59 protein-coding genes, 1 tRNA gene, 1 other RNA gene and 1 pseudogene (2 of these 62 running past the window's edge) are annotated in these 53,370 nt (G+C 69.3%); 27 read left to right on the forward strand and 35 right to left on the reverse strand.

Going from position 1 to position 53,370, the window contains the following annotated elements:
• The 4 genes and pseudogenes from ACIBG8_RS45735 to ACIBG8_RS45750 form a co-directional block, all read right to left on the reverse strand.
• Nucleotides 1-4, reverse strand: a pseudogene (locus ACIBG8_RS45735) (nitroreductase/quinone reductase family protein) (its annotated part extends 182 nt beyond the left edge of the window); the annotation flags it as partial.
• Between the two features lie 36 nt (nt 5-40).
• Nucleotides 41-337, reverse strand: coding sequence for a type II toxin-antitoxin system VapB family antitoxin (locus ACIBG8_RS45740; protein ID WP_397349552.1), 297 nt, complete (start codon nt 335-337; stop codon nt 41-43).
• A 36-nt stretch (nt 338-373) separates the two neighbouring features.
• Complete coding sequence (locus ACIBG8_RS45745; protein WP_397349553.1) at nt 374-1,201, reverse strand: neutral zinc metallopeptidase; 828 nt, start codon at nt 1,199-1,201, stop codon at nt 374-376.
• Between the two features lie 27 nt (nt 1,202-1,228).
• Nucleotides 1,229-2,137 (reverse strand): neutral zinc metallopeptidase, encoded by a 909-nt coding sequence (locus tag ACIBG8_RS45750; RefSeq protein WP_397349554.1) that lies wholly within the window; start codon nt 2,135-2,137, stop codon nt 1,229-1,231.
• A gap of 60 nt (nt 2,138-2,197) precedes the next feature.
• Here ACIBG8_RS45750 and ACIBG8_RS45755 point away from each other — a divergent pair, with 60 nt between their 5' ends.
• Nucleotides 2,198-2,839: a LysE family translocator gene (locus tag ACIBG8_RS45755; protein WP_397349555.1), complete on the forward strand. Its 642-nt coding sequence runs from the start codon at nt 2,198-2,200 to the stop codon at nt 2,837-2,839.
• A complete protein-coding gene (locus ACIBG8_RS45760) occupies nt 2,836-3,669 on the forward strand; it encodes a hypothetical protein (RefSeq protein WP_397349556.1) in 834 nt (277 codons plus the stop codon). Before ACIBG8_RS45755 ends, ACIBG8_RS45760 begins: the two co-directional genes overlap by 4 nt.
• Here the strand turns inward: ACIBG8_RS45760 and ACIBG8_RS45765 are convergent.
• Nucleotides 3,641-4,279, reverse strand: a complete 639-nt coding sequence (locus ACIBG8_RS45765) for a GNAT family N-acetyltransferase (RefSeq protein ID WP_397349557.1) — start codon at nt 4,277-4,279, stop codon at nt 3,641-3,643. The two genes, ACIBG8_RS45760 and ACIBG8_RS45765, sit on opposite strands and share 29 nt — an antisense overlap.
• Before the next feature lie 30 nt (nt 4,280-4,309).
• Nucleotides 4,310-4,397 (reverse strand) — tRNA-Ser (locus ACIBG8_RS45770).
• 83 nt (nt 4,398-4,480) lie between these two features.
• On the opposite strand from ACIBG8_RS45770, the gene ffs reads away from it, so the two are divergent.
• Nucleotides 4,481-4,576, forward strand: an RNA gene (ffs, locus tag ACIBG8_RS45775) — signal recognition particle sRNA small type.
• A 30-nt stretch (nt 4,577-4,606) separates the two neighbouring features.
• Nucleotides 4,607-7,153 carry a DNA polymerase III subunit gamma and tau gene (locus tag ACIBG8_RS45780; RefSeq protein WP_397349558.1) on the forward strand — a complete coding sequence of 849 codons (2,547 nt, stop codon included), beginning with the start codon at nt 4,607-4,609 and terminating at the stop codon, nt 7,151-7,153.
• 135 nt (nt 7,154-7,288) lie between these two features.
• On the opposite strand, the gene ACIBG8_RS45785 is transcribed toward ACIBG8_RS45780, so the two are convergent.
• Nucleotides 7,289-8,701, reverse strand: a complete 1,413-nt coding sequence (locus ACIBG8_RS45785; RefSeq protein ID WP_397349559.1) for a GAF domain-containing protein — start codon at nt 8,699-8,701, stop codon at nt 7,289-7,291.
• Between the two features lie 324 nt (nt 8,702-9,025).
• On the opposite strand from ACIBG8_RS45785, the gene ACIBG8_RS45790 reads away from it, so the two are divergent.
• From ACIBG8_RS45790 to ACIBG8_RS45810, 5 genes are all read left to right on the forward strand, one after another.
• A complete protein-coding gene (locus ACIBG8_RS45790; RefSeq protein ID WP_397349560.1) occupies nt 9,026-9,376 on the forward strand; it encodes a YbaB/EbfC family nucleoid-associated protein in 351 nt (116 codons plus the stop codon).
• A gap of 3 nt (nt 9,377-9,379) precedes the next feature.
• Nucleotides 9,380-9,979, forward strand: a complete 600-nt coding sequence (gene recR, locus ACIBG8_RS45795) for a recombination mediator RecR (RefSeq protein ID WP_397349561.1) — start codon at nt 9,380-9,382, stop codon at nt 9,977-9,979.
• The gene (locus ACIBG8_RS45800) at nt 9,972-10,502 is read left to right on the forward strand and encodes a DUF5063 domain-containing protein (RefSeq protein WP_397349562.1); all 531 of its coding nucleotides are present in this window, start codon (nt 9,972-9,974) and stop codon (nt 10,500-10,502) included. The genes recR and ACIBG8_RS45800 overlap by 8 nt, the downstream gene beginning before the upstream one ends.
• A 72-nt stretch (nt 10,503-10,574) precedes the next feature.
• Nucleotides 10,575-11,849, forward strand: a complete 1,275-nt coding sequence (locus tag ACIBG8_RS45805; RefSeq protein WP_397349563.1) for an aspartate kinase — start codon at nt 10,575-10,577, stop codon at nt 11,847-11,849.
• Nucleotides 11,846-12,904: an aspartate-semialdehyde dehydrogenase gene (locus ACIBG8_RS45810; RefSeq protein ID WP_397349564.1), complete on the forward strand. Its 1,059-nt coding sequence runs from the start codon at nt 11,846-11,848 to the stop codon at nt 12,902-12,904. The genes ACIBG8_RS45805 and ACIBG8_RS45810 overlap by 4 nt, the downstream gene beginning before the upstream one ends.
• 35 nt (nt 12,905-12,939) lie before the next feature.
• Here ACIBG8_RS45810 and ACIBG8_RS45815 read toward each other — a convergent pair whose 3' ends face one another.
• Nucleotides 12,940-13,560: a hypothetical protein gene (locus ACIBG8_RS45815; protein WP_397349565.1), complete on the reverse strand. Its 621-nt coding sequence runs from the start codon at nt 13,558-13,560 to the stop codon at nt 12,940-12,942.
• A 173-nt stretch (nt 13,561-13,733) separates the two neighbouring features.
• Between ACIBG8_RS45815 and ACIBG8_RS45820 the strand changes: the two genes are divergently transcribed.
• Nucleotides 13,734-14,402 carry a TetR family transcriptional regulator gene (locus ACIBG8_RS45820; RefSeq protein ID WP_397349566.1) on the forward strand — a complete coding sequence of 223 codons (669 nt, stop codon included), beginning with the start codon at nt 13,734-13,736 and terminating at the stop codon, nt 14,400-14,402.
• Nucleotides 14,403-14,422: 20 nt separating this feature from the next.
• Nucleotides 14,423-15,178 (forward strand): hypothetical protein, encoded by a 756-nt coding sequence (locus ACIBG8_RS45825; protein ID WP_397349567.1) that lies wholly within the window; start codon nt 14,423-14,425, stop codon nt 15,176-15,178.
• On the opposite strand, the gene ACIBG8_RS45830 is transcribed toward ACIBG8_RS45825, so the two are convergent.
• A complete protein-coding gene (locus ACIBG8_RS45830; RefSeq protein ID WP_397349568.1) occupies nt 15,153-16,181 on the reverse strand; it encodes a hypothetical protein in 1,029 nt (342 codons plus the stop codon). The two genes, ACIBG8_RS45825 and ACIBG8_RS45830, sit on opposite strands and share 26 nt — an antisense overlap.
• Nucleotides 16,182-16,307: 126 nt before the next feature.
• Here ACIBG8_RS45830 and ACIBG8_RS45835 point away from each other — a divergent pair, with 126 nt between their 5' ends.
• The 3 genes from ACIBG8_RS45835 to ACIBG8_RS45845 all read left to right on the forward strand — a co-directional run bounded on the left by ACIBG8_RS45835 (nt 16,308) and on the right by ACIBG8_RS45845 (nt 19,082).
• Nucleotides 16,308-17,264, forward strand: coding sequence for an LLM class F420-dependent oxidoreductase (locus tag ACIBG8_RS45835; protein ID WP_397349569.1), 957 nt, complete (start codon nt 16,308-16,310; stop codon nt 17,262-17,264).
• 8 nt (nt 17,265-17,272) lie between these two features.
• Entirely contained in the window at nt 17,273-18,682 is a 1,410-nt protein-coding gene (locus tag ACIBG8_RS45840; RefSeq protein WP_397349570.1) for an amidase, read from the forward strand.
• A 169-nt stretch (nt 18,683-18,851) separates the two neighbouring features.
• The gene (locus ACIBG8_RS45845) at nt 18,852-19,082 is read left to right on the forward strand and encodes a YkvA family protein (protein ID WP_397349750.1); all 231 of its coding nucleotides are present in this window, start codon (nt 18,852-18,854) and stop codon (nt 19,080-19,082) included.
• On the opposite strand, the gene ACIBG8_RS45850 is transcribed toward ACIBG8_RS45845, so the two are convergent.
• Both ACIBG8_RS45850 and ACIBG8_RS45855 read right to left on the reverse strand, forming a co-directional pair.
• The gene (locus ACIBG8_RS45850) at nt 19,054-19,686 is read right to left on the reverse strand and encodes a VC0807 family protein (protein WP_397349571.1); all 633 of its coding nucleotides are present in this window, start codon (nt 19,684-19,686) and stop codon (nt 19,054-19,056) included. The two genes, ACIBG8_RS45845 and ACIBG8_RS45850, sit on opposite strands and share 29 nt — an antisense overlap.
• Nucleotides 19,683-20,792, reverse strand: a complete 1,110-nt coding sequence (locus ACIBG8_RS45855) for an alpha/beta hydrolase family protein (protein WP_397349572.1) — start codon at nt 20,790-20,792, stop codon at nt 19,683-19,685. The genes ACIBG8_RS45850 and ACIBG8_RS45855 overlap by 4 nt, the downstream gene beginning before the upstream one ends.
• A gap of 75 nt (nt 20,793-20,867) precedes the next feature.
• On the opposite strand from ACIBG8_RS45855, the gene ACIBG8_RS45860 reads away from it, so the two are divergent.
• Nucleotides 20,868-21,452 carry a TetR/AcrR family transcriptional regulator gene (locus tag ACIBG8_RS45860; RefSeq protein ID WP_397349573.1) on the forward strand — a complete coding sequence of 195 codons (585 nt, stop codon included), beginning with the start codon at nt 20,868-20,870 and terminating at the stop codon, nt 21,450-21,452.
• A gap of 9 nt (nt 21,453-21,461) precedes the next feature.
• On the opposite strand, the gene ACIBG8_RS45865 is transcribed toward ACIBG8_RS45860, so the two are convergent.
• The 4 genes from ACIBG8_RS45865 to ACIBG8_RS45880 form a co-directional block, all read right to left on the reverse strand.
• A complete protein-coding gene (locus ACIBG8_RS45865) occupies nt 21,462-22,658 on the reverse strand; it encodes an amidohydrolase family protein (protein ID WP_397349574.1) in 1,197 nt (398 codons plus the stop codon).
• A 164-nt stretch (nt 22,659-22,822) separates the two neighbouring features.
• Nucleotides 22,823-23,551 (reverse strand): tyrosine-protein phosphatase, encoded by a 729-nt coding sequence (locus ACIBG8_RS45870; RefSeq protein WP_397349575.1) that lies wholly within the window; start codon nt 23,549-23,551, stop codon nt 22,823-22,825.
• Nucleotides 23,548-24,108, reverse strand: a complete 561-nt coding sequence (locus tag ACIBG8_RS45875) for a putative glycolipid-binding domain-containing protein (protein WP_397349751.1) — start codon at nt 24,106-24,108, stop codon at nt 23,548-23,550. Before ACIBG8_RS45875 ends, ACIBG8_RS45870 begins: the two co-directional genes overlap by 4 nt.
• A 28-nt stretch (nt 24,109-24,136) precedes the next feature.
• Nucleotides 24,137-24,928 (reverse strand): SURF1 family protein, encoded by a 792-nt coding sequence (locus ACIBG8_RS45880; RefSeq protein ID WP_397349576.1) that lies wholly within the window; start codon nt 24,926-24,928, stop codon nt 24,137-24,139.
• Nucleotides 24,929-25,211: 283 nt separating this feature from the next.
• On the opposite strand from ACIBG8_RS45880, the gene ACIBG8_RS45885 reads away from it, so the two are divergent.
• On the forward strand, nt 25,212-25,859 hold the full coding sequence (locus ACIBG8_RS45885; protein ID WP_397349577.1) for a VC0807 family protein: 648 nt from the start codon (nt 25,212-25,214) through the stop codon (nt 25,857-25,859).
• On the opposite strand, the gene ACIBG8_RS45890 is transcribed toward ACIBG8_RS45885, so the two are convergent.
• Nucleotides 25,833-26,300 (reverse strand): winged helix-turn-helix transcriptional regulator, encoded by a 468-nt coding sequence (locus ACIBG8_RS45890; RefSeq protein WP_397349578.1) that lies wholly within the window; start codon nt 26,298-26,300, stop codon nt 25,833-25,835. The two genes, ACIBG8_RS45885 and ACIBG8_RS45890, sit on opposite strands and share 27 nt — an antisense overlap.
• A 75-nt stretch (nt 26,301-26,375) precedes the next feature.
• Between ACIBG8_RS45890 and ACIBG8_RS45895 the strand changes: the two genes are divergently transcribed.
• Genes ACIBG8_RS45895 through ACIBG8_RS45905 form a run of 3 tightly spaced genes read left to right on the forward strand, consistent with a single transcriptional unit; the run spans nt 26,376 to nt 28,493 of the window.
• Nucleotides 26,376-26,885 carry a GNAT family N-acetyltransferase gene (locus ACIBG8_RS45895; RefSeq protein ID WP_397349579.1) on the forward strand — a complete coding sequence of 170 codons (510 nt, stop codon included), beginning with the start codon at nt 26,376-26,378 and terminating at the stop codon, nt 26,883-26,885.
• Nucleotides 26,882-27,484, forward strand: coding sequence for a TetR/AcrR family transcriptional regulator (locus ACIBG8_RS45900; protein WP_397349580.1), 603 nt, complete (start codon nt 26,882-26,884; stop codon nt 27,482-27,484). Before ACIBG8_RS45895 ends, ACIBG8_RS45900 begins: the two co-directional genes overlap by 4 nt.
• 34 nt (nt 27,485-27,518) lie before the next feature.
• Nucleotides 27,519-28,493 (forward strand): NAD(P)-dependent oxidoreductase, encoded by a 975-nt coding sequence (locus ACIBG8_RS45905; RefSeq protein WP_397349581.1) that lies wholly within the window; start codon nt 27,519-27,521, stop codon nt 28,491-28,493.
• On the opposite strand, the gene ACIBG8_RS45910 is transcribed toward ACIBG8_RS45905, so the two are convergent.
• Nucleotides 28,468-28,764 (reverse strand): hypothetical protein, encoded by a 297-nt coding sequence (locus ACIBG8_RS45910; protein ID WP_397349582.1) that lies wholly within the window; start codon nt 28,762-28,764, stop codon nt 28,468-28,470. The genes ACIBG8_RS45905 and ACIBG8_RS45910 overlap by 26 nt on opposite strands.
• A gap of 72 nt (nt 28,765-28,836) precedes the next feature.
• Between ACIBG8_RS45910 and ACIBG8_RS45915 the strand changes: the two genes are divergently transcribed.
• Nucleotides 28,837-30,258 carry a methyltransferase gene (locus ACIBG8_RS45915; RefSeq protein ID WP_397349752.1) on the forward strand — a complete coding sequence of 474 codons (1,422 nt, stop codon included), beginning with the start codon at nt 28,837-28,839 and terminating at the stop codon, nt 30,256-30,258.
• 696 nt (nt 30,259-30,954) lie between these two features.
• Here ACIBG8_RS45915 and ACIBG8_RS45920 read toward each other — a convergent pair.
• The 3 genes from ACIBG8_RS45920 to ACIBG8_RS45930 form a co-directional block, all read right to left on the reverse strand.
• Nucleotides 30,955-33,927 carry an AfsR/SARP family transcriptional regulator gene (locus ACIBG8_RS45920; protein ID WP_397349583.1) on the reverse strand — a complete coding sequence of 991 codons (2,973 nt, stop codon included), beginning with the start codon at nt 33,925-33,927 and terminating at the stop codon, nt 30,955-30,957.
• A 251-nt stretch (nt 33,928-34,178) separates the two neighbouring features.
• A complete protein-coding gene (locus ACIBG8_RS45925; RefSeq protein WP_397349584.1) occupies nt 34,179-34,823 on the reverse strand; it encodes a GNAT family N-acetyltransferase in 645 nt (214 codons plus the stop codon).
• A 131-nt stretch (nt 34,824-34,954) separates the two neighbouring features.
• On the reverse strand, nt 34,955-36,232 hold the full coding sequence (locus ACIBG8_RS45930) for a pyridoxal phosphate-dependent aminotransferase (RefSeq protein ID WP_397349585.1): 1,278 nt from the start codon (nt 36,230-36,232) through the stop codon (nt 34,955-34,957).
• Between the two features lie 79 nt (nt 36,233-36,311).
• Between ACIBG8_RS45930 and ACIBG8_RS45935 the strand changes: the two genes are divergently transcribed.
• The gene (locus ACIBG8_RS45935; RefSeq protein ID WP_397349586.1) at nt 36,312-37,247 is read left to right on the forward strand and encodes a LysR family transcriptional regulator; all 936 of its coding nucleotides are present in this window, start codon (nt 36,312-36,314) and stop codon (nt 37,245-37,247) included.
• An 11-nt stretch (nt 37,248-37,258) separates the two neighbouring features.
• Complete coding sequence (locus ACIBG8_RS45940; RefSeq protein WP_397349587.1) at nt 37,259-37,924, forward strand: ribonuclease HII; 666 nt, start codon at nt 37,259-37,261, stop codon at nt 37,922-37,924.
• Here the strand turns inward: ACIBG8_RS45940 and ACIBG8_RS45945 are convergent.
• A complete protein-coding gene (locus ACIBG8_RS45945; RefSeq protein WP_397349588.1) occupies nt 37,921-38,376 on the reverse strand; it encodes a carboxymuconolactone decarboxylase family protein in 456 nt (151 codons plus the stop codon). The genes ACIBG8_RS45940 and ACIBG8_RS45945 overlap by 4 nt on opposite strands.
• 46 nt (nt 38,377-38,422) lie before the next feature.
• Complete coding sequence (locus ACIBG8_RS45950) at nt 38,423-38,902, reverse strand: RrF2 family transcriptional regulator (protein ID WP_397349753.1); 480 nt, start codon at nt 38,900-38,902, stop codon at nt 38,423-38,425.
• A gap of 46 nt (nt 38,903-38,948) precedes the next feature.
• On the opposite strand from ACIBG8_RS45950, the gene ACIBG8_RS45955 reads away from it, so the two are divergent.
• Nucleotides 38,949-39,893: an LLM class flavin-dependent oxidoreductase gene (locus tag ACIBG8_RS45955; protein ID WP_397349589.1), complete on the forward strand. Its 945-nt coding sequence runs from the start codon at nt 38,949-38,951 to the stop codon at nt 39,891-39,893.
• On the opposite strand, the gene ACIBG8_RS45960 is transcribed toward ACIBG8_RS45955, so the two are convergent.
• The 6 genes from ACIBG8_RS45960 to ACIBG8_RS45985 all read right to left on the reverse strand — a co-directional run bounded on the left by ACIBG8_RS45960 (nt 39,890) and on the right by ACIBG8_RS45985 (nt 44,446).
• Nucleotides 39,890-40,276, reverse strand: a complete 387-nt coding sequence (locus ACIBG8_RS45960) for an SCO5389 family protein (protein WP_397349590.1) — start codon at nt 40,274-40,276, stop codon at nt 39,890-39,892. The genes ACIBG8_RS45955 and ACIBG8_RS45960 overlap by 4 nt on opposite strands.
• 39 nt (nt 40,277-40,315) lie before the next feature.
• On the reverse strand, nt 40,316-41,248 hold the full coding sequence (locus tag ACIBG8_RS45965) for an ATP-binding protein (protein WP_397349591.1): 933 nt from the start codon (nt 41,246-41,248) through the stop codon (nt 40,316-40,318).
• A gap of 67 nt (nt 41,249-41,315) precedes the next feature.
• Complete coding sequence (locus ACIBG8_RS45970) at nt 41,316-41,702, reverse strand: RrF2 family transcriptional regulator (RefSeq protein ID WP_397349593.1); 387 nt, start codon at nt 41,700-41,702, stop codon at nt 41,316-41,318.
• Complete coding sequence (locus tag ACIBG8_RS45975) at nt 41,699-42,556, reverse strand: ABC transporter permease (protein ID WP_397349594.1); 858 nt, start codon at nt 42,554-42,556, stop codon at nt 41,699-41,701. Before ACIBG8_RS45975 ends, ACIBG8_RS45970 begins: the two co-directional genes overlap by 4 nt.
• 48 nt (nt 42,557-42,604) lie before the next feature.
• Nucleotides 42,605-43,396 (reverse strand): ABC transporter ATP-binding protein, encoded by a 792-nt coding sequence (locus ACIBG8_RS45980; protein WP_397349595.1) that lies wholly within the window; start codon nt 43,394-43,396, stop codon nt 42,605-42,607.
• A 12-nt stretch (nt 43,397-43,408) separates the two neighbouring features.
• Entirely contained in the window at nt 43,409-44,446 is a 1,038-nt protein-coding gene (locus tag ACIBG8_RS45985) for an ABC transporter substrate-binding protein (protein WP_397349596.1), read from the reverse strand.
• A gap of 101 nt (nt 44,447-44,547) precedes the next feature.
• Here ACIBG8_RS45985 and ACIBG8_RS45990 point away from each other — a divergent pair, with 101 nt between their 5' ends.
• Complete coding sequence (locus ACIBG8_RS45990) at nt 44,548-45,174, forward strand: L,D-transpeptidase family protein (RefSeq protein ID WP_397349597.1); 627 nt, start codon at nt 44,548-44,550, stop codon at nt 45,172-45,174.
• 42 nt (nt 45,175-45,216) lie between these two features.
• Here ACIBG8_RS45990 and ACIBG8_RS45995 read toward each other — a convergent pair whose 3' ends face one another.
• A complete protein-coding gene (locus ACIBG8_RS45995) occupies nt 45,217-46,593 on the reverse strand; it encodes an LCP family protein (protein ID WP_397349598.1) in 1,377 nt (458 codons plus the stop codon).
• Between the two features lie 125 nt (nt 46,594-46,718).
• On the opposite strand from ACIBG8_RS45995, the gene ACIBG8_RS46000 reads away from it, so the two are divergent.
• Nucleotides 46,719-47,483, forward strand: a complete 765-nt coding sequence (locus ACIBG8_RS46000) for a class I SAM-dependent methyltransferase (RefSeq protein WP_397349599.1) — start codon at nt 46,719-46,721, stop codon at nt 47,481-47,483.
• Here ACIBG8_RS46000 and ACIBG8_RS46005 read toward each other — a convergent pair.
• The 6 genes from ACIBG8_RS46005 to ACIBG8_RS46030 form a co-directional block, all read right to left on the reverse strand.
• Nucleotides 47,447-48,325: an NAD-dependent epimerase/dehydratase family protein gene (locus tag ACIBG8_RS46005; RefSeq protein ID WP_397349600.1), complete on the reverse strand. Its 879-nt coding sequence runs from the start codon at nt 48,323-48,325 to the stop codon at nt 47,447-47,449. The genes ACIBG8_RS46000 and ACIBG8_RS46005 overlap by 37 nt on opposite strands.
• Complete coding sequence (locus ACIBG8_RS46010; RefSeq protein ID WP_397349602.1) at nt 48,322-49,440, reverse strand: cytochrome P450; 1,119 nt, start codon at nt 49,438-49,440, stop codon at nt 48,322-48,324. Before ACIBG8_RS46010 ends, ACIBG8_RS46005 begins: the two co-directional genes overlap by 4 nt.
• Nucleotides 49,437-50,390: a 3-oxoacyl-ACP synthase III family protein gene (locus ACIBG8_RS46015; RefSeq protein WP_397349603.1), complete on the reverse strand. Its 954-nt coding sequence runs from the start codon at nt 50,388-50,390 to the stop codon at nt 49,437-49,439. Before ACIBG8_RS46015 ends, ACIBG8_RS46010 begins: the two co-directional genes overlap by 4 nt.
• Before the next feature lie 16 nt (nt 50,391-50,406).
• Complete coding sequence (locus ACIBG8_RS46020) at nt 50,407-50,973, reverse strand: hypothetical protein (RefSeq protein ID WP_397349604.1); 567 nt, start codon at nt 50,971-50,973, stop codon at nt 50,407-50,409.
• Nucleotides 50,974-51,024: 51 nt separating this feature from the next.
• Nucleotides 51,025-51,681: a hypothetical protein gene (locus ACIBG8_RS46025; RefSeq protein WP_397349605.1), complete on the reverse strand. Its 657-nt coding sequence runs from the start codon at nt 51,679-51,681 to the stop codon at nt 51,025-51,027.
• A 92-nt stretch (nt 51,682-51,773) separates the two neighbouring features.
• Nucleotides 51,774-52,673 (reverse strand): polyprenyl synthetase family protein, encoded by a 900-nt coding sequence (locus ACIBG8_RS46030; RefSeq protein ID WP_397349606.1) that lies wholly within the window; start codon nt 52,671-52,673, stop codon nt 51,774-51,776.
• A 74-nt stretch (nt 52,674-52,747) separates the two neighbouring features.
• Here ACIBG8_RS46030 and ACIBG8_RS46035 point away from each other — a divergent pair, with 74 nt between their 5' ends.
• Together ACIBG8_RS46035 and ACIBG8_RS46040 are read left to right on the forward strand one after the other, a co-directional pair.
• Nucleotides 52,748-53,140, forward strand: a complete 393-nt coding sequence (locus ACIBG8_RS46035; protein WP_397349607.1) for a VOC family protein — start codon at nt 52,748-52,750, stop codon at nt 53,138-53,140.
• 5 nt (nt 53,141-53,145) lie between these two features.
• Nucleotides 53,146-53,370 carry the 5' portion of a serine hydrolase domain-containing protein gene (locus ACIBG8_RS46040; RefSeq protein WP_397349608.1) on the forward strand. Its footprint extends 630 nt past the window's final position, so 225 of the gene's 855 nt are visible here — the first part of the coding sequence; its start codon is at nt 53,146-53,148; its stop codon lies beyond the right edge, outside the window.

The following is a 53,370-nucleotide window of genomic DNA, read 5'->3' on the forward strand; positions in this document are numbered from 1 at the left end:
CCATGCTGACCGCTTTCTCGCGGTCAGCTGTTCATGCGGGTCAGTTCGGGAGTTCGAGCACTCTCGCGTGCAGGATCGAGCGTTGATGGAGCGCCGACCTCAGCGCCCTGTGCAGGCCGTCCTCCAGGTAGAGCTCGCCGCGCCACTGCACCACGTGGGGGAACAGGTCCCCGTAGAAGGTGGAGTCCGCAGCGAGCAGCGAATGCAGGTCCAGCATGGCCTTGGTGGTGACCAGCGAGTCGAGCCGGACCTGCCTCGGAGGTATCTGCGCCCACTCTCGGTGCGTCAGACCATGTTCGGGATAGGGGCGTCCGTCGCCGACCAACTTGAAAATCACCCCACCGATTTTAGGAGAGATTCCGCTTCCTCGTGCTTACTGCAGTTCAGCGGGGCTGCAACGCTGCGTGTCTCCGCTTCCGTAACCGGTCTGGAAGGCGTGGATGCGCTGCTCCGACGAGCCGTGGGTGAAGGAGTCCGGGTCCACCCTGCCCTGGGTGCGCTTCTGGATCCGGTCGTCGCCGACCGCCGCCGCGGCGTCGAGCGCCTGCGCGATCTCGGCCTCGGTGAAGGGCTTCTCGTAGAGCTTGGTTTCCACGGCGTGGTTGGCCCAGATGCCGGCGAGGCAGTCGGCCTGGAGCTCGGTGCCGACGGAGTTGCCGCCCGAGAGCGCGCCCTTGAGGTTCTGGACGTGGTGACCGTACTCATGAGCGATCACGTACGCCTCGGCGAACGGGCCGCCCTGGGCCCCGAACTGGCTCTGCAGCTGCTTGAAGAAGCTCAGGTCCAGGTAGACGCGCTGGTCGTTGGGGCAGTAGAACGGGCCGACCGAGGAGTCCGCCGCGCCGCAGCCGGTCTGGACGCCGCCGCTGAAGAGGGTGGTCTTGGCGGGCTGGTACTCGGGGATCACGCCGTCCCAGTAGTCCTGGATGCTGTTGACGACGGCGACGACCATGCACTTCTCCGACTGCTCGGCGTCCTTGCCCGTCTTGCAGTCTTGAGCGAGGTTCGTGGTGGGTTGGATCCCGGCGGGTTCCGAACCACCCCCGCCCAGGCCGCCGCCGAAGACCAGCGCCACGATGAGCGCGATGATCCCGGTGATGCCGCCGCCGATGGCGATGCCGCCCCCCGGGAAGCCGCCGCCGCGTCCGCCTCTGTCCTCAACCTGTGAGGTGTCGAGCTCCGCATCGTCCCTGAAGTCCATGCGGGCTCTGCTGCCCGAGAATGGCGGCTAAATGCTGCCAGAGAAGGTGTCGCAGCGTTTCGGATCCCCGTATTGGTACCCGACGGTGAACCATTTCTCGCGCTGGGCGGAGGTGCCGTGGGTGAAACCGTCGGGCTGCACCCGTCCCTGGACGCGTTTCTGGATGCTGTCGTCGCCCACCGCTGCGGCGGCGCTGAGCGCCTCGTCGATGTCGGTCTGGCTGAACGGCTGCGCGTAGAAGCCGGTCTTGACCGCGTTGTTGGCCCAGACACCGGCGTAGCAGTCCGCCTGGAGCTCGAGGCGTACGGCTCCGCTGGTGGCGCCCTGGCGGGAGTTGCCTACCCGGTTCATCGTGCCGAGCAGGTTCTGCACGTGGTGACCGTACTCGTGAGCCACGACGTAAGCCTGCGCGGCCGGCCCGCCCTTCGCGCCGAAGTCGCGCTCCAGGGTCTGGAAGAACGTCAGGTCCAGGTAGACCTTGCGGTCGCCAGGACAGTAGAACGGCCCGACAGCGGAGTCCGCCGCGCCGCAGGCGGTGTTGATCGCGTTGGAGAACAGGACGGTCTTGGCGGGGCTGTACGGCTTGCTCCCGCGTTCGGCGAACGCCTGCTTCCAGTAGGACTGGATGCTGTTGACGACGCCGACCATCCGGCACTTCTCCGACTGGTTGGCCTCCGCGCCGGTCGTGCAGCTGTCGGCGAGGTTGGCGGTCGCGGCCGGGCTCGGGACGTTCTGGCCGCCGCCCTGCCCGTCCGTGAACGGCGTGGGCACGACCTTGAAGAGGAACAGCGCCGCGATCCCCAGCACGAGCAGGAGGCAGCCGCCGCCCTTGGCGCCGCCGGGGATCATGCTCCCGCCGCGCCTGGGCGGCGTCCCGCCCGCGCGCACGTCCTCTACCTGGGACGGGTCGAGCTGGGCATCGTCGTCGAACTGCATTCCAGAGATCTGCCCCTGTAATCGCATTGCTACGCATAGTGACTGCTCTACTCTGGCGGCATGACGGCTGGTTTGTTGGGAATTGCTCTGGTTTCGCTGGGTATGGTGCTCACGCCGGGGCCGAACATGATCTATCTGGTCTCCCGTTCGATCACGCAGGGTCGCCGCGCGGGACTCGTCGCGCTGTGCGGGGTGGCCCTGGGGTTCACCATCTACCTCACCGCGACCTGCCTGGGGCTGACCGCGATCTTCGCCCTGGTGCCGCCCGTGTACACGGCGCTGAAGCTGGCCGGTGCCGGCTACCTGCTGTGGATGGCGTGGAACGCCTTCCGGCCCGGCGGGACGTCCGCCTTCGAGGTGCGCGACCTGGAGCCCGAGTCGCCGCGCAAGCTGTTCTCGCTCGGGCTGCTGACGTGCCTGCTGAACCCGAAGATCGCGATCCTCTACCTGTCGCTGCTGCCGCAGTTCATCGACCCGGCGGCCGGGCACGTGCTGCTGCAGAGCCTCGCGCTCGGCTCCGTGCAGATCGCCATCGGGACGCTGGTCAACGCGCTGATCGCGATGTCGGCCGGGACGCTGGCCGTGTTCCTGGCCAGCCGTCCCGTGTGGCTGCGGGTGCAGCGCTACTTCATGGGCAGCGTCCTGGGCGTCATGGCGATCCACCTGGCGACCGACCGGTCCAAGGCGCTGGTGACCACGTGAACCCCGCGCTCGCCCGGCGGTTGTGGGCGGCGATCGAGCCGCTGCACGGCGTCATCTACTTCAACCCGGAGGGCTCGGCTGTCGCCGGGTTGAAGGGGTTCTGGATGGGTTACGTGGCCGGGCGGGTCGCTCCCGTCGGCTCGGTGGACGCTTCTACGGGACACGCGCTCTTCTTCGCCTTCTCGCGGCGCAGGATCGCCAGGGCCCTGCCCGACGCCTGGAGCTTCTCCTCGCCGGCGGACGTCGTCTCCGCCCGGCTCGCCGCTGGGGCCGCGATCCTGCGCAGGGCACTTCCCGGCCTGGACCCGTCGCCGCTGACCGAGCTGCTGGAGGACGCGATCGAGGGATGTTCCTTCGAAGGGCGGGCGCTGGCTGCCGGCTGGTCGTCCGTACCGCGTCCTGAGGATCCGGTGGCGCGGTTGTGGCTGGCCGCCACCGTGTTGCGCGAGCACCGGGGCGACGGGCACGTGATGGCGGTGGTCCACCACGGGCTGAGCGGGCTGGAGGCGGGCGTCACGCACGTCGCGACGGGGCGGGTCAGCAGGGAACAGATCCAGACGAGCCGGGCGTGGACCGACGAGGAGTGGTCTGACGCGGTGCGGCGCCTGGCCGCCCGCGGTCTCCTCGACGAGTCCGGCGGACTGACCAGGAGCGGCGAAAAGCTCCGTAGGGACATCGAGGAATCCACCGACCGCCTGGCTGTCATCGGCTTGGGAAACGCCGCGACGGAAGCCGCGATAGCCCTGGCCGCCCCGCTGAGCGACCACCTCTTCGCGACCGGCGTATTTCCCGAATCCACCCCTATAGGCCTGCGACGAGCCGCTCCTTGACGGTCGGCCATTCCTGAGCGATCACCGAATACATGGCCGAGTCGCGCAGCAGACCTTCCTCGCCGGGAACCCAGGAAGGGGACCAGCTACGCAGAACCCCCTCGAACTGCGCACCCGCCTTTTCGATCGCCCGCCGGGAACGCATGTTGCGTGCGTCCGTCTTGAGGTCGACCCTGGCCACTCCCAGCGTCTCGAACGCGTAGGTGAAGAGCAGCAGCTTGGACTCCCGATTGATCCCCGCCCCCTGCGCGGATCCGGCGAGCCAGGTCCAGCCGACCTCGATGGCCCGCAGCTCTTCCCTGCCCGGCCAGGTGCGCGGATCCCAGAACGCCGTGCACCCCACGGCCCGGCCATCCGCGACCCTGACCTGCGCGAACGGCGTCAACCCCTGGTTCACCCGCTCGAACTGCGCCTCCAGGTATTCCTTGACCCCGTCAGCGTGAGGAACCACCGTGAACCCGTAGGAGCCCCGATCCTCCTCAACGGCCCGCGCCAGGTCATCGGCGTGCTCCATGGAAAGCGGCTCCAGCCGGACCCTCGACCCGTGCAACGTAGGCACCTCAAGCCCCACAGACCCTCCTACACGCCCGGCGAACGCCAGAGGGGTCATGCCGTGTTGCCTGGCATGACCCCTCTGTGCTGGCGGAGGATAGGAGATTTGAACTCCTGATGGGTTGCCCCATACACGCTTTCCAAGCGTGCGCGCTCGGCCACTACGCGAATCCTCCGTCGAGAAGCTTACCGGACTCCCAACGCGCAAGTGACCACGATTTCGCGGCAGCAAGCACTGCCCCGTACGGCTAGACTGTCCAAGGACCCCTCGCGCGGCGTCATCCTGTGAACCTCCCCAGGGCCGGAAGGCAGCAAGGATAAGCGGGCTCTGGCGGGTGTGCGGGGGGTCTCTTCGTTTCAGCCCCCTCGCAGGCGGGATGGTCGCATGAGCCTGGCGCTTTACCGCAGGTACCGGCCCGGAACATTCGCCGAGGTCAAGGGTCAGGACCACGTCACGGACCCCTTGCGGCAGGCGTTGCGCACGGGGCGCATCAACCACGCCTACCTGTTCAGCGGGCCGCGCGGTTGTGGCAAGACCTCGAGCGCCCGCATCCTCGCCAGGTCGCTCAACTGCGAGAAGGGGCCGACGCCCGATCCCTGTGGCGAGTGCGACTCCTGCGTGGCGCTGGCGCCCACGGGCCCAGGCCACCTCGATGTGATCGAGATCGACGCAGCCTCGCACGGCGGTGTCGACGACGCGCGTGACCTGCGGGAGCGGGCCTTCTTCGCCCCGGTCTCGGCGCGGTTCAAGATCTACATCATCGACGAGGCGCACATGGTGACCCGGGAGGGTTTCAACGCGCTGCTCAAACTCGTCGAAGAGCCGCCGCCGCACCTGAAGTTCATTTTCGCGACCACCGAGCCTGAAAAGGTCATCGGCACCATCAAGTCGCGTACCCATCACTACCCGTTCCGGCTGATGCCCCCTGCGACGCTCAAGGCGCTGCTGGAGGAGATCCTGCTCGCCGAGAGCGTGCCGTACGAGCAGACTGCCCTTCCGCTGGTCGTCCGCGCGGGGGCGGGGTCGGCGCGCGACTCGCTGTCGATCCTCGACCAGTTGCTGGCGGGGGCCGACGACGACGGCATCACGTACGCCAAGGCTGTCTCGCTGCTCGGCTACACCGACGGGGACCTGCTCGACGAGGTCATCGACGCGTTCGCCGGGCGGGATGGGGCGAAGGTCTTCCATGCCGTCAACCGGGTCATCGAGGGCGGGCACGATCCGCGTCGCTTCGCCGCTGACCTGCTGGAGCGGTTCCGCGACCTGGTGATCCTGGCCAACGTTCCCGAGGCTGCGTCCAGTGGGCTGCTGGATCGGCCGGCTGACGAGCTCGATCGGCTGGTGGCGCAGGCTGCTTCGATGGGGCCTGCCGAGTTGACGCGGGCCGCTGAGGTTTTCAACGCGGGGCTCACGGAGATGCGGGGGGCCACTTCGCCCCGGTTGCTGCTTGAGCTGATGTGTGCGCGGGTGTTGCTGCCCGGGGCGGCGCAGGGGGAGGAGGCGCTGCTGGCGCGCCTCGAACGTCTCGAACGTGGTGGTGTGGTCGCCAACCTCGCCCGCCAGTCCCAGCCCCCGAGCGTTTCCAGTAGTGCAGCTCCTTCGGGCGGTACGGCTGGCGCCGACCATGGGGCCGCTGGTCCCTCGAGCGCTGTCCACGGGACCGCTGGATCTGCGAGCGCCGACGTCGCTGAGGCTCATGGGCCGGGCCCTGCGAATGCTTCCCCCAGTACGGCTGGCGGCGAGGACTGGCCGGAGGCCGCTCGTCCTGGGGCGCCTGCGCAGGCGCCCCAGGAGGTCGCGCAGCAGCCGGTGTCGTCGGCGCCCTCGGGTGGCGGTGGGGCGGTTCAGCAGCAGTGGCCGGCGATCCTGGCGGCGCTCAAGTCGCGGAGCATCGTCGTCTGGGCGAACGTGAACACCAACGCCCAGGTGGTGGGGGTGGAGGGGAACCTCGTCACGCTCGGGTTCAGCCAGGTCGGCGCGATGAAGAACTTCACGGGTGGTGGCAAGGACGCGGTGGTGGCCACCGCGCTGAGCGACGTGCTCGGGGGGAACTGGCGGGTTGAGGCGGTGGTGGGTGGGTCGCCGCTGCCTACCTCTCGTGCGCCTCAGGGGTCACCGACCCGTCCTGGTTCAGGCCAGAACGCACCCTCGGGCGGGCATGGCGCCCCGGGCTCAGGAACGGACGGCCCTGGACAGTCGGGGCCTGGCGCGCAGGGGCAACCGGGCGCGGGTGCTTCGGGCGATCACGGCTCAGGCGGTACGGCTGGGCCGCAGGGTGCCTCGGCGCAGGCGGGCCAGCAGGGCGGCGCTCCCAGCGGTGACTCGTGGGCGGTCGGTTCTGAGGCTTCCGGGTCCGGTGGCTCGGCAACAGGAGCCGGTGGCCAAGGGGCTGCTGGCGGTGGACAGGGTGCGCAGGGCGCAGGTGCGCAGGCGCAGGGTGGTCAGGGCGCGGGATCTGGTGGCTCGGCAGCTCAAGGCGCTGGGGCTCAGGGAGCCGGTGGCCCGGCGGCTCAGGGGGCTGGGGTTTCTGGGGCCGGTCAGGTTGTGCAGGGCGCTGGGGGGCTGACGGCTCGGGGTGGTTCGGCGGGTGGGGGGCCGCAGACTACGGATGAGTCCTGGCCGGATGCGCCCGACGATCCCGTGTCGGCGGATGGGCCGTCGAGTTCGGCTCCGGTCTCCACAGGGGCTGGGCTGGCTGCGGCGCGGTCGGCGGCGCGGGCCGCTGCGCAGGCGGGGCCGCGCGCCCCTGCTCCCCGTCAAGGCGGCGCCGCCGGATGGCCGGACGCGGTTCCCGGGCGTACCAAGGGGCCGGAGTCCGACGAGGTGGACCCGCTCAACGACGCGGATGCCGACGTGGACGCGGTCGGTGGCATGGCGCTGCTCCAACGCGAGCTCGGCGCCCAGGTCATCGGCGAAATCGACCACACGTAACCACAAAGAACGACCACACGTAGCCACCTATGGCGGCGTTGCGGTGGGGCGGTTGTGAGCTCGTCGGCCGTGTCCCTGGACGGAGCCCAGCCGTCTACGGCGGGTGGGGATTCCTGGGCTTGCCGTACAGAAAAATCACTGGGACAGGCGGGTGCGGGCCGCGGCGGCGCGGTGGTCGGCGGCGGGGAAGGCGGTCGCGACGCGTTCCAGGATCTGGAAGTCCGTCCGCCCGTTGGAAGTCTGCGCGTACGTCCACAGGTCGTCCGGCGACCCGTGCATCAGCAGGCGCGCCCGCACCTGCACCTCCAGCTCGTCCCGCTCCCGCCGGATCTCCGGCGACTCCGACCTGGGCAGCAACGGCCCGGGATAGCCGCGCGCCAGATCGGCAGCCGACCCAGCCGTCAGCAACCGCCGCAGCTCCAGGAAGTCCGCCTCCACAGGCACGGTCAGCCGGTACGGCTTGGCCGCGATCGCCCCGCCGAGCTGCGCGCGCAACCGGTGGATCTCCGCCCGGATCGTCACCGGATTCCCATGATCCCCGTACAGGTGGAAGGAGAGCTGCTCGGCGGTGAGCCCCGGCGGGTTCAGCGCCAGCAGCGCGAGGATCTCCGCGTGCCGCAACGACAGCTGCACCCGCAGATCCCCGTACTGCCCGGCAGGCTGGTCGTTGCCCAGCAGCGTGAGCCGCAGCGAGGCGAGCTCACCCCCGGTCGGGCGCAGCAGGAACCCCTCCAGGAACGGCTCCAGCAATCCGGCCCGCCCGTCGGGCAGCGCGACCAGATCGCCGGTGCCGGGAAGCGGGATGCGGGCGCCGAGGATCCCGCCGGGGTCGCCGGCGATGACCCGCCCCGTGGCGGTGATCAGCGCGCCGGGCCGGTTCCTGAGCTGGTCGTAGCCGCGCCGCAGCCGCTCGTCCCGCTCGTGCATGCGGAGTGCGAGCTGCGTCTCCGCCAGCCTCGCCGCGGCGCCGACGAGGGCGACGGTCGCCGGGTGGAGCGTGGGTGAGGTGCCGCTGATGTCGATGCAGCCGAGCACCGCGTCGGTGTCCGGGTCGATGATGGGCGCGCCGCTGCACGACCAGATGTGCAGGACCCTGACCAGGTGTTCCTCGGAGTAGACGTGCACCGGCCTGCGGGTGGCGAGCGCGGTGCCGATGCCGTTGGTGCCCACGGAGAGCTCGGACCACTGGAAGCCGTCGGACAGCCCGACCCGGTCGGCCGCGCACATCATGGCGTGGTTGCCGTCGCGCCACAGGATGCGTCCCAGGGCGTCGGTGACGATCATGATGTGCGCCGTCTCGTCGGCCACCTGGCGCAGCGTGTCCGCCAGCATCGGAAGTAACGGACGCAGGGGATGAGCGCCCCTGATGTCGCTCATCCGCGACAGGTCGTACACGAGCGGCGCCGAGCGGGTCTCCGGGTCGATGCCCGCCTCCATGGACCGCCGCCACGAGGCGGAGATGAGCCGGCGGGGGCCGTCCGGCCAGGCCTGGCTCTCGTGGGCCACGCGAAGCCGGCGCGAGTACGCCTGCAGGCTTGCGTCACTCATCGGCCACTCCAAGTAGTCGCGCTTTAAGCCGAAGCATCGGCGCTTCCCGTGCGCCGCGCAAGCGGTTCGGGGGATTGCGTAGGGTGATTGAATGCTCGCAACGTGTGTGCAACGTTGGCTTGGCTAGTTTCTGGGCCACACGCCGGCGTGGTGCGGCCGCTCCGGCCGGCGTGCGTGGCCGGGTCCCGGACGCTGGAGGGGGGCCGGGACCCGGCCAATAAGCACGACCAAGCGCAACACCTGCTCGTGCCAGTACAGGATGGCGCCCAAACACCGTAGGCTCGGGTCAGTCACGGACGCGGAGCCAACGAGGAGCGCACGACGGTGAACCCAGGGGACATCAACCTGCAGCAGATGCTGGAGCAGGCCCAGCTCATGCAGCAGCAGTTCGCGATCGCCCAGCAGGAGCTCAACGACGCGCAGATCGAGGGCTCGGCCGGGGGCGGCGTGGTGGTGGCCGTCGTCAACGGCGCCGGTGAGCTGCTCGAGCTGAAGATCGATCCGAGCGTCATCGACGCCGACGACCCGCAGGACACGGCCGACACGGTCGCCGATCTGGTCATCGCGGCGGTACGCGACGCCGTACGCGCGGCAGCCGACCTCCAGCAGGAGAAGCTCGGCCCGCTGGCCCAGGGGCTCGGGGGCGGCGGCCTCGGGCAGCTGCCCGGGTTCTAGGCCATGTACGAGGGGGTCGTCCAGAACCTGATCGACGAGCTGGGCATGCTGCCGGGCGTCGGTCCCAAGAGCGCGCAACGGATCGCCTTCCACCTGCTCGCGGCCGATCCCGTTGACGTCAAACGGCTGGCGCACGCCCTGCTCGAGGTGAAGGAGAAGGTCCGCTTCTGCCGCACCTGCGGCAACGTGGCGGCCGAGGAGGAGTGCCGCATCTGCCGCGATCCGCGCCGCGACCTGCACGTCATCTGCGTGGTCGAGGAGTCGAAGGACGTCGTGGCGATCGAGAAGACGCGTGAGTTCCGCGGCACCTACCACGTGCTGGGCGGCGCGATCAGCCCGATCGACGGCATCGGCCCCGACGACCTGCGGATCAGGGAGCTCATGACCCGCCTGGCCGACGGCAGGGTGACCGAGCTCATCCTGGCCACCGACCCCAATCTCGAGGGGGAGGCGACGGCCACCTATCTCGCCCGGCTCGTGAAGCCGATGGGCATCAAAGTGACACGACTGGCCAGCGGTCTGCCTGTGGGCGGTGATCTCGAGTACGCCGACGAGGTGACCTTGGGCCGCGCGTTCGAAGGACGGAGACTGCTGGATGTCTGACCAGTGGAGCGTTCTCGCCGAAGAGATCGCCGGGCACGCGCAGAACTATGTGGACGGCCTGACCAGGGTCGCCCAGGGTGAGGCAGGCGACGCCATCTGGTCGCTGCTGCTGGTGGAGGTCGCCCAGGTCAGCCTGGCCGGGGCGCAGCTCGGCGCCAGCCAGGACGTGATCCTGTCCGGCAACTGGGAACCGCCCCTGAGCGAGGACCCGGACATCGACAGCGTCCGTACGGCTCTCGCCGAGCGGCTCGGCCCCGTCGACGACTACGCCGAGGTGTTCGACCCCTACAAGGACACAGCGGTCACGGCGTACCGCCTGTCCGACGACCTCACCGCGGTCGCCGCCGACCTCATCCACGGGCTGCGCCACTACGACGCCGGCCGCCCGCACGAGGCCCTGTGGTGGTGGCAATACTCCTACTTCAACACCTGGGGCAACCACGCGGGCGCCGCGATGCGCGCCCTCCAGGCGCTGGCCGCGCACACGCGGCTGGACGTCGCGGAAGAGGCGCTGTCCACATAGCGAACACCCCACGGGCAGCATGAGACCTCGCCAGTAGACTGACAGCTCAATGTCCAAACTGGGAGAGATCTCGTGGCGCTCGTTGTGCAAAAGTACGGTGGTTCGTCCGTCGCCGACGCGTCCTGCATCAAGCGGGTCGCGCAGCGGATCGTCGCGACGAAAAAAGCCGGCAACGAGGTCGTCGTGATCGTCTCCGCCATGGGCGACACCACGGACGAGCTGCTCGACCTGGCCCAGCAGGTGTCGCCGCTGCCCCCGGGGCGCGAGCTCGACATGCTGCTGACCTCCGGTGAGCGCATCTCGATGGCGCTGCTGGCGATGGCGATCGCCAACCTCGGTCACGAGGCGCGCTCGTTCACCGGTTCGCAGGCGGGTGTGATCACCGACTCGACCCACGGCAAGGCGCGCATCATCGACGTGACGCCGAGCCGCATCCGCGAGGCGCTCGACCTCGGTCACATCGCGATCGTGGCCGGGTTCCAGGGCGTCTCGCAGGACACGAAGGACATCACCACGCTGGGCCGCGGCGGTTCCGACACGACGGCGGTGGCGCTCGCCGCCGCCCTCGAGGCCGACGTGTGCGAGATCTACACCGACGTCGACGGCATCTACACCGCCGATCCGCGCATCGTGCCCAAGGCGCAGCAGATCCCCAGGATCTCCTACGAGGAGATGATGGAGATGGCCGCCTGCGGCGCGAAGATCCTGCATCTGCGCTGCGTCGAGTACGCTCGCCGGTTCAACCTCCCGATCCATGTGCGCAGCTCGTTCAGCACCAAAGAGGGCACGTGGGTTGTGTCCGACCCTTACACCGAAGGAACTGAGATGGAGCAGCCGATCATCTCCGGCGTCGCGCACGACCGGAGCGAGGCCAAGATCACCGTTGTCGGGGTGCCCGACAAGGTCGGCGAGGCTGCCACGATCTTCAAAACGCTGGCCGACGCCGAGATCAACATCGACATGATCGTGCAGAACGTCTCGGCCGCGGCGACGGGTCGTACCGACATCTCGTTCACGCTGCCCTCCACCGACAGCTCCACGGCCCTGGCCGCGCTCAAGCGCATCCAGGACCGGGTCGGCTTCGAGTCGATGCAGTACGACGACCAGATCGGCAAGATCTCACTGATCGGCGCGGGGATGCGCTCGCACCCCGGCGTCACGGCGACGTTCTTCGCCGCCCTCGCCGACGCGGGGGTCAACATCGAGATGATCTCCACGTCGGAGATCCGCATCTCGGTGATCGTCGGACAGGACGGTGTGGACGCGGCCGTGGCCGCCGCCCACCGCGCGTTCGACCTCGACTCTGACCAGGTTGAAGCTGTGGTGTACGGAGGATCAGGACGATGAGCAAGCCCACTCTCGCTCTTGTCGGAGCTACCGGTGCCGTGGGCACCGTCATGCGCGACATCATCTCCAACCGCGAGGACATCTACGGCGAGATCCGTCTCGTCGCCTCGGCGCGCAGCGCCGGCAAGGTGCTCCAGGTGCGCGACGAGGACGTCGTGGTGCAGGCGCTGACCCCCGAGGTCTTCGACGGCGTCGACATCGCCATCTTCGACGTGCCCGACGAGGTCTCGGCCGAGTGGGTGCCGATCGCGGCCGCCCGCGGTCCGATCGTCATCGACAAGTCCGGCACGTTCCGCATGGACCCCGACGTGCCGCTGGTGGTGCCCGAGGTCAACCCGGAGGACGCGCGCAACCGGCCGCGCAACATCATCTCCACCCCCAACTGCACGACGCTGTCGATGATGGCGGCGATCGGCGCGCTGCACTCCGAGTACGTGCTCAAGGAGCTCGTGGTCGCCTCCTACCAGGCGGTCTCCGGCGCGGGCGTGGTCGGGCCCGAGCGGCTGTACGACGAGATCGAGGCGCTGGCGGGTGACCGTACGATCGGCCAGACGGCCGGTGACGTGCGTAAGGCGCTGGCCAACAAGCTCGAGGGCGAGTCGCCGTTCCCGGCGCCGATCGCGTTCAACGTGGTGCCGTGGGCGGGGTCGCTCAAGGACGGCGGCTGGGCGTCCGAGGAGCTGAAGCTGCGCAACGAGTCGCGCAAGATCCTCGGCATCGCCGACCTGAAGGTGTCCGCGACCTGCGTGCGGGTGCCGGTCGTGACCACGCACTCGCTGGCCGTGCACGCGCGGTTCGAGCGCGAGATCACGGTGGCGGACGCGCACCGGGTGCTGGAGGCGGCGCCGACGGTTGTGGTGATGGACGACCCGGCCAACGACGTGTGGCCGACCCCGGCGGACGTCGTGGGCACCGACCCGACGTACATCGGGCGGATCAGGCAGGCGCTCGACTTCCCGAACACGCTCGACCTGTTCGTGTGCGGCGACAACCTCCGCAAGGGCGCCGCACTGAACGCGGCGGAGATCGCGGAGCTCATCGCGGCAGAGTTCTGAGAGGTACGGCGGAGCCTCGGCTCCGCCGTACACCCTCAGCGGAACAGGATGTCCCAGTGGTCGATCTCGTCGGCGAAGACGGTGCCGTCCGGTGACTTGTAGAGGGCGGCGCCGTCGCGCCTGACGCCCCTGTATGGATATCTGCCGGTGATGAACCGGTCCACGCAGGCGTTGTGTGTGATGTCCAGCTTGTAGCCGTGCTGGTGGCTGTAGAAGCCCGGCGCGTGCCCGGCCTCAGTGCCGCCCGTCACCATGACAGGGCAGCCGCTGGCCCGCTTCAAAGCGATCACCTCGTTCAGTGTCGCCGACCGTACGGCCTCCAGAGATGTGCAGAAGGCCAGGCGGCGGTCGGTGCAGCGGCCCGATGACTTCCATCGGAGTCCGGCGTCGACCAGTTTGTTGACCGCGTAGGTGTGTGAGACGCGGACCGACTGTCTCGGTCGTGCGCGGGCCAGGACGGGCTTGGCCGTGGTGGCCAGGGTCGTCGCGTACCAGCGCGCTGTCTTGATCACTTCCTCGAGCTCATAGGTGCGCACGATCGGCGGTGGTGCTTCGGAGACGCCCCTGTCTGACGTGACGGGAGCGGCCGAGGCGGCCGATGCCAGCGCGATGATGGAGATTTCTACGCCGAGTAGCGCGGCTACCAGGAGTCGCACTGATCCACGTATCCACATGTTTGTGCCTTCTCGCGGAATAGCCCTCCCGCCAGAAACATCAATCCCACCGTTCACACCAATCGACCCCTGTCACGAGTCGATCTTTGCCCTGTGGCGGTGATCACCGTGAAGCTTCATGACCTAACGCGGCGCCACGCCGTAAAGTGACGAGCGTGTCCGAACCCCGAAACCGAGGATCGGAGAGCACCCGAGAGGTCATCGTCGAGACGGCCTTGCGACTTTTCCGGGAACGCGGCTTCGACGCGACGACGATGCGCGCCATCGCGTCCGAGGCCGGGGTCTCCGTGGGCAACGCCTACTACTACTTCGCCTCGAAGGAAGCTTTGATCCAGGCGTACTACGACCGCGCCCAGACCGAGCACGAGCAGGCCTGCCGCGACCTGCTCGCCACGGAGCGCTCCTTCGCCGCCCGGCTGGGCGGGGTGCTGCGGGAGTGGGTACGCGTCTCCGAGCCGTACCACGAGTTCGCGGTGAAGTTCTTCAAGCACGCGGCCGAGCCGACGAACCCGCTGAGCCCGTTCAGCGCCCAGTCGGCCCCGGCCCGCGAGGCGTCGATCGCGATCTACCGCCAGGTGGTCGAGGGGTCGCGCGACCGCATGGACGCGGACCTGCGCGAGGAACTGCCGGAACTGCTCTGGCTGATGTCGATGGGCATCGTGCTGTTCTGGGTGCACGACACCTCCCCGGGGTGCGAGCGGACCTACCGGCTCATCGACGTGTCGGTGCCGCTGGTCGACCGGCTCGTCGGCCTGTCGCATCTGCCGGGTTTACGGGGGATCGCCAAAGACTTCATCGCGGCGGTCCACGAGCTACGGGCTTGAGGCGATTACGCTCAGTAGTTATGGTTTTGCTCGCGGTGTTCATCGCTGTCGCCGTCCTTCTGATCGCGCTGGTGGTGCTCAGGCGCAGGGGCAAGGAGGACGAGGACTACGCCTCCAGCGCGCTCGACTTCTCGCTGAACCTCGCGCTGGCCGTCTACCTCCTGGTGCTCGCCTACGCCGCCGTCCTCGCCTACGACGCGATAGGGGCGGCGGAGACCGACTCGGTGGCGGAGTCAGAGAGCCTGACCGAGCTCTACTGGGCGGTCGCCGCGATCCCCGAGGCGGACCCGATCAGGGCGCAGATCCGGGAGTACACCAACCAGTCGATCAACCTGGACTGGCCGCTGATGTCCCAGGGCGAGCTGTCGCCGGTGCCCAGCGAGACGCTCGACACGATCAGGACCGAGCTGATCAAGCTGCGCCCGGCCGACGACGCGGGCAAGGAGGCGCGCAGCGAAGCGCTGTCCAAGGTGGCCGACGTGACCCACGCGCGCGCCCTGCGCGCCGACGACGCGGGCACCTCGCTGGACCCGACGTTCCTGATCTGCATGATCCTGTCGGGCATCGTGGTGATCGTGCTGCCGTGGATGGCGGCGGCCAAGCCGACGTTCGCCTCCATGGTCAGCGACATCGTGCGGGTGTGCGTGGTCGTGGGCGGCGTGATGATCATCCTGCTGATCAAGGGGCCCTACTCGGGGGCGAGCGCGGTGGAGCCCGAGGCGTTCGAGGTGGCGCAGAAGCAGTACGACGTCATCGATCGCCAGCTGCCCGCCTAGAGCTGGAGCCGGACCGCCTGGCCGCCCCCGTCCGGCGGCCGAGCGAGGAGAGGGTCGCGACCGTGACGACGCCGGTGAACACGACGACCACGGCCTTCTTGCGGTCCATGCCTTCCCTGCGCTGGTCGAAGCTCTGGACCACGCTGTCCTCCCCGACGGCCCCAGAGCGGTCGTAGGAGCCCTGGGCGACATGTGGGGGTACGCGGGGTTCCTGACGCTTGTCCGGTACGGCAGGCGCCACCTGAGCCGTGTTGCCCCGGCCGGGCTGCCCCGCAGCGGACCGCCCGTCGCCGGACCGCCCAGGCTGCCCCGGCTGCCCCGGGGACCCGGGCTGCCCGGGTTGTCCTGGCTGCCCCGGGGACCCCGGCTGTCCCGGCTGGCCTGAGCCGCCGTTCCCCGGCTTCCCCGACCCGGACTTGCCGCCGCTCTTCTTGCCCGGCTGCTGTTGCTGGGCGGGCTTGGCCGGCTTCTGCGAGGCGGGCTTCTCCGCTGAAGGCTTGTCGGAGGGTTTGTCCGAAGGTTTGTCCGAGGGGCTGTCCGACGGCTGGCTGGGGGACGGCGCAGGGGTGAGGCTGGCGAGCGGAGAAGGGCTCCTGGTGGGGGTCGGCGTCGTCTTGGGCGGCACCGGGCAGCCGGAGGCCGGGTCGACCTGGAAGTTGGGCACCCCCGGGCAGGAGACCATCGCGGCGGGCGTGAACAGCGGAGCCGGGCAGGCCGTCTGCTCGCTGGCGAAGACGGTGGCGAACCCCGGGCACGGCCGGGGCGCCGCGAGGGTGGGCAGCCCGACCCCGATCAGCGGATGGTTCCCTTCCTCGTACACCGCGCCGACGTCGATGCACAGCGGCAGGTCGAGCGAGAGCAGCGGCGAGCCCGCCTGCGCGCTGTCCGGACGGCACGTCGGCTGCGGGTCGCGTGAAGCTGCCGCGACGGCCATGGCGGCGGCGAACGGCATGGCCACTCCCGCCGTCAACACCGCGATCGCCAGCAGCCGACTTGGTCTCACTGTGCTTGTTCTAGCACGTCAGACCGGTTGATCCGGAGAAGCGACACGACATACCGTCTGGTTGGTATGGTCAGGGCGTTGACGGGCACCCCGGGAATCGGGGCAAACTACAGCAGGAGGTCCGCGATGACCCAGAACTGGGGTATGACGATCCCCTTCTACGACCGTTCGCTGGCCGACTCCAAGGAGCTGATCGCGGAGCTGCCCGCACTCGGCTACACCGACGTCTGGTCGGCCGAGGTCAACGGCGTCGACGGTTTCGTCCCCCTGGCGATGGCCGCGGAATGGGCCCCCGGCGTACGGCTGGGCAGCGCCATCGTGCCGGTCTCCACCCGCGGACCAGGCCTGCTGGCGATGTCGGCCGCCACGATCGCCGACCTCGCGCCAGGACGGTTCACCCTCGGTATCGGCTCCTCCTCGCCGGCCATCGTCGAGCGCTGGAACGCCGTGGAGTTCGCCAAGCCCTACGCGCGCACCCGCGACACCCTGCGCTTCCTCAGGAAGGCGCTGGCGGGGGAGAAGGTGTCGGAGAAGTACGAGACCTTCGAGATCAAGGGCTTCAAGCTCGAACGGGCGCCGAAGACCCCGCCGAAGATCGTCCTGGCCGCGCTCCGCCCGCGCATGCTCCACCTGGCGGCCGAGGAGGCGGACGGCGCGATCACCAACTGGCTCTCGCCCGAGGACGTGCGCCAGGTGCGCGCCGAGATCGGACCGGACACCGAGCTCATCGCCCGGCTGTTCGTCTGCGTGAGCGAGGACGCCGACAAGGTGCGCGAACTGGCCAGGTGGATGCTGGCCGCCTACCTGACGGTGCCCGCCTACGCCGCCTTCCACGACTGGCTGGGGCGCGAGGAGATCCTGCGCCCGCTGCACGAGTCGTGGGCGGCCGGGGACAGGCAGACGGCGCTCAAGTCGATCCCCGACGAGGTCGTGGACGCGCTCGTGGTGCACGGCAGCGCCGAGCAGTGCAGGGCGCGGATCCAGCAATACGTCGACAACGGTCTCGACACGCCCGTCCTCGCGCCGATCCCCGGTGGCGAGGTGCCGATCACTCAGGTGGTGCGCGACCTGGCGCCCCGGTAAGGAGTCGTATGGACGAGGTGCTCGCGCTGGACGCCGTGGGGCAGGCGCAGGCCGTACGTGAGGGCAAGGTCTCGGTCAGGGAGCTGGTCGCGGCGGCCATCGCGAAGATCGAGGCCAACGACGGCGAGATCAACGCCGTCGTGCACCGCAGGTTCGAGCGGGCGCTGGCCGAGAAGCCTGCCGACGGGCCCTTTCACGGCGTGCCGATCCTGCTCAAGGACCTCGGGTGGGTGCAGGAGGGCGAGCCGTACAACGCGGGATCGCGCACGCTCGACGGCGTCCGGATCGCGGCCGACTCCTACAGCGTGGCCAGGCTCAGGGCAGCCGGATTCGTGGTGCTCGGCAGGACGAACACCCCCGAGTTCGGGACCACGATCACCACCGAGCCCGCCGCCTTCGGCCCGACGCGCAACCCCTACGACCTGGAGTACTCGGCCGGCGGCTCCAGCGGCGGGTCAGCCGCGGCCGTGGCGTCCGGGATGGTCGCGATCGCCACGGCGAGCGACGGCGGCGGCTCGATCCGCATCCCGGCGAGCATGTGCGGCCTGGTCGGGCTCAAGCCGACCAAGGGCCGCTCCAGCTACGGACCGGCGGGCGGCGAGGGCTGGAACGGGTTCTCGTGCGCGGGCTTCGTCAGCAGGACGGTGCGCGACACAGCCGCAGCCCTCGACCTCATCTCCGGCTACCGGCCGGGCGACCCCTACGACGCCCCCGCGCTGCCGAGGCCGCTCGCCGAGGAGGTCGGCGCCGACCCAGGACGGCTGCGCATCGGCTACGTGGCCGTGCATCCGCGCCCGGACGTGCCAGAGGAGCGCGAGCTCAGCGCGGCCGTCGCCGACGCTGCCGTGCTTCTCGAACGGCTCGGCCACCAGGTGGAGGCCGGTTGCCCCGGCGCGCTCGGCGACCCGGCCTTCCCCGAGCACTTCGGCGCGGTCGTGGCCAACAACCTGGCAGCTGAGGTGGAGAGCGTCGGCAGGTGGCGCGGCAAGCCGGTCGAGCTGGAGGAGCTGGAGCCGCGCAACCAGGCCATGGCCAAGGCGGGCCGGGGGCAGACGGCGGTCGACCAGATCCTGGCGATCCAGTGGATGGACGGCTTCAGGCGGCGCATGGCCGAGTGGTGGACCTCGGGCTACGACCTGCTGCTCGCGCCGACGCTCGGCATCGGGCCGTTCCCGCTCGGCTACATCACGCCGGACGACCTGAGCACGGCGTTCGGGCGCACAGGACCGGCCGTGGCCTACACCTCGCCGTTCAACGCCACCGGCCAGCCGTCGATCTCGCTGCCGCTGCACAGGACGGCGGCCGGGCTGCCCGTCGGGGTGCAACTGGTGGCGGCGTTCGGCAGGGAGGACCTGCTCATCAGGATCGCCGCGCAGGTCGAGGCTGCCGCGCCGTTCCAGCATGGCGCGATGCGTTAGGGAACCTGGTCGCCGGGTAATGCGTTATATCGTGACGTGACCAAGTGAAGGGGCTCTCACGATGGCGAAGGCAGTTCGTGCCTGGCGTACCTACCGCGATGTGAGCAAAGCGGGAACGCCCGGCCTCATGGCGAGGGTCCGGGCGATTCCGCGAATGATCGGTGCCGTGATGCGCGGCGAATATGCGGGGATGGGCAAGAGCAAGCTCGCCCTGCTGGGGCTCGGCGTCGTCTACATCCTGTCGCCGATCGACATCATCCCCGACTTCTTGCTCATCGTCGGTGTGGCCGACGACTTCGGTGTCTTCCTGTGGCTGCTCGGCTCGCTGCTCGGGGAGAGCGGACGGTACGTCGACTGGGAGCGTTCCGTGATCAGGGGGCGGGTCGAGCCGCCGCGATAGCGCGTGCCCGCTTCTCGCCGCGCTGGCCGTACCAGGCCGACCAGGCCCCGATCAGGGCGATCGTGCCCCAGAGCAGCACCTGGGACAGCGTGGCCATGATGTCGGTGGAGAGCAGGTAGATCAGCGGGATGCGGATCAGCGACTCGGCGAGCAGCCCGCCGGCGGCCACCAGCGTCATGACCAGGTAGACGCGGCGGAAGCTCGGCTCGGCCGCGTAGAGCTTGTCCCAGTCCTTGGCCTGCTCGGGGCTGTCGGCGCCGAAGCGCTTGACGATGGAGAAGGCGGCTGGCTTCCCCGCGATGACCGTGCCGATGAGCACGGCCGCCAGGATGGCGGTGGTGATGGACTTGGTGGCCATGAGGAACTTCTCGTCGCCGGTGGCGAAGGAGAGGGCCAGGCCGACGCCGAAGACGACCACCATGGTGGCGGCGAAGCCGTCCAGCTTGCGCTGGCTGACCGCGACCCAGACCACGCGCAGGAGGCCGACGGCGGTCGCCGCGGTCATCGCGCCGTACTCGTGGACGCCTAAGGCGCGGCAGATGTAGTACGTGGCGAGCACGGGGACGATGTCCCACAGGATGACGTTGATCATGGACTTGTTCACAGGGTCTCCTCGAGCCAGTCGCCGATGCGGGCCATGGCCAGTCGCTGGGCGCCCGACTGGCAGTGGGCGTCACCGCCTTCTTCCGCGGTGAAGGAAAGGTAGGTCTTGGGGCAGGTCAGGTGGTCGTAGAGCTGCTCGGGCTGGCCGGCGAAGAAGAGGTCGCCCTCGGCGGCGCAGACGAGTGTGGGGCAGGTGATCCGCTCGGCGACGCCGTCGCGGACGTTGTAGTCGAGCAGCGCCGAGGCGTACTCGCGCGGCGTCGGCACACCCATCGCCCACATGCCGTGGGTGCAGGCCCAGCGCATGGCGGGGTCGCCGGCCATCAGCTGCTCGAACACCGCGTCGACCTCGGGTGAGGCCAGCATGGTCCTGGCGAGGTCGAGGTCGCCGCCGAACGCCTCGGTGACCTTCGCGCCCATGTCGTAGACGCCGTCGAGGGCGACGACCGCCTTGATCCTGGGCTCGAACGCGGCCGCTCTGGGCGCCAGGACGCCGCCCATGCTGTTGCCGAGCAGGGCGACCCGCTCGTGACCCAACCAGTCGAGGACCGGGCCGACGACGTTCTCCCAGTCGGGCCTGAAGGCCAGCCCCTGCAGGTGCCGCGGGCCTGGCTGGCCGGGTCCGTCGAAGGTCAGGACGTTGAAGCCGCGCTCGTGCATGGCCGCAGCGCCGAAGAAGTGCATCTCCTCCGCGCTGCCGTCGAAGCCGTTGTGCATGACGACCGTGCGCTCGGCGCCCGCGTCGTAGTAGTAGCCGGGGAGGGTGGTGCCCTCGTACGGGATCTCCACCTGGGCCAGCTCGGGGAGCGCCTTCCTGAAGCACTCCACGCCGCGCTGGTAGACCGCGGTGTCGTGGATGAAGAACTCGGCCGTCCTGTAGTAGTTGGCGGCGCGCAGGTAGGCGTCACGCGCGCTCACGCCGTGCGTGGCCTGCGACTCCACCCGCTCGGCCAGGGCCAGCCACTCGTCGTACCAGCTCTGGTAGTCGCCCTCGACGATGCGCTTCGCCGTCGCCAGGACCTCGCCGAAGTCGGCGCCGCCGTAGGTGATGTGGCCGAAGGAACGAAGGGTCTCGTACCAGAACGTGTGGTCCTTCTCGAAAAGCATGTCGACCTCCTTAATGCGAGTATCTTCGCATCAAGGTTGCGCCAAATGCAAGAGTCTTCGCGTTAAGATGGAGAAGTGACAGCACAACGCCCGGGCGGTCGCTCGGCCAGGATCCGCACAGCCGTCCATGACGCCGCCGTCGAGCTGCTCCAGGAGGCGGACTGGGACGCGCTGAGCATCGCCCAGGTCGCCGAGCGGTCTGGGGTGCACCAGGCCACGATCTACCGGCGGTGGGGGACGTTGACCGGGCTCCTGGATGACGTGGTGAGCGAGCGGCTCATCCGCTCCTCGCCGGTGCCGGACACCGGGACGTTGCGCGGGGATCTCGACGCGTATGCGACGCGGGCGGCGCTCGACGTCGCCGGGCCGCTCGGCACCGTCTTCCTGCGTGGCGCGCTGGTGGGGTCACGCAGTGCGGAGGACCAGATCTACCTGATGGAACGCGGGGTGGACCTGCAGACCATGCTCGACAGGGCGGGGGAGCGCGGGGAGAACCCGCCCACGCTGCTGGAGCTCATGGAGGTGGTGCTCGCGCCGATCTACTTCCACGCGATCTTCTTCGGCGTGCCGATGGGGGTCGAGCAGGCCAAATCCCTAGTCGACCGCCTGCAGGCCCTCAGGCCGCCGCACCCTGGGAGCGGCCAGGACCCATCCCCCTGAGCTCTGCCTCTACAAGCTCTCCATGCGCAGCCAGGCGCGTGAGGGGAGGGGGTGGCCGAAGAGGCGGGCGGCGTTGCCGTACGCGACTCTGGCGATGTCGGCCGGTGGCAGGGCGCCGAGGTTGCGTGCGACGGACTTCTGGGTGTCCGGCCACGTCGAGTCGGAGTGCGGGTAGCCGCTCTCCTGGAGCACGTGGTCGAGACCTACGGCCAGCCGTACGCCTGAGAGGGCCTGGTCGTCCAGCGTGCCGAAGAAGAAGTTGCGGCGCAGCACCTCGCTGGGCTTGAGGCCGCCGTCCCACTGGGCCTCGCCCGCGACAGGGTGGTCCAGGGCGTAGTCAGCGCGCTCGGCGAGCATGGGGAGCCAGCCGACGCCGCCCTCCACGATGAGCACGCGCAGCGAGGGGAAGCGCAGCGGGATGCCCGACCACAGCCAGTCGGCGCAGGCGAACATCGCGCTCGTCGGCATCAGCGTGGTGATCGCCTCGATGGGCGTGTCCGGCGAGGGCACGGGGGACCAGCTCGACGAGCCGGTGTGCAGGCAGATGACCGTGCCGGTCTCCTCGCAGGCGGCGAGGAACGGGTCCCAGTGGCCCGTGTGGATGGACGGCAGGCGCAACCTGGTGGGGAACTCGGGGAACACGACGGCCTTGAAACCGCGCGCCGCGTTGGCCCTGATCTCCTTGGCCGCGACGTCGGGATCGGGCAGCCACGGGAGCTGCAGGCCGATGATGCGCTCGGGGTAGGTGCCCGCCCAGACGTCGATGTGCCAGTCGTTCCACGCCTTGACCAGGGCGAGACCCAGCTCCTGGTCGCGGGTGCGTGCGAACGGCATGCCCGCCTGGCCGGCCAGCATGCCGGGGAAGCAGAGTGCGGCCCAGATGCCGGCGAGGTCCATGTCCTCGATGCGCGCCTCGATGTCGTGGCAGCCGGGGCGCATGTGCTCGAACCTGACCGGGTCGAGCGTCCACTGCTCGCGGGGCAGGCCGGCGCCCACGTCGAGACCGGCGCAGGGGTAGGTGGCTCCGCCGTACCGCCAGACCTGGTGACCTGCCTCGGTCTCCACGACCTTGGGCGCCATGTCGGCATATTTCTCCGGCAGGCGGCCCTCGAAGAGATCGGGGGGCTCGATCAGGTGATCGTCGGCGGAGATGATCACGTAGTCGCGCCGCCTCGGTTCTGGATCGGGGAGCAGCGGCGTAGTCACGCAGGTAACCGTACGACGGGTGCCTTACCTCGAACAAGCTGTGTCTTGACCCGGGATCGTCGGTGAGGGGGGAAAGGCCGACGATCCCGGGCAAAGGGGGCCCGTATCGTGAGGGTGCTGCTGGTCAACGAACCCCGGCCGCTCACTACCCACGACATTTCGGATCAGTCACTCAAAAGCGACAACTTCAGTCGCTCGACGGTCTCCGCGTCGATGCCCAGGGTCTTCGCGCAGTAATCCTCGACGGAGCCGTGCCTGGCGGCCATGTCGGCGAGGAACAACGTCATCGCCTCCGCGGGGGCGGCGCCGAAACCGGGCCACATCTTGACGTCCTGGTGCCGGGTCTTCCAGTCGGCGACGAACTTCTCGTAGGCCAGGCCGGTCAGGGCGTAGTCCTCGACGATGACGTCTTCCGGCACGCCGACCAGGGTGAGGATCATCGCGATGAGCAGCCCCGTGCGGTCCTTGCCCGCCGCGCAGTGCACGACGACGGGCGCGTTGTCGGCGTCGGCGACGGTCGTGACGGCCTGGCGGAGATGGTCGATGCCGTCCTCGGTGACCTCGAGGTAGCGGTCGGCCAGGAACCTGCCCACGCCCGTCTTCTCGTCGAAGTCGGCGATGTTCCAGGGGCGGCCCTCGACGGGGAGGTTGAGGTAGGACATCCCCTCGGCGTGGGGAGCGCGGCCGCGCTTCTCGACCTCGGCGGGGTGGCGCAGGTCGATGACCGTACGGATCTTCAACGCGTGGAAGGCGTCGATGTCGTCGCCGGTGAGCCAGTGGGGGGAGTCGGAGCGGTAGAGCCGCTGCCACTGGACGGTCCTGCCATCTTTGGCGGCATATCCGCCTACATCGCGAAAATTGTGGATATTTGCAAATTTAATGTGGCGGGTCACTCGCTCAGCCTAGCCAGGCCGGGATAGTCGGCCACCAGCCCGTCCTTGGTGAACACCAGGTCGGCGCGGAAGCCCTCGCTCTCGTAGCGGACCACGCCCGGGTCGAGATGGGTGTAGCGCTGGGGGTTGCGCTCGACCGACAGGTGCGGCACGCGGACCCAGGCCATCACGAGGTCCACCTGCCCGGGGTTCTCGTGCAGCCCGTGACGCAGGACGGGCATCGTGTTGGTGAGCGGGGACAGGCCGAGGTCGCAGTCTTCCCCCGCCTCCACCTCGCCGCCCGGCGGCGGGCCGTCCAGGTCGCCCTCGCCCGCGCCGTCGCACGTCCACGTGCCGTCGGGGGCGCGGCGCAGGTCGAGGCTGCGCCACCAGCCCAGGCCCTCCGCTCTGACGGTCAGGACCTCGGTCACGTACGTCGGTGACGTGCGTAGCCAGTATTCGAGGCGATAGGGCACGGGATCCGACCCGATGGCCGCGCCGCTCGCCGACAGGCCGCCGTCGAGGGCGACCTCACAGTATTCCGCTCCACCGTCCTTGACCCACACCAGGCTGCGCACCAAGTGGAGATCCCCGTGTGCGCGGGGTTTACGCGTCCGCAGGGACTTTGCCCTCGGCCCCGTCTTTGTCCGCCTGCCTGCGGTCGGCGACCTCGCGGCGGATCAGCAGGAGCCAGCCGCCGATCGCCACGCCGATGAACAGCCACCACTGGATGCCGTAGGCGAAGTTGAGCCCGCCACCCGACCCCACGTCGGGCTCGGGGACCGGCGCGGGGGCCGGGTCGGCCTTCGGCTGCTGCTCGGTCAGCTCCACGAAACCGCCCACGAGCTGGTACGGCAGGCCCTTGCCGATCTTGTCGGCGTTGATGAGCAGGACCTGGCCCGCCGGGGCGCCGGCGCGGTCCTTGATGCCGCTGGTCGCCTCGGTCTCGCTCGGCCGCAGCCGTCCTGTCACCGTGACCTGACCGGACGGCGGAGCCGGGACCTCGGGCAGCGTGTCCGCTGTCGCGCCCGCCTTGACCCAGCCGCGGTTCACCAGGACCGCCTGGCCCTGGGTGGTCACCAGCGGGGTCAGGACGTAGAAGCCCAGCTGGCCGTCCTGGGGGCGCCTGCGTACCAGGAGGGCGTGGGCGGGGTCGTAGGTGCCTTGGGCGGTGACGGTGCGGAACCTGTCGGCCTGCCGTACTGGCTGGGCGGGGGTTGCGAGGTCGGCGAGGGGGACGGGTTGGGCGTCGAGGTTCTGGGAGATCTGGGTGCTGCTGGAGGACCGCTCCTCGAACCGGCCGAACTGCCACCGCCCCAGGAAGACGAAGGCAGGGATGACGAGCAGCACCACGACGTGGAGCGCCACCCATCGGGGCGTCAGGAGGAACCGGTACACCCCTCAAGGGTAGGCACCCCACCCACCGCTCCCTCCACCAGCCACGACTCTCTTCCGGAGAAACGCCCAGAACCCTTCGGAGAGGAGACCCTCCCATCTCTGCTCTTCTCTTCCTGTGAGGGGGGTTTGTGCGGGAGGCCATTCTTTTAGGAGCTCTTAGGAGGGCAACCCTGGCGGGCGGGGCGGAAGCCGTACGGAATGACCGGATTTTGGAGCGAAACAACGGTCGGTCGCGTACGGTCGAGGGACTGTCCGATGACCCCCTCAGGAGCAGTACGCGTCCATGACGATGGTTGACGCGCCGCCCGCGGTGCCGGAGTTCACGATGCCACGGCTGGGTCAGCTGCTCAGGCACGCGGCTCCACGGGTGCTCGACAGCATGATCCTCCCCGTCGCCGTCTTCTACGTCGGGTTCATGGCCGGTGGCCTGGTGTGGGGGATCGGTTGTGCGGTCGCCTGGGTCTATGGCGGCGTGGGCTGGCGGCTGCTCACCAAGAGGGAGGTGCCGGGCGCGCTGTTCCTCGCCGCGATGAGCGTGGCCGTACGCGCCGTCCTCGGGCTCGCGTCGGGCAGCGCCGTGATCTTCTTCCTGCAGCCCACCCTGGGCGTCCTCTGCGTGAGCGTGGCGTTCCTGGGATCGGCCACCCTGCGCCGGCCGCTGGCGCAGCGGGTGACGACCGACCTCGTCCCCCTCCCCGACCATGTCGTGAAAAATCCGGTAATGGGGCGGTTCTTTCGGCGCCAATCCGTCATGTGGGGCGGCGTGCAGTTCTGCAACTTCGCCTTCAGCCTCTGGATGCTGTTCAGCCAGCCCCTCCAGACCTACCTCGTCGTCCGCACCGCAGCCGTAGCCGTCCTGCTCACCGGCGCCGGCCTGGCCGCGCTGATCGACTTCCGCAGGAGCCTACGCGCTCTTCAGCCGGGCGCCTGACCCCGCCCGCGGGGTGATCTCGCGGGGCCCGCCCACCTCGTGGCCGTCGGCGCACCGCAGGTGCTGCTCGATCGGCGCACCGCAGTCCCGGTGGGTCAGGACCACCGGCGGCCCCTCGGGGTCGGCCATGTAGCGGTCGCCCCAGTGCATGAGCGACACGAGCAGCGGATAGAGATCGCGCCCCTTGTCGGTCAGCCGGTACTCGTCGCGCTGCCGCTGGCCGGGCTCGCGGTAGGGCACCTTGCGCAGCAGCCCCTCGTCCACCAGCCGCGCCAGCCGGGCGCTGAGCACCTGGCGCGGGGCTCCGGTCATCGTCTGCATGTCCGCGAACCGGCGCACGCCGTTGAACGCCTCGCGCAGGACCAGGAAGGTCCACTTCTCGCCGACGATCGCCAGGGTGCGCTCGATCGAGCAGTTGTCCACCCGGAAACCCACGTTCATAACTCGCATCTTATGCCGGAATTCATCTGAGTCTAGTTGACAGACTCAGGCCGGTCGGAGAATGCTGAGTCCATGATGGGAACCCAGATCCGCCCCGCGCGTTCACAAGACGAAGAGCGGCTCAAGCGCTTCCTGGCCGGTCTGTCCCTGCAGACGCAGATCCTGCGGTTCTTCACCGGCGTGAGCGCCCAGCGTTCCAGCCTGATCAAGGCGCTGCTGGCCATGGACGAGCGGCACGACGCGCTGGTCGCCACGCTCGACGACGAGATCGTCGGGCACGCGATGAGCTACATGGGGGCGCACGCCGACGTGGAGATCGCGATCGTCGTCGCCGACCCCTGGCAGGGGTGCGGGGTCGGCCAGCGGCTGATCGACACCCTGCTCTGGCGGGCCGCGATCCGGGGCGCGACGACCGTGGGCATGGACGTCCTGGGCGAGAACAGAAAAGTGCTCTCCCTGATCCGCAAAGCCTTCCCTGACGCGAAAATGACGGTCTCTTCCGGCTCGGTCGAGGTGACCGCTATGATCCAACAGGCAGCGGTATTTGCGGAACAAGGTTCTGTTGGCTCACCATTGACCCTGTGAAGAGTGTCAAGAACGGACGCGACGGCCGCACCCGCATCATCGAGGGCGCCCTGCGCCGCTTCAGCCAGGACGGGGTGTCGGCCACCACGCTGGCCAGCCTCCGCGAGGAGAGCGGGGTCAGCGTCGGCAGTTTCTACCACCACTTCGCCAGCAAGGAACACGTCTTCGGCGTGCTCTACGCCGAGATCCTCGCCGCCTACCAGGCGGCGTTCGTCGCGGAGCTGGTCAGTCACGACGACGCCAGGGCGGGCATCGAGGCAGTGGTGGCCTTCCACATGCGGTGGGCCGGTGAGCACCCGGAGCGCGCGCGGCTGCTGATCAGCGAGCGCCCGCCGCGCAAGACCGAGCCCGGCGGCTCGGAGGTGGCCGAGGCCAGGCGCTCCTTCTTCCGCCAGGTCGCCGACTGGTGGAAGCCGCACATGAAGAACGGCCTGCTCCAGCCCGTCCACGCGACCATGTGCTACGTCCTGTGGCTCGGTCCCGCACAGGAGATGTGCCGCCTCTGGTTCGCCGGAGCGCACCAGCCCACCGAGGAAGAGATCAAGGGTCTCGGCGAGGCCGCGTGGCAGAGCTTGCGCCAACAGAACAGGGAGCAATGATCCAGCCACACTCTGTGGTGTTATTGTCGCGATTGTGAGACGACCTCGGGCGCTCGTCCTGACCGCCTTGCCGCAGAGCGCGCTCGCCCGCCTGGGCGAGGTCGCCGACGTGTGCGAGGTGGAGGATCGGCCGAGCCTGGGGTTCGGCGACGACCAGCTCGCCGACCTGATCATCGAGACCGGCGCGACCGTGCTGGTCATCTCCAACGACGAGGTGCGCAGGTCCGTCCTGGCCCTCCCGCTCGACGTGGTGGCCTGCATGGGCGCGCCCACCACCGTCGACCTGCCGCTCGCCGCGGCGAACGGCGTGCCCGTCCTCTACGCCACCGACCGCGACTCCGACGCCGTGGCCGAGCTCACGCTGGCGCTGCTGTTCTCCGTCAGCAGGCACATCGTCACAGCCGACAGGGAGGTACGGCGGGGCCGGGTCTACCGCGGCGGGGTACCGCCGGCCGAACGGCACCGCGGCATGCGTCTGTCCGGACGCACCTTCGGCATCGTCGGCCTGGGCCGCGTGGGAAGGGCGGTGCGCTGGCGGTGCGAAGGGCTCGGCATGCGGGTGATCGCCTGTGATCCGTACGTCTCCGGGGCCACGCACAGCCTGCAGCAACTCCTCGCCGAGGCCGACGTGGTCTCCCTGCACGTGCCGCTGACCGCCGAGACCAGAGGGTTCATCGGCGACACCGAGTTCTCGCTCATGCGCAGGGACGCGATCTACCTCAACACCTCGCGCGGCGAGCTGCACGACCTGTCCGCCCTGGTCGACGCGTTGCGCTGGGGGCAGCTCGGCGGCGCGGGGCTGGATCACTTCGAGGGGGAGTGGCTGGACCCGACGCACCCGCTGGCCAGGCTGCACAACGTGGTGCTGACCCCGCACCTGGGCGAGGCGACGGGCGCGAGCGAGGAGGAGCGGGCGGGGGCGATCGTGGACGACGTGGCCAGGCTGCTGCGCGGCGAGTCGCCCGTCTACGCCTGCGGCGCCGTCACGCCGGTAGGCGGAGCCGCGTAGGCACCCGCCACGAGCCGGCGTCGAGCGAGATGTCCAGGCGGAGGTCCTGGCGCTGCCTGCGCAGGCCGGGCACCCGTACCCGCTGGTCGAACCGGCCGTGGCGCGGGTAGCCGAACCCGAGCTCGCCGGGGAGCACTCGCAGGTCGTCACGGTTGCCGCAGCGCGGGCAGGTCCAGGAGACCAGGTCGAGGCCGCGGTTGTAGTCGGAACACGCGTTGAAGTACTCGTCGGGCTTGAAGCGGGACTCGCAGGCCAGGCAAGGAATCAACATGCCTCCTAGATACCGTGCGCGAGTTGTCCCGCACTTGGAGAACGCTTGGGTATCTCGGTAACAGTATGATTACTGAGGGTTTCGGATCTTAGGATGGGCTTCGTGGAAAGACTGCGCGATCACCTCCTGGAATCCGGCTACACCATCGACGGCGTCCGCGAACGCCTGGGCGACACGGCGGCGGCCGCGCTGTCCCGCGAGGAGCTGGTTCCCGCGCTGCGCGCCACTACCGGCGGCGATCCGCTGGCGGTTCTCATCCGGTTGTTCTGGCTGGGGGCCTCGGTGCCCGAGGTGCCGCCTGCCGTACGGGACTCAGGGCTGGTCTCGCTCGTGGACGGGGCCTACCGCTCGACGGTGCACCTGCAGCCGTGGGAGAGCGATCACTACGTGGTGTCCGACAGGAAGGTGCGTCCTGGCGATCCTGCTTTGCGTACGGACCACGTCGTCGGCGCGGGGGGCGCGTCGGGGAACCTGGCGCAGCTCGTCACCAGGCGTCCTGTGGAGAGCGCGCTCGACCTGGGCACGGGGTGCGGGGTCCAGGCGCTGCACCTCGCCGGGCGCGCCTCCCGGACCGTGGCGACCGACGTCAACCCGCGTGCGGTCGAGCTGGCCGAGCTGAGCTGGCGGCTGTCGGGGGTGCACGGCGTCGAGGGCCGGGTGGGGTCGATGTTCTCGCCGGTTTCCGACGAACGTTTCGACCTGGTCGTGTCCAACCCGCCGTTCGTGATCTCGCCGGGTGGGCGGCTGACGTACCGGGAGTCGGGGGAGGAGGGCGACGGTTTCTGCCGCGAGTTGGTACGGCAGGCCGCGCGGCATCTGAACCCCGGCGGGCAGGCCCATTTCCTCGCCAACTGGATGCACGTCAACGGGGACGACTGGCGTGACCGGGTGGGCGGGTGGCTGGCCGAGACCGGGTGCGACGGGTGGGTGGTGCAGCGGGACGTGCAGGATGTGGCGGAGTACGTCGAGCTGTGGCTGCGCGACGCGGCGGAGCAGGGGACTGCTGCGTACGCCGAGCATTACGACCGGTGGCTGGGCTGGTTCGAGGCGCAGAAGGTGGAGGCTGTCGGCTTCGGGTGGATCACCATGCGGAACAGCGGGTCGCTGGATCCCGTGGTGCGCATCGAGCAGATGACGCAGCAGGTGGAGCTGCCGGTAGGCGATTACGTGGACGACGTGCTGGACGCGATCGCGGTGGCCCACCGGACGTTGGACCTGGACTCGGCCCGTTTGGTGCTGGTCGACGGTGTGCTGGACGAGCGCATCGGTTTGCCTGGGGCAGAGGACCCATCCCGCATCGTGTTGCGCCAGACCCGCGGCCTCCGCCGGAGCGCCGACGTGGGGACGGTCGAGGCGGCGCTGGCAGGCGTCTGCGACGGCGAACTGGCGGTGGGCCCGTTGCTGAACGTGATCGCCGAACTGGTCGGCGGCGACCGCGTCCACGCCGACCAACTCCGCCCCCTGATAGCCGAGGGCTACTTCACCCTCGCCTAACCCCACCCACATCCACCCCGCCCCCCATCCACTCCTCCCACCCGCCTGCCCGCCCTCCGCCCACCCGCCCTCCCGCCCCTGGTCCTGCTGTGGCTGGCGACCTCTGGCAGTTTGTGCGAACTTGCACACGCGCGAGCTTGAACGGCCTTGCGGGGGTCGTCAAGGGCGCGACGCTGACTGAGGATCGCCACCGGTTTCCGCCCACGCCGGAGGGAGCTTCCTAAGGCACGTATGGACCCCGAGCAGGCTGCACAGGAAAGACGGACCACTGCCACCGGGACCCAGTTGCATCCAGCGCGACGTCAGTGCACTTACGGACCGGCACCCGCGCGGTCGGAAACTGCCAGAGGTCGCTAGCCACAGCGGGACCAAGGGCGGGCGGGTGGGTGGGCGGAGGGCGGGAAGGCGGGGTGGGGGTGGGTTGTCAGGATGGTGTTGATTGGGCGTTGATTCGATGTTGACGCCGCCTGTGCACCCTTGGGTTGTGGGCACGGACCTGGGGGGTTCAAAAGGTTCGTGTCAGGTCCGGCCGGTCGTCGATGTGAGGCGGCTAGCCGCCGCGTGGAGCATCCGGATAACCGGGCCCCCTAGCGAAGCGCGGTGGTCAGATGACCGGCCGGACTAACACACCCCTGGCGAAAAGAGACAGCCTTGATCAACCATGTGTGGATGACACGACTGGACGACGAGCTGTACTCAGGGCTTGACGGCGGCGGCAGTGTCGAGGAGAGCCTTGAGGTCACCGGCCTCGGGAGCGCCGAGTCTGCTGAAGATGTCGAAGGCCTGCCGTAGGCAGTCCGCACTGCGGGAGGCGTTGCCCATCCCGTGCAAGGCCTTGCCGAGCACCGTGAGCGACAGGGCCTCGCCGTACGGATGACCGATCTCCCTGCTCACCACCAGCGCCTGCTCCGCGTGCCGTACGGCGTCGGAGAAGCGCGAGGCGGCGATGAACGTCTCGGCCAGCCGCGAGCACACCCGCTGCTCCCACACCCGCTGGTTGCTGGCGCGGAAGAAGGCCAGGCACTCGGCGTGGTGGTGGACCGCCTCGTTGAGACGCCCGACGCGGGAGAGCACGATCCCCAGGTGGTACCGGGCGCGCGCCGTACCGGCCCCGCTGCCGATCTCGGTGAAGATCGCCAGCCCCTTCTCCGCCGCGGCGATGGCGTCCTCGGGACGGCCGAGCCCCAGGTGGTCGCGGGCCGAGTAGCTCAGCACCAACGCCTCCCCGGCCGGCACGCCGTTGTCGCGGTAGTGCGTCATCGCCGCGTCGAACCAGTTGAGCGCCTCGGTGTGCCTGCGCTGCCGCCCCGTGACCACGGCCAGGGCGTTGAGCACCTCGCCCATCACGATGTGGTCCCCGTCTCCGGACAGCTCCAGCACGTGCCTGAACTGCTCCTCGGCCTCCACGAGCTGGTTGGCGCCGAACAGCACGCGGCCGAGCACGTAGCGGGAGCGCAGCTCGCTGGCCCGGTCGCCGATCTTCCGCGCGGTCGCGAGCACCGCCCTGGTGCCCTGGTCGAACTCGCGCGTGTGGGTTCCGGACTCCAGGAGCGGCTCCATCGCCACCAGCAGGTCACCGGCGGGCAGGAGCTGCTCACCGGTGCGCGAGGCGTCGGCCGCCTGGTTGATCGCGGCGAACAACGCGTCGCCCTCGGCGATCAGCCACGCCACCGCGTCGTCGGCCGAGGCGAACGTGCGCCCGCTGCCGACCACGACGAGGTTGTCGGAGATCATGCTGCCCTCGTAGGCCAGCCGGTGCGCCGACTGCGCCGAGGCCAGGTAGAAGCCGAGCAGCCGGCGCAGAGCCATCGTCCGGGCCTGCTGGCGCTCGGTCTTCTCCAGGATGCGCCTGGCGAACAGCTTGAGCAGGTCGTGGAAGCGGTAGCGTCCGGGCGCTGGGGCTTCCAGCAGGCTGGCGTCGACCAGCGACTCCAGCAGGTCCTCCGTCTCGATCGTGGGCATCGACAGCACGGCCGCGGCGGCGCCGATGGAGATGTCTGGCCCGTTGGGCAGCGAGAGCAGGCGGAACGCTCTGGCCTGCGCCGCTTCGAGCTGGCCGTACCCGAGGGCGAAGGTGGCCTCGACGGCGAGGTTGCCGACCCGCATCTCGTCGAGCCGCCGCGCCTCGTCGGCGAGCCTGGGCACGAGCGAGGCGACCGTCCAGGACGGCCGAGCCGCCATCCTGGCCGCCACGATCCGTACGGCCAGCGGCAGGAACCCGCAGGCGGCCACCACGTCCATGGCGGCGGCGCGCTCGGCGGCCACCCGCTCAGGCCCTGCGACGGCGGCGAACAGGGCGAGCGCCTCGTCCGGCTCCATCACGTCGAGGTCGACCAGCCGCGCCGACGGCAGGTCGGCGAGCTTGCCCCTGCTGGTGACGATCGCCGCGCACCCGGCAGACCCGGGCAGCAGCGGCATGACCTGCTCGGCGTCGCGCGCGTTGTCCAGCAGCACGAGGATGCGCCGGTCGGCGAGCAGCGACCGGTAGAGCGCCGACCGCTCGGCCAGCCCCTCGGGGATCACGTCCGGCGGGATGCCGAGCGCCCGCAGGAACGCTCCGAGCGCGGACGCGGGCGCCGTCGGGTCCTCGGTGTAGCCGCGCAGGTCGGCGTAGAGCTGACCGTCGGGGAACAGGTCGTCGCAGGCGTGCGCCACGTGCACGGCCAGGGCCGTCTTGCCCACGCCGCCGATGCCGCAGATCGCCGCGACGGGCACGCCCTCGGAGGAGTTCTGCGCCGACAGCAGCGTGCGCAGCCGTCCGGCGATCTCGCGCCTGCCGGTGAAGTCGTTCACGGCGGCGGGGAGCTGCGCGGGCCGGGGGAGGTCGAGGATGGAGTCGTCGGCCGGCGCCTGCTCCTCCTCCTCGGTGGCGACGGCGGCGGCGGCCAGGCCAGGGTCGGCGGCCAGGATGCGCTGGTGCAGCGCGGCCAGCTCGGGGCCAGGCTCGATGCCGAGCTCGTCGATGAGCGCCTCGCGCGTCTCGGTGAAGACGGCGAGGGCGTCGCCCTGCCTGCCGCACCGGTAGTAGGCGAGCATGAGCTGGGCGCGCAGCTTCTCGCGCAGCGGGTGGTCGGCGGTGAGCGCGATCAGCTCGGAGACGACGGAGGCGTGGTTGCCGAGCTCCAGGTCGATGTCCATGAGCGTCTCGATGGCGGCGATCCGGCGCTCGATGAGCCGGTCGCGCTGGTGCTCGGCGTAGGGGCCGACGGCGCCGGCCAGCGGCTCGCCCTCGCAGAGCGACAGGGCGGCGCGCAGCGTGGCGCCCGCCTGGTGCAGCTTGCCCGCCTTGCGCAGGGTCTCCGCCTCGTGGATGCCGCGCTCGAACAGCGTCAGGTCGAGCGAGCCCTCGGGCAGCCGCAGCGCGTAGCCCCGGCCGACGGAGGTGAGCAGCTCGGGCCGGGAGCGGGCGGGGCGGTCGGGCTCCAGGACGGTACGCAGGCGGGAGACGTAGGTGCGCAGGGCGCCGAGCGCGCGGGGCGGAGCTTCCTCGCCCCAGACCGCGTCGATCATCTCGGTCGGTGTGACCGCCCTGCCCTCGCGCAGCAGCAGCATGCCGAGGATGGATCGTTGCAGGGGGGTTCCCAGATCGAGTTCCCGGCCATCACGCCACGCGCGCACGGGACCGAGCACGGCGAACCGCAGCCCGCTTTCGATGCCCTGACCAGCCATGCCGTCTGTCTCCAGCCCAATGGGATGTTTTGTTACCAAATGATAGATCCTTCGATGCCTAACACATAGGCATAGGACACCTCGTTAACCGAAGTGTTGATTCGCCGTTGATTCGGCTTTGAACGGAAAAAGCCATGCTGGAGATCTGGAGGGCATGGCCCCAATTCACACGGGGGCGGCCATGCACCCCATGAAAAACACCAGGCCCCGCCCTGGGATGTGGGCGGGGCCTTCGCGGACACGTGGACGTTTTATGCGGCTTCGACGAGGCCGAGCCTCATCGCCAACCGTTCTCGGATCCCGGGCCACTCGTGGCCGAGAATCGAGTAGTACGCCGTATCTCGGACGGTGTCGTCCGCTCCCCTGGCCTCCGCGCGGCGAACGCCGTCCAGCTGGGCGCCGAGCGCCTCGATCGCGGCCTTGGAGCGGAGGTTGCGTACGTCTGCCTTGAGCGTGATGCGATGGACGTTCCAGGTCTCGAAGGCGAGCGAGAGCATGAGGAACTTGCTCTCCCGGTTCACACCCGTGCCCTGGGCCGAAGCGGCCAGCCAGGTGTAACCGATGTCCGCCACGGACGGGACCTCGCCCACCACGCCACGAGTACCCGGAGGCCAGGGCATGGGGCCCTGCCAATACTCCAGGTTCATGAGACGGGTGGCACCGACCACGCGGTCGGTGTGCAGCCACCGGATGGCGAAGGGCGCCGTACGGCCCTCCGCCTGCTCAGCCATGGCGGCCTCCACGTAGGAGACCATCTCGTCCCGACCGTTCGGGACCCGAGTGAAGGCGTAAGTGGAGCGGTCTTCACTCGACGCGGCGACGAGGTCGTCGACCACCGCGAGGCTGAGAGGTTCCAGGCGCACGGAGCGCCCGGACAAGGTGACAAGAGCGGGCATGAGCACATGATGGGGTCTGCGCACGGCACGTGTAACCAGCTATCGACCGGGAACCTTTTGCAGCTTCATGCAAGTCCACGTTTTCCCAGTTCAGAGGGGTCGCCAGCGGGTCTGGCGAGGCAAAGATTCGCCTAACCGTGACAAGGCGTTGGCACCAGCGCCTTTCTGCGTCTACGCACAGGCTCCCTGCGTGCGACGGAGAGCTCCTTGAGCCCCATCGTGAGGTGGTCGAGGCTCTCCGCGATCCAGGGCAGAAGCAGGGGATCGGTCGAGGTCAGGGCGGCCAGACGCTCCTCCGTGGTCTCGCCGTACAGCAGGCTCGTGGCGACGCGGACGCGGGAGCACGACGGGTCGTCGCCGAAGGCGTGCCCTGGCAGGACCCCGATGCCGTGCTCTTCGAGCAGAACGCGGGTGATGTCGGCGATGCCCAGGTACCCGAGATCGGGATAAAGGTAGAAACCGCCCTGCGGCATCGGCACCGAGGCGCCCGCCTCGACGAACCTGTCGTAGACGGCCCGCGAGACCGTGCTGTGCAGCCTGCGGCTCTGCGTGATCCGCTCGACCAGTTCGACGGGCTCGGTGAAGGCGTAGGCGGCCGCGTCCTGGACGGGCGCCGCAGGCGCCGACCAGATCTCGCTGGCCACCGCCAGCAGGCTCCTGCGAAGGTCGTGCGCGCCGTCCGGGAGCCTGGCCACGCCGATGCGCCAGCCGCCCAGCGCCAGGCTCTTGCTGAGTCCCGTGGTGACGACGGTCCGCTCCGGCGCGAGGTCGGCGGGCGACACGTACGGCGGAGCCGGGTCGTGCAGCAGGTCGCGGTAGATCTCGTCGGAGATGATCACCAGGTCGAGCTCGCGGGCGACCTCCACCAGGCGGCGGATGGTCTGCGGCGACGCGAGGCGCCCTGTCGGGTTGTCGGGGAGGGTCACCAGCAGGGAGCGGACGACCCTGCCCTGGCTGCGCGCGTGCAGCACGGCGGAGACGACCCGGTCCGGGTCAGGCGCGCCGCCCTCTCCTGATGGTGCGGGCACCAGGATGGGACGGGAACCGACCAGATCGGCCTGCGCGGCATAGCTGACCCAGCTCGGCATCGGCAACACGATGTCGCCGCCGATCGCCAGGAGCAGGCCGTACAGGAGGGACTTGCTGCCCGGCCCACACACGACCAGCTCTGGGTCGGTGGCCAGCCCCCGCCGAGTCCAGTAACCCGCCGCCGCCTCGCGCAACTCAGCCGCCCCTGCGACCGGACCGTAGCCGTTGCGGTCGGATGCGGCGACGAGCTTGTCGCGCAGCGCCGGGTGGACGGGCAGACCTGCCTCACCGAAGGCCAGGTGCAGCACTCGTTCCCCGGCGCGTCGTCTTCGTTCGATGTCTTCGTTGGCCGCCAAGGTGGCGGAGAGTGTCACGCTCATGTTTGTCACGTTCCCAGCGTGGTTGGATGAAGGCATCAGCACAAGCGAGGCTTGGTGTGGGTAGGCATAAGGAAGTCTGATGCTAGATTTGCGGCGTTTGACGTTGATCTGCGAGTTCGCCAGGCGAGGGAGCATCGCGGCGACGGCTGTCTCGACGGGTTACAGTCCGTCAGCCGTCTCTCAACAACTGGCCGCGCTGGAGCGGGAAGCGGGAACTGCGCTGATCGACCGCACGGCGCGCAGCGCGGAGCTCACCGACGCGGGACGCCGTCTCGTGGCGCACGCCGAGCGCATCCTGTCGATGGTCGAGGAGGCGGAGTCCGATCTGTCCGCCCATAAGGGCACGCCTTCCGGGCGGGTTGTGGTCACGGCGTTTCCCACGGCCGCCGTTGCGTTCGCACCTGCGCTCGCCCGCTCGTTGCGCAGGCACACCGAGCTGACCCTGCGCCTCGGGCAGTCCAGGTCGGGGCGAGGCATGCGGGAGGTGCAGTCGGGCGAGGTGGACATCGCGCTGATCGACGACTGGTACGGCACGGCGCGCAGCTCCGACTCGCTGCGCGTGTTCCCGCTGCTGCACGATCCGCTGGTGCTCGTGGTGCCGCGCAAGCACCGGCTGGCCGACCCGGACGTGCCGCTCGACCTGCGGGAGCTGCGCGACGAGCCGTGGATGGCGACGCCGGACGGCGAGCCGTCCCGCCTGGCCGTCGACCGGCTCTTCGTGGACGTGGGTGGCACGCGGCCGACGCCGTGGGAGTTCGAGGGGCTCGGCACGATCCTGTCGCTGGTGGCCAAGGGGATCGGCATCGCGGCCGTGCCCGCTCTGGGGCTCGCGGCGGGGGTGCGCGGCATCGCCGTACGGGAGTTCCCCGGCTCGCCGGTCGGGCGCGAGGTGCACGCGGTGGCCAGGACGTCCAGCGTGCACCGGCCGTCCGTCTCCGTGACGCTGCGCGCCATCCACGTGGCCGCTCGCTACCTCGCGGCCGATCTGGAGCCGGTACGGCTCGCCGACCGTTAGCCTCTGGACCCATGGCGCCTACCTACTCCATCGAGCAGCTCCTGTCCGGCGGGCGCGGCCGGGTCGTCGCCGGGGTCGACGAGGTCGGGCGCGGGGCGTGGGCGGGTCCCGTCACCGTCTGCGCGGTCGTGACGGACTTAACCGACCCGCCGCCCCGCCTGACCGACTCCAAGCAGCTCACGGCGCTGCGCCGCGCGGCCCTGGTGCCTTTGCTGGAGGAGTGGGCGGTCGGCATCGGGTACGGCGACGCCACCCATGAGGAGATCGACGCGCTCGGCATGACGGAGGCGCTGCGCCGGGCCGCGCGCAGAGCCCTGGAAGCTCTGCCGGTGCGGCCGGACGCGGTGATCCTCGACGGCAAGCACGACTACATCGGCCCGCCCTGGCCGGTGCGCCTGGAGGTCAAGGGCGACTCGGCGTCGATCTCGGTCGCGGCGGCCTCGGTGCTGGCCAAGGTGCGGCGCGACGCCCACATGGCGACGCTGGGCTTCGAGGAGTACGGCTTCGCCGACAGCGCCGGATACCCCTCGCCGGTCCACCAGGCGGCGCTGGCCGCTTTCGGGCCGACGCCGCACCACCGGTTGTCATGGTCCTATCTGGACGACCTGCCGCAGTGGCGGCACCTGAAGAAGCACCGCGACCCGCTGGTCGGCGAGGGGCAGGACGCGCTCTTCTAGAGCATCGGCGTCCCCGCGGGGGTGCGGATCGTCACGTTGATGCGGTTCCAGGCGTTGATCGCGGCGATCGCCATGATCAGGGCGGACAGCTGCTCCTCGTCGAAGTGGTCGGCGGCCGCCTCCCACACCTCGTCGGGCACGCCCTCGGGGCTGTCGCTCAGGCGGGTGGCCGCCTCGGCCAGCGCCAGGGCGGCGCGCTCCTCGTCGGTGTAGTAGGGCGCCTCGCGCCAGGCGGCGACCGACCACAGCCGCTCGTCGCTCTCACCGGCGTTCCTGAAGTCGCGCGCGTGCATGTCCACGCAGAAGCCGCAGCCGTTGATCTGGCTCACGCGGATCTTCACCAGTTCGAGGGTGGCCTTGGGCACCGGGCTGTTACGCACGTAGCTCTCCAGCGCCATCATCGCCTTCATGCCCTCGGCGGCCGGCTTGCGGATGCTCATCCTGGGGTGCATTCTTTCTCCTTAACTGGATCTGAAATATCTAGAATTACTGCACGGCTCACGGCCGCGCGTTGACGAACCACGCGCGGGTGTTGCCCGGTGCCTCGGGGTTCGCCTTCTCCACGTGGTGCTGGACGTCGGCGATGGTCTGCCCGGCCAGCTCCCTGCGCCAGGCCAGCTCCGCCTTGCGCATCACCACCGAGATCCGGCAGGTCCTGCGGTAGTCGGCCTCCGGGTTGGCGTTGGGGCCCTTCCTGAGGATCTCCTCGCAGCGGAAGGCGTCCTCCCGGCCCTCGATGGCGGTGACCACGTCGAGCACGGTGATGTCCTCGGGCTTCCTGGCCAGCCGGAACCCGCCCCTGGGGCCGGAGGTGGAGGTCAGCAGGCCGGCGCGGACGAGCGCCTGGAGCTGCTTGTTCAGGTACGCCGGGGGCAGGTCGTAGAAGGCGGCCAGCCGCGCCGTCGTCACGGGCTGGTCGTCCTCCAGCCAGCCCAGGTTGACGCAGCTGTGCAGCGCCCACTCGACGCCCTCGTTCATCCGCACATCCTGGATACTACACATCCAGAATGATTCGATGGAACCCATGCGGGTCGGAGTCTTTCTGGTGGCGGCGCAGTTCCCCGGACAGGATCCGGGGGAGGTGCTGCGGGACACGGTCGAGGCGGTCGTGGCTGCGGAGGAGGCGGGGTTCGACGACGCGTGGGTGGCCGAGCACCACTTCATGTCCTACGGGGTGTGCCCGTCCGCCGTGACGCTCATGGCGGCCGCCGCCGGCCGTACGCGGCGCATCGGGCTGGGCACCGCGGTGAGCGTGCTGTCCACGCAGCATCCCGTGGCGCTGGCCGAGCAGGCGTCGATGGTGCATCACCTGTCGGGCGGGCGGTTCACGCTGGGGGTAGGGCGCGGCGGGCCGTGGGTGGACCTCGAGGTGTTCGGGACGGGGCTCGACCGGTTCGAGAGCGGGTTCGCCGGGTCGCTCGACGTGCTGTGCCGGGCGCTGGACGGTTACGCGGTGGGCGGCGGGCACGAGGTGGGCGTGGTGCCGTCGGCGCCGCTGCGTCCTGTGGTCGCGTGCACGTCGTCGGGGACCGTGCGGGTGGCGGCCGAGCGGGGGTTGCCGATGTTGCTGGGCATGCACGTCGACGACGCGGGCAAGGCGGCGACGGTGCGCGAGTACGGGCCGGGCGGTGGGCACGTGGCTGCCGTGGTGGGGAACGTGGCGGACACGACGGCTGAGGCCGTACGGGAGTTGACGTCCGTGATGCCGACGTGGATGGAGCCCGGTGTCGCGGGATATATCCCGATCAACGGCCAACCTCGTAAGTCACGAAATATCGCGGAATATGTGGAGTTTCTTGCGCGGATTCATCCGGTGGGTAGTGCCGATCATTGTGTGGAAACCATCCGGCGCACGGTCGCGGCCACCGGGATCGGGCACCTCATCGTTTTCGTCGAAGGAACGAAAAGGACCCTCGACACCATCCGGCGATTCGGCGCCGAAGTGCTCCCGAGGGTCCGATCGTTCTAGCAGTCGACGAGTTCCGGCTTCTGGTTGAGGATCTGCGACCTCGGCGTCACGAACTCGGCCAGAGCCTTCTGCGCCGACGGGTCGAAGACGGCGACCCGGTGGCAGTTCTGGAAGGCCAGCCGTACGCCGAAGTGACGCTCCAGCGCGCCGCGCATCGAGTCACTGGCCAGGCACCTGAGCAGCTGCCCGCGCGCCTCCTCCGACGGCGGCGGGACGTGGTTGTCGGCGAACTCGGCCCCCGAGTGCTCGCGCTGCTCGACCAGCGCGCTGATCGTCGCCCAGGCGTAGGGCAGCGAGTCGCGCACGCAGGCGACGAAGGCCGCGTCGTCGACCTCGCCTGCCTGGGCCTGTTCGAGCAGATCACGGGAAACGGTCAGGGACATGCCTGTCTCCTCTCACAACGGAAGGGGATCACTGCGACGTTAACCCAGCGATGCCGGGCCGTACACAAAGCCGGGATCGACCTGCGTCGCCAGATCGATCCCCGTGCGCTCGTTGGCCCAGGCCCGCGCGTTGCGCAGGTGGAAGTCGACCGCCTGCGCGCCGAAGCGGGCCCAGTCCTTCTCGCGGGCGTCCAGGTGCTTGAGGAGTACGGCCAGCGCCTCGGAGTTGGCGGGCTCCAGGTCGTCCATGGTGAACGAGCGGCCCTGCTCCATGGCGCGCACGGCGGCCGAGTGCTCCATCCAGGTCAGCAGGTCGTCGCCGACGTGCTCGCGCAGGAAGTCGACGTCGCCGGGCCCGTGCACCTTGTTGCCCACGACGGCGATCGGCACGTCGTAGGAGGCGGCGTAGTCGCGATATTGCCGGTAGACGCTGACACCTTGCCTGGTCGGCTCGGCCACGAGGAAGGTCAGGTCGAACCGGGTGAACAGGCCGGAGGCGAAGGAGTCTGCCCCGGCCGTCATGTCGACCACGACGTATTCGCCGTGCCCGTCGACCAGGTGGTTGAGCAGCAGCTCGACCGCGCCGACCTTGGAGTGGTAGCACGCCACGCCCAGGTCGTCCTCGCCGAACGGCCCGGTGACCATCAGGCGCGGCCCCTCGGGGGTGGGCACGGAGTAGGGCAGGTCGGCGAAGCGCAGCAGGCGCGAGCCGCGGCCTGGCGGGGTCGTCTTGACCATCACGTCGGCGGAGGCGATCAGCGGGTTGGCGCCGCGCAGGTGCTCCTTGAGCTCGGGCAGGTGGGCGCCCAGGGGCTCAGGCGGCTGCTCGACGCCGAGGATCAGGGCCAGGTGCTGGTTGATGTCCGCGTCGATCGCGGTCACCGGCGCGCCCTGGCTCGCCACGTACCTGGAGAACAGCGCGGACATCGTGGTCTTGCCACTACCGCCCTTGCCGACGAACGCCACCCTCACCGCAGTGCCCCCTGCTTCAAAATGAAAACCGTTGTCGATTCTCATCTTGGCACAGCGAAGCCCGTGACTAGGCGGATTTGACGATCTGGGCGAAGGTGATCTCGGTGAGCAGCGACTCCTCGTGCTCGCGCAGGGCGCTCCAGACGTCGGCCAGCGGCTGCGCGACGCCCGGGTAGCCGCCGTGCTCCGCGTACTCGGGTCTGCCCTCGATGACGACGATCACGTCGGCGAGCGTGATCTCCTCGGCCGGCCTGGCCAGCCAGTAGCCGCCCTCCGGCCCGCGCAGGCTGTTGATCAGCCCGGCCCGCCGCAACTGCAGCAGGATGTTGTCCAGGAACCTGCGCGGGATGTTCTGCGCCAGGGCGATCCTCTCGGCCGGCACCGGCCCGGGTGGTGCTGCGGCCAGCTCGGTGACGGCTCGCAACGCGTACTGGGTTCGCGCAGAGATCCTCATCGTTCCTGGCGCAGGCCCCAGCGGCGGCGCAGGGCGTTGTCCGCGCCCTCGAACAGCATGTCGATCACGATGCCGATCACCAGGATCACGATCATCGTGCCGATGAGGCCGGGCGAGTCGTTGAGCTCGCGGGCGTAGGCCAGGTGCTCGCCGAGCGACGACTGGTAGGCGATGATGACCATCAGCTCACCGGCCATCAGCGACCGCCAGGCGAACGCCCATCCCTGCTTGAGCCCGGCCAGAAACGATGGCAGCGAGGCGGGCAGGATCACGTGCCGGTAGAGCTGCAGCCGTTTGAAGCCCAGCACGTGACCGGCGCGCAGCAGCAGCGGAGGCGTGTAGTCGACGCCGCTGATCAGGCCGTTGGCGATCGACGGCGCTGCGCCGAGGATCACGACGAACTGGATCGCGTTCTCGGTCAGCCCGAACAGCAGGATCGCGAAGGGGAACCAGGCGATCGACGGCATCGTCTGCAGGCCGGTGATCAGCGACCCGAAGGCGGCGCGCAGGATCCTGATGCGGGACACCGCCGCGCCGACGACCAGGCCGACCAGGACGGCGAGCGCGAACCCCGAGACGGCGCGGCGCATGGTCGTGCCGAGCGCCTGGTAGAACTCGGCCTCGCCGAGCTTCACCCACAGGTCCTGAAAAGTCGTGATCGGTCCGGCGAAGACGTACTCGGGCCAGCGGCCGCTCAGCACGACCAGCTCCCACACGGCCAGGACGAGCGCGATCGCGGTGAGCATCGGCCACACCCGCGCCCAGACCCGCTTGGCCACCCCGGCCCGCTGGTCGGCCGCGAGCTCCAGCGCGTCCAGCCCGGCGATCTGCCGAGCGTGCGTGTCGACACTCACGGTCGCCCGCCCTCCTCATGAGCTTGCAGCTCGCTGGCTCGGGTTCGCCTAACGCCCATGGCGAATCACCTCTTCCTTCAGCCTGTCCGTGATCTTGGCGGCCAGGCCCGCGACCTCGGCGGAGTCCGTACGGCGGGGCCGGGCAAGCTCGATCGGGAAGTCCTCGACCACCGTCCCCGGGCGGCTGCTCAGCAGCACCACCCGGTCGCCCAGCCGTACGGCCTCGCGCACGTTGTGGGTGACGAACAGCACCGACAGCCCGCGCTCCCGCCAGATCCGCTCCAGCTCGTCGTGCAGCAGGTCGCGGGTCATCGCGTCGAGCGCGCCGAACGGCTCGTCCATCAGCAGCACGCTCGCGTCCTGGGCCAGCGCCCTGGCCAGGGCGACGCGCTGCCGCATGCCGCCGGACAGCTCGTGCGGCCGCTTGGCGCCGAACCCGCCCAGGTGCACGATCTCCAGGAACTCCGAAGCGCGCTCGCGCCGCTCCTTGCGCGGCAGCCCCTTGGCCCGCATGGCCATCTCGACGTTCGCCGAGACGGTCAGCCACGGGAAGAGCGCGGGCTCCTGGAACATCATCGCCACCTGCTGCCCCGAGGTGGAGATGTCGCCGGCCGTCGGCCTGTCCAGCCCGGCGACCAGCGAGAGCAGCGTGCTCTTGCCGCATCCCGAGGCGCCGAGCAGGCAGACGAACTCGCCGGGGGCGACGGACAGGGACACCTGGTCGAGAGCCAGCAGCCCGTTCCTGCCCTGGCCGTACATCTTGGAGACGGCTTCGAGCCGGATCGCGGGCGCGTCGCCCTCGGTCCGGCTCTCTGCGTGCTCCGTAAGTGGAGCGGTCACGGAAACGCCCTCCTACTTGTCGGAGATCGACTGCTGGCCGGTGGCCGCGAGCACCTCGTTCAGCGGCTTCAGGTCGTAGATGCCGTTGAGGTCGACCGGCTGCAGGAGCCCGACCTTGATGGCGTGGTCGGCGCTGCCGGTGAGCGAGGAGGCGATCGGGTCGTTGGTGAAGGTGATGTTCTTGAAGGCGCTGGCCAGGACCTCGGGCTTGAGCGGCTTCTGGGTCAGCTTCTCGATGGCCTTGTTGACCGTCTCGGCCGCGCCCGCCGGGTCGTCGTTGAGGTACTTGGTGGCCTCGACGTGCGCTTCGAGGAGCTTCTTCACCAGGTCGGGGTGGGCCTTCGCCCACTCCTGGCGGACGATCAGGTGGGTGATCACGAACTGCTTGTTCGGCCAGAGCTCGCGCTCGTCCTGGAGGATCTTGCCCTTGCTCTCCAGGACCAGGCGGCTGGCGAACGGCTCGGGCACCCAGGCGCCGTCGATGTCGCCGGTGGCGAACGTCTGCAGGGTCTGGGAGTTCTCCTGCGGGACGATGTGCACGTCGCCGCCGCCCTTGGTGTCGGTCTTCAGGCCCTTCTCGTTCAGCCAGTAGCGCAGCGCGACGTCCTGCGTGTTGCCGAGCTGGGGCGTGGCGATCTTCTTGCCCTTGAGGTCCTCGACGGAGTTGATCTCCGGCTTGACGACCAGGTAGACGCCGCCGGACGCGGCGCCGGCGATGATGTTGATCGCCTTGCCCTTGGACTTGGCCCAGGCGTTGATGGCCGGGTTGGGGCCGATGTAGGTGGCGTCGATCGCGCCGGAGAAGACGGCCTCGATCGCGGCGGGGCCGGCGTTGAACGTGCTGGTCGTCAGCTTGACCCCGGAGCCGAGGTGCTTGGCGTACAGGCCCTTCTCGACACCCACGAGCGCGGTGGAGTGGGTGATGTTCGGGAAGTACCCGAGGCGGACCTCGGCGGCGCTGCCGCCACTGGCCGCCGTGCCACCCGTTGACCCGCAGGCTGCCACCAGCGTTGTGATCGCCAGTGCGGCCAGAGCGGCGCCTACCCTCATGATGGCTCCATTTCCTACTTAATCAGTCGGCTATGTGCACATCAAAACGCGGTATTCCCCCCAAGTCAAGTCGGAATTTAGTAAAGGGTGGGCGAGTCTGGGTGATCCTTGGACTCTTCATGATCAGGCTCGCGTTCATGGACATCCCGCAGGTTCAGGAACGCCTGGTCGAGCTGCACTTCGACCCCGGTCCGCTGGACGGGAGGCTGAGCGCGGAGACGCGGGCGGCGCTGTGGGGGTTCCAGAAGGTCAACGGCCTGAAGCCCACCTCGCGGCTGACGGCGAAGACGTTGTACGCCCTGGACCACCCGCGCCGGGTGGTCCCGCTGGTCAAGCGGGGCCCTGCCAACCGCGTCGAGGTCGACCTGGGCCGTCAGCTCATGTTCGTGTACGCCAAGGGGGACCTGGCGCTCATCTCGCACGTCTCTACGGGGGCGAACCGGCACTACTGCGAGAAGGGCGTCTGCGGGTACGCGGTGACGCATCCGGGTGACTTCCGCGTCTACAAGAAGGTGCGGGGGTGGCAGGAGGGGCGGTTGGGGGCGATGTACAAGCCCATGTACTTCGACGGCGGCATCGCCCTGCACGGCTCCACGAAGGTCCCTCTTCGTCCCGCGTCCCACGGCTGCGTCCGCATCCCCTTGCACACAGCCAGCGAGGTCTTCCACCTCGTGCACAAGGGGATGCGGGTCTACGTTCGTTCCAACCCCCAGAAGCCCAGCGCCTAAGACCCCTAAGACCTCGGGGTCCTCAAGACTTTGGGGTTTGGGTCAGCCGCAGGTGGCGTCGAGGGAGACGGGTCGGTCGGGGTTCTGGGCGGCGTGCTTGGGGGCCACGGGAGCCGTGGCGGTCTTGTTCTCCGGACGGTCGGCCAGCGCGCTGGCGACCTTGCGCTTGATGAGGTCCCAGTCCGGGTCAGCCGTGGAGATCAGCGGCGGCACGAACTGCAGGCTCTTGATCTGCGTGCCCTTCACCTTCTGGGCCAGCTCGACCATCGGCGACAGCAGATCCTGCGGGATGTCGGTGGCGATCGCCCGCTTGGTGGCGGACGCCAACCCCTCGAAGCTGCTCAACACCGTCATCGGGTCGGCCTGCTTGGCGACCGCGTTGAGCAGACACTTCTGGCGGCTCATCCGCGCGTAGTCGTCGCTGTCCGTCCGTGACCGCCCGTACCACAGGGCTTCCTGCCCCGACAGCTTCCGAGTCCCCGCCGCCAGCGTGCCCTCGCTGTACTTCCCGTACACGATGGGCTCCCTGATGGTGACCTTCACCCCGCCCATGGCGTCGATGATCTGCGCGAACCCCGCCATGTCCACCATCGCGTAGTAGTTCACCGGGATCCCGAGAATGTCGCTGACCGTGCGCTTGAGCAGCGACGGCCCCCGCTTCCCCTTGTGCACCCCGGGCACCATCTCCGGGTAGTCCTCGGCGTACTGGTAGACCTCGTTGAGCAGTCCAGGCGTGTAAGGAGGCTCGCCGGTGAAGCCGTACGGGAACCGTTCCCGCGCAGGACCCTTCGGCAGCATCACGTGCTCCAGGTTGCGCGGCAGGCCGAGCAGCGTGGTCGCGCCGGTGGAGGTGTCGACGCTGGCCACGGTCATGCTGTCGGTGCGCACGCCGACCCGGTTGGACGCGGCGTCCGCGCCGATCAGCAGCACGTTGAACCTCGTCTCGCCGCTCCACGGATCCGCGGCGATCTCGGGCGAGGCGGTCTGGGTGAAGACGCTGTTCACCAGGTCGCGGGAGACGTAGGCGAGGCGCCCGGCGTAGGCCATCGGCGCGATCACGAGGACGCAGAGCGCGGCGGCGACGCCCGTGGTCAGGGCGCGGGTGGCGGTGGTCGAGACGGCCGGCCGTACGAGGACGAAGGACCAGATGATCACGATGGACCACGCGGTGGCGATGGCGGCGAGCGCGATGGTGAAGGCCATCAGCCAGCCCGGCTGTACGGCCAGCGAGAGCAGCTGCGTGCCGAACCCGATCACCAGCGTGGCGACCGTCGCCAGCATCACCCCGTAGGCGCCCATGAGGATGAGCCCGGTGCGCCGGTATCCCGTCGCGAGATGCGCGACCCCCCACAGCACGGCCGAGCCCATCGTCAGCGCGATGCTCGTGCCGAGGCCGAAGCCATGGCTTTTGCCAGTCATCCTCTGTCAACCCCCGTTACCAGCAGATCCATCACAGGCTAGTAACGGTTACTGGATGATTACGCCAACATGCCGGGTGAGTCGTGGCAATTCACGGCAAGTCCTTCTTGAGATATAACTCAAGAATGCGTGATCGACACGGACGATATGGTTTCGACGCGCCAGGCGCGTTCCTCGGCCTCATCGCCGGAGCCGCGGCCCTGCTGGTCCTCATGGTGGTGTCGTTCCTGGTGGGAGTGGTTCCCGCTGCTATTGCTTTCCTGATAGGCGCGCTTTACACCCTTGCGAGCGCGACGAGCTACGCCTACACCACCAGGCGCGGCAAGTTCGAGGTCTGGACCAAGGAGCTCGACCGGCTGGGGTTGCGCGGCGACGAGCAGGTGCTCGACCTCGGCTGCGGGCGCGGAGCCGTTCTGCTGATGGCGGCCAAGCGGCTGCCCGCGGGCAAGGCGACGGGCATCGACCTGTGGCGCTCCAAGGACCAGTCGGGCAACCGGGTCAAGGTCGCCGAGGCCAACGCGGCCGCCGAGGGGGTCGCCGACCGGGTCGAGTTCGTGACCGGCGACATGCGGAAGCTGCCCTTCGCCGACGGCGCGTTCGACGTGGTGGTGTCGAGCCTGGCGATTCACAACATCCCGTCGGAGGAGGGGCGCCAGGCGGCGGTGACCGAGGCGCTGAGGGTGCTCGTGCCCGGCGGGCGGCTGCTGATCGCCGACTTCCAGCACGCCAGGGCGTACGAGACGGTCCTGCACGGGCTGGGGGTGAAGGACCTGTGGCGGCGCGACCTCGGATGGCGCTTCTGGTACGGAGGGCCCTGGTTCGGCACCTGGATGGTCGAGGCGCGAGCGCCCCATCACAACCCCGAGAAGGACGTTTCCGACGGCGAGTAGCCCAGGTCCCTGCGCGCCGCGGAGATGTCCAGGGTGCGTTCTACGGCGAGGTGGCCTACGGCGTAACGGGTCAGCTGGGGCCTTTTGGCAAACCGTTCCGAGAGCGCCGCGAGCGGGTCGGCGATGCTCAGGGGCAGGTAGCGTGGCGTCGCCCGGATCCCGCGCTCGGCCAGGATCGCCCTGAGCGCGTCGTCGAGGACGACCGGCGCCGCGTCGGTGACGTTGTAGACGCCTGGTTCACGTGAAACAGCGAGCAGGCACGCCTGGACGAGGTTGTCCACCGAGGTCAGGCTGATCCGCTGCCGTCCGTCCCCGACCGCCACGAGCCACCGCCCGCGCACGCTCTTCAACACGCGAGGCAGCAACGTCGGATCGCCGGGCCCGTAGACGGCGTGCGGACGCAGGATCACCGCCCGCCCCATGACGGCCCGCTCGGCCGCCGCCTTCGACGCCCCATACGCATTGGCATATTTCCGGACAGGCGCCTGGGCTTCCGTGGCCATCACCGTCGGGCGGAACGGGTCGTAGACGCTGGCCGTACTCACATGCACGAACCGCGCGCCGGGGAAGGTCTCCAGCACAGCTCTGGTCCCGTCGAGGTTGGCCCGCCAGATCTCCCGCGGATCACCCCAGTCCGTGACGCTCCCCGCACAGTGGATCACCACGTCGAGGTCGAGCGAGGGCCGGTCCTTCCCGGTCAGATCCCACGACAGGTACGGCACGCCGCCCAGATCCGCAGAAGCCCGCCGACCGAACCCCTGCACCTCCCACCCCGTGGCCGCCGCCGCCCGGCACACCGCACCGCCGACGAACCCGGACGCGCCGGTCACGCCGACCCTCACTTCCGCACCCACAGCTCGGAGTAGGTGGGGATCAGCACCCCGCGCGCCGCTCGCCGCCCCACCACCCGCACCCTGTGGTCGAGCAGCACCCGGGCCACCGCCCGGATCTCGGCCAGCGCCAGCGGATACCCGATGCAGAAGTGCGGCCCCGCGCCGAACCACAGGCGGCGCAACTCCGTCGGGTGCTTCATCGAAGGATCGAAGGGCCCGTAGGCGCGGGCGCAGTTGTGCGTCACGATCACCACCCTGTCACCCGGCCTTACATCGATATTTCCGACCTTGGTGGCGACGGAGACCGACCGCAACATCACCGGGGTCGGCGTCGTCACCCGCATCGCGTCCTCGATCGCCCGGTCGAGGTCGGCGTCCTGAGCCCCGTGATCGTGCATCAGCGCGATCAGCCGGGGGACGAAGGTGGCGACCGTCTCGGTGCCGGTCAGGAAGAACGCCCCGGCCGCGCCCCGGGCCTCCGCCTCCGACAGTCCGAGCTCGCTCATCCGCCCCATCACCGTCGCCGGATCCCCGGCCAGGTAGGCGGCCGAGGCGATGTCGCCGATCCCGTCCAGCACCTCGCGCGCGACCGCGACCTGGCGCGGGTTCAACCCCCTCGTGCGCAGCGAGACCATCGACACCACCCGCTCGCCGTCGGCGAAGAGCGCCCTGGCCCGCTCCTCGGGCACCTCGCCCAGCCCGATCACGCGGCAGATCACCGCCCCGGCCATCAGGCGCATGGTGTCGACGAGATCGACGCGTTCGCCCGCCGCCAGCCGTACCTCCAGGTCCTTGAGCGGCCCGGCCAGCACGTCGGACACGAGCGCGGCGACGGAGGCGGGCGTGAACAGCGGCGCGAGCTTGGCGCGCAGCGCCGCGTGCGCCTCGCCCTCCATGTTGAGCAGCACGGACGGCCCCAGCACCGGCGTCCACAGGTCGCCGGGCGAGCCCGGACCGTCCTTGCGGAACCGCTGGTCCATGAGGACCCGGCGCGCGGTCGCCGCGTCGTTCACCACGACGCCGAGCCCGGGGACCCGCACGACGGGGCCGAGCCTGGCCAGCAGCCGCATCAGCGGGTAGGCGAACGGGTGCGCGGCCAGGTAGAGCCGGGTCTCGTGGTTCACATCTCCGCCAGCATCACGCCCATGCTGATGCCGCCGCCGAGGCCGAGCAGCGCCACCTTGTCGCCGCGCGACCACGTGCCGCGCGCGAGCTGCAGGGGGAGCGTGGCCGACGCGCAGTTGCCGTGGTCGGGCAGCGTCACCACGAGGCGGTCCTGCGGGATGCCGAGCGTGTCGGCCAGGAAGTGGAGGTACGGCATGGCCACCTGGTGCACGGCGACGACGGCGAAGTCGTCCCAGGTCAGACCGGTGCGCTTGAGCGCGTTGAGGAAGATGTCCGGGCCGATGAGCTCGAAGGCCTCCTTGAGCCTGCGTCCATCGCCGCGGAAGTAGGAGGAGTCGGGGTCCCTGGGGTGGGCCGAGCCACCGCCTGGAAGGGTCCCAATGCTCCAAGCCGTGGAATCCGCCGAAAAATCTCGATAAAAGATGCCACGCTCTGCCCTTTCGATGATGACGGCCGCCCCCGCGTCCGACAGCGTGTAACCGGCGAAGGAGTCGACGAACTGCGCCCGGTCGCGCACCCGCCACCTGATCGCCCGCGACGGCGTCTCGCCCGTGCACACCAGCACCCGCCGGTGCGCTCCGGAAAGGATCAGCGCCTCGGCCACCTGCACCCCGTTGAGCAGGCTGTTGCAGGCGTTCTTGACGTCGAAGACCGGGCAAGACAGGCCCAGCTTCGCCGCCACGATGTGCGCGGTGGCCGGCTCGACCATGTCCTGCGAGGCGGACGCGAAGATCATCAGATCAACGTCGGGTGCCAAGGTCTTGGCCGCTTCGACCGCAAGGTCGGACGCCTGCTGGTCGTCGGAGGCCACGTGCCTGCGCCTGATGCCCGTCATCCGCTCGACGATGCCGCGCGGCGGACGCCATCCCTCGATGCGCCGCTCCACCTCCGCGCTGTCCAGGACGCGCTCGGGCAGGTAGGTCGATATGTCGCTGATCCTGGCCTTCACTCCGGCAATCTAGCCACTAAGGGTTGCAGAACGCTTGAGACCTGGTCACCGCCAGTACCTGGGCCAGGTCGGCCAGGTAGAGGTGCGGCACGTCGACGAAGACCCGCATGGGCCCGCGATCCAGGCCGAGATGCCGCGCCATCTCGGCCTGGACGTCTGCGAGCGGCACATAGTTCAGGTAGCAGGTGAAGGCGTTCTGCGACCGGAAGGTCGCCGTCATCACCAGCCGGTCGTCCCTGATCCTGAAGGCCAGCCCGATCAGGCAGGGCACCTGGTCGTACGGCTCGCCCGGCGAGGTCAGCGAGATCCACGCGCTCTTGCTGTACGGCTTGGCCTTCAGCAGGTCCTCCGCCCACTCCACCTGGCCGTTGATCCGGGCGCCGTAGCTGTACTTGAACGGGGGGATGACGATGCTCTGGGTGAACTTCCGCGCGTACAGCGTGGCCTTGGTCGCGTCGCCGTACCGCTCGAGGATGGGATCGTTCCACAGCGGGTCGGCGATCTCGAACAGGACGGGCGGGGCCTCGATGATCGGGCCGCGGTCGTCGTCGGCCGGGGCTCCGTCGATCCACACATGGCGCATCAGCCAGATCCACGCCTCCCCACATGATGCCCACTCCGTTGGGCGCTGCATTTAGATCTCCAGGATGTCGTGGGGGAGTCTGCGGCGCCGCGTCACGTTGCAGCGCACGTAGTAGACCAGGTAGTGCACGAGCGAGACGAGCCCGATGCTGATCACCAGCAGCAGGGCGTCCGGTTCAGCGCCGCTGAGTCCGGTGATGCCGATCGTTAAGTAGGCGGAGTTGACGATCGCCATCATCATGACGTTGATCCCCGGCCAGGTCAGGGGCGCGAAGGTCTCGGGGAAGCGCGGGTCGACCGGCAGGTTGGGCTGCCAGTCCAGTTCGTCCTTGAGGCGCGTGACGTAGAGCAGGCGGAAGTTGTTGAGCGCTCTGGCCGTCCTGCCGTGGGCGTTGACCGCCTCGATCAGCCGGAGGTAGGGCAGGATGCCGAACACCCCGAAGATCGCTACTAACGCGAACAGGTAGGGCGGCACGCTCGCCCACTGCGTCAGGTTCGACGGATGGATCACCCCGGTGCTCGCCAGAGCGGTCGCGGCGACGAACGGGACGGACAGCAGGCTCATCGCGAGCCTGGTCATTTTCAGACGTTCGTCCTTCGCGGCGAGATGCACCGCGTAGATGCCGCTGAAATCCACCGCGGCGAGCTGAAGGAAGTGGGCCGGATCTAGCGGCTCCTCCGAGGTCATGCGAGGGGATGGCTTCCGCATGAGCATGCTCCTGTTGGGCGATCTGCCTCCAGTATGAGCACACTTCCAGGGATTGTGGCGGTATTCCTACCAATAGTTCCAACAAATCTCGACTACCGGGCGTCAACGCAGGTCGAGAGCGCTTTTTCCACCTTGTTGATGTATGTAGACGGCAGGTTGGCCAGGAGCGGATCGGTGCAGAGCGACTCCGCGGCGAGCTCCCTGCAGTACGCCAGGGTGTCCGGGACGATCGTGGAGCGGGCGAGGTTGGCCGCGACGTCGCCGTCCAGGAGGCCGGGGTCCTTCTCCAGCGCGCGGAGCAGCGGAAGGGTGTAGACGCCCTCGCGCACGTCGCCGGTGAGGTCCATCAGGTCGTCGAGGATCTGGAAGATCAGCCCGAACCGCTCGCCGTACGTCGCCATCCTGGCCCGCTCCTCCGGGCTCGCGTGCGCGCAGATCGCGGCCACCAGGCACCCGGCGCGGAACAGCGAGGCGGTCTTGCCGGTGATCGAGCGCAGGGCGTTCTCCTGCGTGCGGTGCCGGTTGAACAGGTCGACGGTCTCCAGGTACTGCCCCTCGGCCAGCTCGACCATGGTCGCCGCGAGCACCTCGGCGACCGGCCGCGAGACGGACGTGATCGCCGCCAGGCCCGCCCTGGCCAGCATGAAGTCACCGATCACCAGGGCCTTGCCCGTGCCGAGGTCGGCGTTGAGCGTGGTGGTGCCTCGGCGCGTCTTGGCGTCCTCCATGAGGTCGTCGTGGACGAGGGAACCCGCGTGGATCAGCTCGACGCACGCCGCCGCGGTGATCACCCGGCGGTCGGGGGTCTTGCCCAGCGCCAGCGCCGTCGCGAGGGTCAGCGCCGGGCGCAGCCGCTTGCCACCGGCGGTGATGACGTGCTCGGCGCCCTGGTTGATGCCGGGCAGCGTGGACGAACCGCTCAGCCGCCTGATGCGGTTCTCCACCTTGCGCAGACCGTCGGCCACCGCCGGGAAATTCAGCAACTGATCCATGGTCACGAGCCTGGCTGATCATCCCTGTGCCCTCACTGAGAGACGCTGAGCCGGTTCTCAGGCACTATGGCCGCATGATCGGGCATCTCGGGATCAACGTTCCCGACCTTGGCGCGGCCAAGGCGTACTACGACGCGCTCATGCCGCTCGTCGGCTTCGAGGAGTTCTTCAGCGCCGACGACCAGTTCTCGTACCAGCCTGCGGGGGGCAAGCCGGGGACGTTCGTGTTCTTCTACCCGGCGCTGGAGGAGGGCGGCTACTCGCGGCACAGGACGGGGCTGCAGCACCTGGCGTTCATGGTGCCGACCAGGTCGGCTGTGCATGCCGTACACGAGCACGTGAAATTGGGGGAAGTGCTTCACCCGCCTCGGTTTTTTCCCGAGTATTTTGCGACTTACTACGCCATGTTCTGGACGGACCCTTTTGGGATCATGCTGGAGGCGGTCTGCCATCACGACAAGGAGTGAACTGAATGGGTGTGCACGCTGTTGTGGCCCTGCGTCACGGTGAGGTGTTCCTGGAGGAGTACGGCGAGGGGGAGGACTTCTCGTGGGGCCAGCCGCTGGGGCACGTGCGGTTCGGGCCCGACACGCTGCACGACCTGCGCTCGGTGACCAAGAGCGTCACCGGGCTGCTCTACGGGATCGCGCTGGCCGAGGGCTCGGTGCCGTCGCCCGATGAACCTGTTTCCTCCAAG

Origin of the sequence: Nonomuraea sp. NPDC050556 (genome assembly GCF_044457355.1) — a bacterium.
Classification (GTDB): Bacteria; Actinomycetota; Actinomycetes; order Streptosporangiales; family Streptosporangiaceae; genus Nonomuraea.

Excerpts from the sequence above, each read along its gene's own strand:
- ACIBG8_RS45745 (WP_397349553.1), bottom strand. The coding sequence starts at position 1,201 with ATGGACTTCAGGGACGATGCGGAGCTCGACACCTCACAGGTTGAGGAC.
- ACIBG8_RS45750 (WP_397349554.1), bottom strand. The coding sequence starts at position 2,137 with ATGCAGTTCGACGACGATGCCCAGCTCGACCCGTCCCAGGTAGAGGAC.
- ACIBG8_RS45755 (WP_397349555.1), top strand. The coding sequence starts at position 2,198 with ATGACGGCTGGTTTGTTGGGAATTGCTCTGGTTTCGCTGGGTATGGTG.
- ACIBG8_RS45765 (WP_397349557.1), bottom strand. The coding sequence starts at position 4,279 with ATGACCCCTCTGGCGTTCGCCGGGCGTGTAGGAGGGTCTGTGGGGCTT.
- ACIBG8_RS45780 (WP_397349558.1), top strand. The coding sequence starts at position 4,607 with ATGAGCCTGGCGCTTTACCGCAGGTACCGGCCCGGAACATTCGCCGAG.
- ACIBG8_RS45785 (WP_397349559.1), bottom strand. The coding sequence starts at position 8,701 with ATGAGTGACGCAAGCCTGCAGGCGTACTCGCGCCGGCTTCGCGTGGCC.
- recR (WP_397349561.1), top strand. The coding sequence starts at position 9,380 with ATGTACGAGGGGGTCGTCCAGAACCTGATCGACGAGCTGGGCATGCTG.
- ACIBG8_RS45800 (WP_397349562.1), top strand. The coding sequence starts at position 9,972 with ATGTCTGACCAGTGGAGCGTTCTCGCCGAAGAGATCGCCGGGCACGCG.
- ACIBG8_RS45810 (WP_397349564.1), top strand. The coding sequence starts at position 11,846 with ATGAGCAAGCCCACTCTCGCTCTTGTCGGAGCTACCGGTGCCGTGGGC.
- ACIBG8_RS45825 (WP_397349567.1), top strand. The coding sequence starts at position 14,423 with ATGGTTTTGCTCGCGGTGTTCATCGCTGTCGCCGTCCTTCTGATCGCG.
- ACIBG8_RS45835 (WP_397349569.1), top strand. The coding sequence starts at position 16,308 with ATGACCCAGAACTGGGGTATGACGATCCCCTTCTACGACCGTTCGCTG.
- ACIBG8_RS45840 (WP_397349570.1), top strand. The coding sequence starts at position 17,273 with ATGGACGAGGTGCTCGCGCTGGACGCCGTGGGGCAGGCGCAGGCCGTA.
- ACIBG8_RS45845 (WP_397349750.1), top strand. The coding sequence starts at position 18,852 with ATGCGCGGCGAATATGCGGGGATGGGCAAGAGCAAGCTCGCCCTGCTG.
- ACIBG8_RS45855 (WP_397349572.1), bottom strand. The coding sequence starts at position 20,792 with ATGCTTTTCGAGAAGGACCACACGTTCTGGTACGAGACCCTTCGTTCC.
- ACIBG8_RS45885 (WP_397349577.1), top strand. The coding sequence starts at position 25,212 with ATGACGATGGTTGACGCGCCGCCCGCGGTGCCGGAGTTCACGATGCCA.
- ACIBG8_RS45890 (WP_397349578.1), bottom strand. The coding sequence starts at position 26,300 with ATGAACGTGGGTTTCCGGGTGGACAACTGCTCGATCGAGCGCACCCTG.
- ACIBG8_RS45895 (WP_397349579.1), top strand. The coding sequence starts at position 26,376 with ATGGGAACCCAGATCCGCCCCGCGCGTTCACAAGACGAAGAGCGGCTC.
- ACIBG8_RS45910 (WP_397349582.1), bottom strand. The coding sequence starts at position 28,764 with ATGTTGATTCCTTGCCTGGCCTGCGAGTCCCGCTTCAAGCCCGACGAG.
- ACIBG8_RS45920 (WP_397349583.1), bottom strand. The coding sequence starts at position 33,927 with ATGGCTGGTCAGGGCATCGAAAGCGGGCTGCGGTTCGCCGTGCTCGGT.
- ACIBG8_RS45925 (WP_397349584.1), bottom strand. The coding sequence starts at position 34,823 with ATGCCCGCTCTTGTCACCTTGTCCGGGCGCTCCGTGCGCCTGGAACCT.
- ACIBG8_RS45930 (WP_397349585.1), bottom strand. The coding sequence starts at position 36,232 with ATGAGCGTGACACTCTCCGCCACCTTGGCGGCCAACGAAGACATCGAA.
- ACIBG8_RS45935 (WP_397349586.1), top strand. The coding sequence starts at position 36,312 with ATGCTAGATTTGCGGCGTTTGACGTTGATCTGCGAGTTCGCCAGGCGA.
- ACIBG8_RS45940 (WP_397349587.1), top strand. The coding sequence starts at position 37,259 with ATGGCGCCTACCTACTCCATCGAGCAGCTCCTGTCCGGCGGGCGCGGC.
- ACIBG8_RS45945 (WP_397349588.1), bottom strand. The coding sequence starts at position 38,376 with ATGCACCCCAGGATGAGCATCCGCAAGCCGGCCGCCGAGGGCATGAAG.
- ACIBG8_RS45950 (WP_397349753.1), bottom strand. The coding sequence starts at position 38,902 with ATGAACGAGGGCGTCGAGTGGGCGCTGCACAGCTGCGTCAACCTGGGC.
- ACIBG8_RS45955 (WP_397349589.1), top strand. The coding sequence starts at position 38,949 with ATGCGGGTCGGAGTCTTTCTGGTGGCGGCGCAGTTCCCCGGACAGGAT.
- ACIBG8_RS45960 (WP_397349590.1), bottom strand. The coding sequence starts at position 40,276 with ATGTCCCTGACCGTTTCCCGTGATCTGCTCGAACAGGCCCAGGCAGGC.
- ACIBG8_RS45970 (WP_397349593.1), bottom strand. The coding sequence starts at position 41,702 with ATGAGGATCTCTGCGCGAACCCAGTACGCGTTGCGAGCCGTCACCGAG.
- ACIBG8_RS45985 (WP_397349596.1), bottom strand. The coding sequence starts at position 44,446 with ATGAGGGTAGGCGCCGCTCTGGCCGCACTGGCGATCACAACGCTGGTG.
- ACIBG8_RS45995 (WP_397349598.1), bottom strand. The coding sequence starts at position 46,593 with ATGACTGGCAAAAGCCATGGCTTCGGCCTCGGCACGAGCATCGCGCTG.
- ACIBG8_RS46000 (WP_397349599.1), top strand. The coding sequence starts at position 46,719 with ATGCGTGATCGACACGGACGATATGGTTTCGACGCGCCAGGCGCGTTC.
- ACIBG8_RS46020 (WP_397349604.1), bottom strand. The coding sequence starts at position 50,973 with ATGCGCCATGTGTGGATCGACGGAGCCCCGGCCGACGACGACCGCGGC.
- ACIBG8_RS46025 (WP_397349605.1), bottom strand. The coding sequence starts at position 51,681 with ATGCGGAAGCCATCCCCTCGCATGACCTCGGAGGAGCCGCTAGATCCG.
- ACIBG8_RS46030 (WP_397349606.1), bottom strand. The coding sequence starts at position 52,673 with ATGGATCAGTTGCTGAATTTCCCGGCGGTGGCCGACGGTCTGCGCAAG.
- ACIBG8_RS46035 (WP_397349607.1), top strand. The coding sequence starts at position 52,748 with ATGATCGGGCATCTCGGGATCAACGTTCCCGACCTTGGCGCGGCCAAG.